This is a genomic window from Rhodococcus sp. D-6 (assembly GCF_040256695.1).
Taxonomy (GTDB): domain Bacteria; phylum Actinomycetota; class Actinomycetes; order Mycobacteriales; family Mycobacteriaceae; genus Rhodococcus; species Rhodococcus pyridinivorans.
In genome coordinates this window covers 3,616,060-3,672,650 of record NZ_CP132970.1, presented here as the reverse complement: position 1 = coordinate 3,672,650, position 56,591 = coordinate 3,616,060, and the positions used below count along the sequence as shown (strand labels likewise).

The window sequence follows — 56,591 nt, the reverse complement described above, 5'->3', positions numbered from 1 at the left end:
AGCTTGGGCGCAACCCGGAAATCCGGCGGAAACCTCTAGTACGCTCAGCCCGACGGCTGCCGGACGGCGCAGCGCAGGAGGGCCTCCATGTTCAGAAAACTGGTTGTTGCAATCGCGAGCGCGGTCGCGCTGGTCGGCGCGGGTTCCGGGGTGGCCGTCGCGGCTCCTCCGGTCACCCTCGGTGGCGGTTCGGGCATCACTCTCGGAGATAACGGGCAGGACATCTTCGACTGCACGCTCACCACGATCGGCAACGACGCCGCCGGACGCCTCGTGGGTCTCACTGCCGCGCACTGCGGCTCTCCCGGCATGACGGTGAAAGCCGAATACGACCTCGCTGCCGGCTCGGTGGGCCGCATCGTGTCGACCAACGAACGGCTCGACTACGCCGTGATCGAGTTCGACCGGAGCAAGGTCGTTCCGGTCAACCGCGTCGGCAACGTGACGATCACCGGCCTCGGTGCCCCCGCGGGCTTCCCGAACATCGCCTGCAAGGAAGGCCGCACCACGGGCAACACCTGCGGCATCGTCTGGGGCGACGTGTTCGGCTCGCAGGAGACCTGGACGCAGGTGTGCGTCATCGAAGGCGACTCGGGCGCACCGCTCGTGGTGGGCACGACGCTCGTCGCGATGGTCAACGCCTACCTGCTCGCGCCGTGCGCCGGCCCCGAGGTCGGAACGAACATCGACGTGATCATGGCCGACATCAACGGTCGGGGCGGGCCGGGCGCAGGTTTCCGTCCGATCTAGCAGCACCCCCGGAGCGGGAGGGTTCACCCGCCCCTCATCCGCACACCGCACCGTTCGATGCGGAACCGACCAGCTTCGTGTACTTCGCCAGTACACCCCGGGTGTAGCGCGGCGGCAGTGGCTCCCAGCCCTGTCGCCGCGTTTCCATTTCCTTCTCGTCGACCAGCACGTCGAGCAGGCCGTTCGAGACGTTGAGACGGATTCGGTCGCCGTCGCGGACGAAGGCGATGGGGCCGCCGTCGACGGCCTCCGGGGCGACGTGCCCGACGCACAACCCGGTGGTACCACCGGAGAATCGTCCGTCGGTGAGCAGCAGGACGTCCTTGCCGAGCCCGGCACCCTTGATCGCACCGGTGATCGCGAGCATCTCGCGCATGCCCGGGCCGCCCTTGGGACCCTCGTACCGGATGACCACCACGTCGCCTGCGGTGATGGTGCCGTCCTCGAGCGCGTCCATCGCGGCGCGTTCGCGTTCGAAGACCCGCGCCGTTCCCTCGAAGACCGACTCGTCGAAGCCTGCGGACTTCACCACCGCTCCGCCGGGAGCGAGACTGCCCCGCAGGATCGTGATGCCCCCCGTGGGGTGGATGGGGTCGCTCAGGGCGCGCAGCACCTTGCCGTCGGGGTCCGGGGGCGCGATGCCGGAGAGGTTCTCCGCGACGGTCTTCCCGGTGACGGTGAGGCAGTCGCCGTGTAGCAGACCTGCGTCGAGCAACGCCTTCATGATGACCGGGACACCGCCGATGTGGTCGACGTCCTTCATCACGTGCCGGCCGAACGGTTTGACGTCGGCGAGGTGCGGCACCCGCGCGCCCACGCGGACGAAGTCGTCGAGGCTCAGATCCACCTGCGCCTCGTGCGCGATCGCGAGCAGGTGGAGCACGGCGTTCGTGGATCCCCCGAAGGCCATGACCACCGCGATGGCGTTCTCGAACGCCTCCTTGGTGAGGATGTCGGAGGCCGTGATTCCGCGACGCAACAACTCGACCACCGCCTGCCCGCTGCGCCGGGCGAAACCGTCGCGGCGACGATCCGTGGCGGGCGGCGACGCGCTTCCCGGCAGCGACATGCCGAGCGCCTCGGCCGAGGCGGCCATCGTGTTCGCGGTGTACATGCCGCCGCACGCACCCTCGCCGGGGCAGATGGCACGCTCGATCGCGTCGAGGTCGGTCTCGGACATCAGGCCCCGCGCACACGCCCCGACCGCTTCGAAGGCGTCGATGATCGTCACGTCGCGTTCGGTGCCGTCGGACAGTTTCGCGATGCCCGGCAGGATCGACCCGGCGTACAGGAAGACGGCGGCGAGATCGAGGCGGGCGGCAGCCATGAGCATGCCGGGCAGGGACTTGTCGCATCCCGCGAGCAGCACCGAGCCGTCGAGTCGCTCGGCCTGCATCACCGTCTCGACGCTGTCGGCGATGACCTCACGGGAGACCAGGGAGAAGTGCATACCCTCATGCCCCATCGAGATCCCGTCGGACACGGAGATGGTGCCGAATTCGAGCGGATAACCGCCCGCGGCGTGCACGCCCTCCTTCACCGATCGCGCGAGGCGTTCGAGCGGGAGGTTGCAGGGGGTGATCTCGTTCCACGACGACGCCACACCGATCTGCGGCTTGCCCCAGTCCTCGTCTCCCATCCCCACCGCACGGAGCATGCCGCGCGAGGCGGCCTTCTCCATGCCGTCGGTGACGTCGCGGCTGCGGGGCTTGATATCGGCTCGGTCCGTCATGACGCCTTCCTGGGGTCGCGGCCGGTGAGGGCGATGAGCCGGTCCTGCGGGGACGCATCGTCGGGGACCGGGACGGGATCGGCGAACAGACCGCTCGAGGCGAGCATGTCCTTCTGCGGTTCGATGTCGGCGAGCACGGCGTCGACGAGGTCGGCGTCGAGCGTTTCGTCGGCACCGATGGCCCGGGCGAGATCCCAGGTGTGCACGGTGATGTCCGCGACCTGCTGTTTCATGTAGTCGAGGCACGGGACGGTGCCGTAGGACAGGTGGACCTCCTGGGACGGTGACGTCATCGCCCACGCGGCGGTCGCCTGCTCGGCGAAGCGTGCCCATTCGGCGGCAAGATCGTCCCCGATCGGTTCGAGTGCGGCCTTCGCGTCGTCGAGGGAACGGCCGGAGAGCAGCGGCTGGATCCAGCGCTGCTCGTCGACCATGTGCCACACCAGGTCGGTGACGTCCCACTCGGTGTCCGGGGTGGGTGCGTGCCAGTCGCGGATCTGCGCGACACGGTCGTCGAACTCGCGACGCGCGGTTCGTTGCAGGGAAAGCCAGTCGGTCACCATGGATCTCAGCCTAGGGCGCGGGCTGCTCGGATCACGGCGATTTCAACTCCTGCGATCATGCGCGGGATGCGGGACGATCGGGAGTCGCACCGTGTCGTCGTCGAGGAGAAGTACATGCCTGTCCCCACCGTCCAGCTCGCGCCCGGTCTCGTCGTCAGCGCCCAGGGTTACGGCGCGATGTCCGTCGCCCCCGCATACGGCGAGGTGAATCTCGACGAGGCACTCGCGACCCTGCACCACGCCGTGGATCTGGGCATCACCTTCATCGACACCGCCGACGTCTACGGCGACGGCACCAGCGAGAAGGTGGTCGGCACGCTGCTCGCCGACCGGCGGGACGAGGTCCAGCTGGCGACGAAGTTCGGTCTCGTCGGCGCGGTCGGCGGCACGGGCACCGCCAACCGTCGCATCAACGGCCGTCCCGAATACGCGAAGCAGGCCATCGACGAGTCGCTCGGGCGTCTCGGCGTCGACCACGTCGACCTGTACTACCTGCACCGCGTGGATCCTGACGTGCCGGTCGAGGATACGGTCGGTGCCCTCGCCGAACTCGTGCAGGCCGGCAAGGTGCAGCACATCGGACTGTCGGAGGCCACGGGCGACGAACTGCGCCGCGCGCACGCCGTCCACCCGATCGCGGTGATCCAGTCGGAGTGGAGCATCGTCTCGCGCGACGTCGAACGGCACGTGGTGCCCACCGCCGCCGAACTCGGCATCGGCTTCGTGCCGTACTCGCCGGTGAGCCGGGGGCTGCTCACCGACGCCTTCGATCCCGGACAGGTCGCCGAGAACGACCTGCGCAAGCGCTTCCCGCGCTTCGACGCCGACGCCCTGCCGACCAACCTCGCGGTCCGTGAAGAGGTGCGGGCGGTTGCGAAGGAGGCGGACGCGACCATCGCGCAGATCGCCCTGGCATGGCTGGACGCGAAGGGGCGCGAGTTCGGCTTGCCGTCGGTGTCGATCCCCGGCACCCGCTACGCGAATCGCGTCACCGAGAACGCCGGAGCGCTCGACGTGACGCTCACCGACGAGCAGGTTGCACGGCTGGATCGTCTCGCCGACAAGGTCGCCGGTCCGCGTGCGGCCGACCCGATGTGGGTGTCGCTCGGACGTGAGTAATCAGCACCGTTAACAGACCGACGCGTATCGTCCTTGTGACATGAGGGCATGGCTGGTCTGGGGTATCGGAGTCTTCGCCTACATCGTCGCCGTCCTCCACCGGACGGCGTTCGGTGTCTCCGGACTCGCCGCCACCGAACGCTTCGATATCTCACCGTCGGTGCTGTCCGGCTTCGTCGTCCTCCAGCTCATCGTCTACGCGGGGATGCAGATCCCGGCCGGTGTGCTCCTCGACAGGTTCGGTTCGCGGCGGATGATCGCGACCGGCGCCGTGATCCTCGCCGTCGGTCAGGCGATCCTCGCCGTCACCGAGTCGCTGCCGGTCGCGTATCTGGCCCGAGTGCTGGTCGGTGTCGGTGACGCCCTGACGTTCATCTCGGTGCTGCGGCTCGTGCCGGTGTGGTTCGCGCCGCGCCGCGTACCTGTCGTTTCGCAGCTGACGGGCATCTTTGGCCAGCTCGGCCAGGTGCTGTCGGCGGTGCCGTTCGTCCTGCTGCTCACCGGCACGGGATGGACGGCCGCCTACGGCAGTGCCGCGGCACTCGGCCTGCTCGCGTGCGTGCTGGTGTTCGCGGTCGTGCGCGACACCCCGCCCGGTGAGACGCGCGAAGCCACCGCGTCAGGGCTGCGGGAGGTGATCGGCGGGCTCGGCACGGTGTGGCGGCGCCCCGGCACCAAGCTCGGCTTCTTCACCCACATGGGCACGCAGTTCTCGGTGACGACCTTCGCGCTCATGTGGGGCGTGCCGTATCTGGTCTCCGCTCAGGGCCTGTCACCCGCGGCGGCCGGCTCGATGCTGACCGTCTCGGTGGTCACCGCCATCTCCGCCGGACCCATCCTCGGCGTGCTGTCGGGACGCTTCCCGACCAGACGCTCGTGGCTCGTGCTCATGATCATCCTCGCCAGCGCAGTGACGTGGTCGGCGGTGCTCGCCCTGCCCGGACCCGCACCGCTGTGGCTGCTCGTGGTGCTCGTCGTCGTCATCTCGGTGGGCGGGCCGGGATCGATGATCGGCTTCGACTACGCCCGCACCTTCAATCCCGGGACCGCGCTCGGCACGGCCAACGGCATCGTCAACATCGGTGGCTTCCTCGCGACACTGCTGGTCGTGCAGACGATGGGCATCGTGCTCGACCGGCTCGGCGGCTACACCTTCGACGCCTTCCGCGTCGCATGGTTCGCGCAGTACCCGATCTGGGTGATCGCGCTCATCGGGGTGCTCGAGACCCGAGGACGCGCCCGCCGCGAGGCCGGCATCGAAGCGCGTTCGCTGCGGGCGGTCGTGCTCGACCGACTCGGTCGGGGTAAGCGCTGAACTCGGTTGGGGCAAGCACTGGGCTTCGAGGCGTCCGGATGCCTCGATCGACGATCGGCGGGAGTCCTGTTCGAGTGGACCATCTCGCATCACTGCAGGTCAGGGCGGTCAGAACCGCCTGTCGTGGTCGGACTGGCAGACTCGATCCCGGAAGTGATCGAGGAGGAATCGAGTGAAGACGACGGTGGGCGAACCCGAACCGGGACTACCGACACCGGACGACGTGCAGGCACCGCTGGTCGCAGTGGAGCATCTCGCGCAAGATCTGCGACGCGCACTCATGGTGTACAAGTTCGGCATCGACGAGATGATGACGAAGATCAACATCCTGCGCGAGGAGTTCACCTACGCCCGCGAGTACAACCCGATCGAGCACGTGAAGTCGCGGTTGAAGAGTCCCGAGTCGATCCTCGCCAAGGCGGAACGGAAGGGTGCGCCCGCCTCGCTCGACGGCATCCGCGAGGCCGTCCGCGATATCGCAGGCATCCGCATCACGTGCAGCTTCACGTCGGACGTCTACCGGATCATCGACATGATCACGAGCCAGCTCGACGTGACGGTCGTCGAGATCGAGGACTACATCGCGCGCCCGAAGCCCAACGGGTACAGCAGCGTGCACGTGATCGTCCAGATCCCGGTGTACATGTCCGACCGGGTCGAGCGCGTCTACGTCGAACTGCAGATCCGCACGGTCGCCATGGACTTCTGGGCGAGCCTGGAACACAAGATCTACTACAAGCACGACCGCGAGGTACCGGACGAACTGCGCGAGGAGCTCCGCCTCGCCGCGGAAACTGCGCGCGATCTGGACCTGCGGATGGAAGCACTGCACCGCCGCGTCCACGGCCCGAACAACGGGAACTGACCGAGGTACGCAATGCGGGGTGAAGGCTCGCAACACGGTCGGTCACCAGCGGTGTTGCGAACCCGCCATCGGTGTTGCGTACCCATCACCATTCCCACTGTTGACGCGGAACCTTCCGCGCGATGCGTAAGCGTTCCCGCACCGGGAGAGGACGAAGGAGTTCTGGGGCCTCGGGTGTGGTGACGAGATGGCGATCTTCGGGACACCGATGGAGACGGTCGATGAGTCCGACCAGCGCGTTGGGTTCGCTGACGAGAACGTACGCCATCACGGTGAAGGCACCCGGCTGGTCGTGAGGCACGCGCGGACGTGTCACACGGAATCCCGGAACACGGAACCTCATGAGCGGATGGTGTATCTCCGCACCACGAGACGTCACTGTGTAGACGTCGGGCACGATCTGCTCGATGTCCTCCCACCGGACGAAAACATCCGACACTGCGCGACGGTAGAGCCAACTCGTGCGGGTCAAGTCCCGTGAGGTGGTGTACGACGTCGTCGCGTGATTCCTCGTCGGTGGATCAGGCGGTCAAGGCCGGTGTCACCTCCTCGGTCTCCTCGGCGACGCTGTCGGCGCGCTTGTCGGTGCGGGAACGGGCGAGTACGTCGAGGCCGAGGTAGCGGCGGCCTTCGATCCACTCGTCGTGCTGTTCGGCCAGCACCGCTCCGACAAGTCGGATCAGAGCGGTGCGGTCCGGGAAGATCCCCACCACGTCGGTCCGACGGCGGATCTCCTTGTTGAGCCGCTCCTGCGGATTGTTGGACCAGATCTGCCGCCAGATCTGCTTGGGGAACGCGGTGAACGCCAACAGGTCGACCCGGGCGGCGTCGAGGTGCTCGGCGACCTTCGGCAGCTTGGCTTCGAGGGCATCGATCACTCGATCATATTGGGCGTGAACGGAATCCGCGTCGGGCTGGTCGTAGACCGAATGCAGTAGCGTCTTCACCCAGGGCCACGACGACTTCGGTGTGACGGCCATGAGGTTGGTCGCGTAGTGGGTGCGGCACCTCTGCCAGGAGGCGCCGGGCAAGGTGGCGCCGATCGCCGCGACGAGGCCGGTGTGGGCATCGGAGGTCACCAGCCTCACCCCGGTCAGTCCGCGGGCCACCAGGCCCCGGAAGAAGGTCAGCCAGCCGGCGCCGTCCTCGCTGGAGGTGACGTCCAGCCCCAGGATCTCGCGGTAACCGTCGGCGTTGACCCCGACCGCGACCAGGGCGTGCACGTTCACCACCCGCCCGTTCTCGCGGACCTTGAGCACCAGGGCGTCGGCGGCGACGAACGTGTACGGGCCCGCATCGAGGGGTCGGTTCCGGAAGGCCTCGACCTGGGCGTCGAGATCTTTCGCCATCACGCTGACCTGGGACTTCGACAGCGAAGTGATCCCGAGGGTGTCGACGAGTTTTTCCATCCGGCGGGTCGAGACGCCGAGCAGGTAGCAGGTCGCAACAACCGAGGTCAGGGCACGTTCGGCCCGCTTGCGCCGCTCGAGCAGCCAGTCCGGGAAGTACGAACCCTGCCGCAGCTTGGGGATGGCCAAGTCGAGGGTGCCGACGCGGGTATCGAAGTCCCGATGCCGGTACCCGTTCCGGACGTTGACGCGTTCGTCGGAGCGTTGGCCGTAGTCGGCGCCGCACAGCGCGTCGGCCTCGGCGCCCATCAGGGCGTGGACGAACATCGTCAGCAGCTCGCGCAGCAGGTCGGGGCTGGCGCCGGTGAGTCGGTCTTCGACAAGCTGGCGCAGATCGATATCGTAGGCAGTGGTCATCGCGTGCTCTTTCGTCGAGTCGAGTTGGTAGCTCTCTCGAAGAATCACGCGGTGACCGTCTTTCGTTCGGTTACGACACGCCGGCCAGTTCGTTCAGGTCCGGTTCGTACACCATCTTCATGGACGCAACCCTCGTGCGACGCTGAATGCCTTCTGTATAGAGGTACAGACCTCCACGTGGCCGCAACAGGAACGGAAGGGCACCCGCGAGGACCACGGCCAAGGTCGTCCACATCCAGAAAGAACCGTCCGGAGGGTGAGGGTCGGAAAGTTCGTTCATCCCTCGTCGCTCGTCGGCTGAACGGATGCCGATCGCCACTATCACAGTGAAGAAGGACAGCCAGAAGGCCGCGTGCGCGTAAAGCAACCGTTGATAGGGAATTTCGATTCCACGTCCATGGGTGTCGTCGTGACAGTGCCGGATCCCGGGGTGCAATCCGATCCGTTGGAATCCTGCCATGTGGAACATGTGTGCTGCGGGCAGCATGACCACTGCGGCGATGAACAAGGAGTCGATCATCGAGGTCGAATGATCCTCACCGGCGCCCCAGGCCAGCACCGTGACGGTGAGCCAGGCCGGAATGGCACCGAGGGCAAACAAGAACGGCCGGAAGCGTTGTGGCCATACAGGATCGAATTGGCGCTGTACAGAAGAGTTTCCGGCATAGTCACTCATGTAGCCTTCCCTCCTGCCGCATGATCAGACTTTCGTGGATTGTGTGAATGTGAACGTCGAGCGACCCGAGACTGTAGGAGCGTGCAGTTGCCGTCAGTTGCGTCAGGTAGCGATCGTACTCGTGGTCGATCACGAGATATCGCGTCACGGCGGTGTACTCGACGTCGTCCACTCGATAGGAGCCTTGGATGATCATCGATCGGTGCCCGCGGAAATCGGATGTGTCGCGGAGCGTCTCCCTCCACGCGGGCAGTTCGCGAGCTTCACGCGCCGCGACCTCCAGCAGTTCGTCCGTCGGCCGCCATTTCGACAGTGCGCAGTGGAGGAGGACGGCGTTGGGCACCCAATCGTCCGCGACGTGCTCGGGAGCCACGAGAACCGTATGTGCATGCGGAAAGACATCGCGAGGGAGAACTATCCAACCCTCCGGCGCCTGGAGTTCCGGTTGCGGGTGCCGCGGATCGTCCGGGTCGCAGGGGCTCAGTCCGACTTCGTGTGTTGCGAGGTAGTCGGAGAGCGTCGCCTGAATCGAAGCGTTCACCGAGACGCTTCCTGGTGGCGTACCATCCGGAATCGTTCTCGCAACGGCGGTGGTCTGAGAAGTTCGGCCGCGTCTTCCCGAGCGAGGAGCGTGCGGTCGTTCGGGCGTTCGCTCATCTGTCGGATCAGGGTCAAGAGGGCGTTGGGTTCGGCGATGAGCCAGGTGCAGACGATGGCGAGGGTGTGTTCTTCGTCGTGGGGGATGCGCGCTTCAGGGGGAAACCGCCCGGTCGTGTGGACGTGGATCATCGGAGTCCGGACGTCGCCGTATCCGGAACGGGTCACGATATCCGTTCCGGCGATGCCCTCGATATCGTTCCAATGCACAAATTGCACGGTGGCATTGTTTCGTCGGAGCTTGCGAGAGCGTACGACTCTTTCGATTCCTTGCGGGTACAACCCCACTGTTGTCGGGAGCCGGAACCATACGAACACTGCCGACGCGATCAGGGCGACGACCCCACCCACGAGCATGAAGATTGCAGTGGCGTGAGGGTCGCGACCGTAAGGCAACTCGGATTTGTCGGTGATGTAGATGGTCGGCGCCGCTACGGCCAGGCATCCGAGGCCGACCACGACGAGCAGGACCATGAAAATGGTTAGAGGCGTAAGTCCTCCAGGAACAACGATGCCCGTGCCATATTCCGGATGCCTGTAACTTCTGATGCGTGGCGAATACAGGACATGTCGAATCCCGCCGAGTCTGACACACATCACGCCCATGAGCAGCATTGCTGCTCCGTACAACAGCGAACCGATCGTGGATACCAACTCCTCGTGGAGGATATTCGCAGAACTGTCAACCAGACTCCACGTAGCGAAGACCAGAACACATACCCCCGTTATGCACCATCCGATTCGAAGACGTTGCGGCCAACAGGGCGCGTCGGAGGAACTATCGGCGCGAACGTGATTCCGGTCTTCCGGCGTGCCTTCGGTCATCACCACAACTCCTGGATCCTCTTGGATGTGTACCACGTGGCAAAGCCCCCGAGCACAAGCCCGACAGCGAAGCCGGCGGCGGTGCCGACCCCTGGAACGACCGAGCCGGTCGCAGCGCCGATAGCCGCGGTAGTTCCCTTCGACGCCAGGAATGCACCGACCATGCCGACAACGGTTCCGGCGCTCTCGGACACCACCGCCTCGGTGGGATCCATGCCTCCCTTGATGTCGTTGACGATCGCAGGAACGGTGCCTACTGCAGCGGCAGCCGGGTTCATTCCACGTGCGATGTTGCGTGCGACATCGTCGCCCGAGGCCACTGCCGCGTCGGTCAGGAGTTCCTTGGTAGCTCCGGACATTGCGCCGATGGACGACGCTGCGATGGTCGATGGCCAGTCAGGCCACCAGGAGAACTCGCCGTTCTCGTTCTGCACGACCTTCCCCGGCGCCGCGGCATCCCGGGTTGCTTCGAGTACCGCAACGGCGGCGGTGATGCGATCGGCTGTTTCGGTTGCGGCTCGCGACGCTTGTTCGAGAGCGCCGGTGACGGTGTGGGTCAGTTCGGTTGCTTCGTGTTCGAGGCGGACGCGGGCCTCTGCGACGGCTTCGCTCGGCAGCGTCGCCGAGAGGATGTGGATCTGGTCGGAGGGGTTGACGGTGCCGTCGTCGTGCACGGTGAACCCGGACTGTTCGGCGCCGCCCACGACCGACAGGAGGTGCAGGCGGGTGCCTTCGACGAGCCACGCGCCGGTGCGGTACGCCTCCGCGATCTGCAGGAGGGCTTCGGCGATGGAGCTGCCCAGCGAGCGTTCGCGGACCACTCGCGCGGCGGCGGCACGCGCGGCGTCGCCGGACCATCGCTCGGCGAGCACATCCTGCTCGGTGAGCAGACCTTTCATGCGGTCGTCGAGTGTGTCGACGAGCACGTCGAGGTGGTCGGCGGTGATTCGCAGCGCGTCGGGATTCCAGGACCGGACCGCAGCGACTCCCGGTCTCATCCGTGCTGATCCATCGCCGAGAGTGCAGCCACGAAGTCCGTCTCTGTGACGACGTAGTCGTTCGCGGCGCCGTCGGTGATGTCGACGATCTCGCGCAGGCGACTGCACACGTTGCCGAGTGCTTGATCGGTGGCGGTGAAGGCTCGTGCGCAGACGGCCGCGAATTCTGTTCCGGGAAGTGCTGATTGCGACACGGCATACGGTTCGCCGACGTCCCAGTCGTTCATCGCGTCGGCGGTGTCCGCCACGAAGGCTGCGAATGTGCGCAGCGCTTCAGGATCTACGTGCAATGTCACCACTGCCCCCCGACAGAATCCCCCGATACGTCCGGGTGGGGACGATAGCAGACGGCGCCCTCACGGAGCCGGAGCGGACCGTCGGACGACTTCGAGCGGGGCATCGGTCGTACGCGAGGTACGCAACACGTAGTGAAGGTTCGCAACACCGGCAGTTGCTGGCCGTGTTGCGAACCCGGAACTGTTGTTGCGTACCTCCCGGCTGTCCGGATGCGCAGACGCCCCCGCCGTTCCGAGAAGGAACGGCAGGGGCGTCCGAGTGAGGCCTACTTGTAGTCGTCTGAATCGAAGCGTTCATCGAGACGCCTCCTGGTGGCGTGCCATCCGGAATCGTTCTCGCAAAGTCGGTCCCAGAAGGTCGGTTGTGTCCGGCTGTCACTACAACTTCCTGAATCATTTTGAATGTGTACGGCGTGGCGGCGCTGTCTCTGGGGTGACGAACCGGTCGTCACTTGCTGCGGCAGGGGATCGAGGTACGCAACATGCAGTGAGGGTTCACAACGACGTCAGTTACTGGCCGCGTTGCGAACCCGATGTTGCTTTTGCGTACCTACCGGTTGTTCCCGTGCTGACGCGACGGCTTGCGTGCTGCGCGGAATCGTTCCCGCAGCGGCGGAGGGCGCAAAAGGTCGACTGCACCGGATCCCGTGAGGAGTCCACGATCGCACGGATTCTCTACCAGACGTTTCATGAGTGTGAACAGAGTGTTGGGCTCCACAGCGAGTTGATGAACCATCACCGCAAACCTGTTGACTCCGTCGTGACGGGTCCGGAGGTCTTCTGCCGTCGGTGAAACGGTGAAAAGGTCGACTACCGGATACTGTGCGGACCCCAAGCGGACGCCGAGATCTCCGACCTCGATACGCTCGATCTCGTTCCAGGGAATGAAGTGATCGATCACCTGCGCATGAGTCAGAACTCGTCTACAGACCCGCCTCCGGATACCCCCGCGATATATGTCGAGTCGCGTGTCCGATCGGACGGCCAGAAGAAACACCGCCGTCGCAAAGCAGACGAATACCAGAACAATCAAGAAGGGAAGCCCCTCGCTCTCGGTTCGACCATGTGGGAGAAGGCTTTCGCCGGACCGATGTGAAACCGCGATCGCTGCAGCGAGACTGTAGGTTCCGAGCGCGAGTGCGGTACCGACGACAGTCGAGATTCCCCAACGACGTGTCGGTATCCGGATTCCAGCACCGTGCTCGGGATGATGGTGATGAACCACCAGCCGGGACAAGGCGAGATGACGGATTCCCGCTTCGTGGAAGCAGATCGGACTCGATAGGGCGAGTCCGAGCGTGATTCCTGCGAAACCGACGGCGGCTAGGACATCATCCTGTGTCCACTGTTGCAGCGTGAGTGCAGCGAAGACAGGCACCAGCGCAATCATGAGTACTGAGATCAACATTGCCACAACATGAAAGTGCTGTGGCCACGGCCAATGGATGGCACACGCATTTTCAGGTGGCTTGTCTGGCTTCATCATGCGTGACCTGAAGAGCGCTGAGCGCCAATTGAATAGATTGCTCAACGCCATAGTCCTTGTAATCCTCTCGAGACACCCAGCCCAATCGTGGCACCGAGCACGGTCCCGGCAACAAGACCTACGCCGGTTCCCACGCCCGGTGCGATCAATGACCCTGCCACTCCTCCGACAAGTTTGCCCAAACCGGAGCCGATCCTGTATCCAAATGCAGCGCCAATACTCTCGGTAACGACTGCTTCGGCCGGGTCCATTCCGGTCTCGATGTCGTTCGAGATCGCGGGGATCACTCCTAATGCTGCTCCCACGGGCCCAATTCGAGACGCAATACGGCCGGCAACGTCGTCCCCGGACGCTGTCGCAGCACTCTTCAGTCCCTCCTTCGTCGAGTCTGCGGTCAACCCGATAGTGGCTCCCGCTATAGAGGCCGGCCAATCCGGAGGCCAGAACGAGAACTCACCGTTCTCGTTCTGCACGACCTTCCCCGGCGCCGCGGCATCCCGGGCTTCTTCGAGTACCGCAACGGCGGCGGTGATGCGATCGGCTGTTTCGTTTGCGGCTCGCGACGCTTGTTCGAGAGCGCCGGTGACGGCGTGGGTCAGTTCCGTTGCTTCGTGTTCGAGGCGAACGCGGGCCTCTGCGACGGCTTCGCTCGGCAGTATCGCCGAGAGGATGTGGATCTGGTCGGAGGGGTCGACGGTGCCGTCGTCGTGCACGGTGAACCCGGACTGTTCGGCGCCGCCCACGACCGACAGGAGGTGCAGGCGGGTGCCTTCGACGAGCCACGCGCCGGTGCGGTACGCCTCCGCGATCTGCAGGAGGGCTTCGGCGATGGAGCTGCCCAGCGAGCGTTCGCGGACCACTCGCGCGGCGGCGGCACGCGCGGCGTCGCCGGACCATCGCTCGGCGAGCACATCCTGCTCGGTGAGCAGACCTTTCATGCGGTCGTCGAGTGTGTCGACGAGCACGTCGAGGTGGTCGGCGGTGGTTCGCAGCGCGTCGGGATTCCAGGACCGGACCGCAGCGACTCCCGGTCTCATCCGTGCTGATCCATCGCCGAGAGTGCAGCCACGAAGTCCGTCTCTGCGACGACGTAGTCGTTCGCGGCGCCGTCGGTGATGTCGACGATCTCGCGCAGGCGACTGCACACGTTGCCGAGTGCTTGATCGTTGGCGGTGAAGGCTCGTGCGCAGACGGCCGCGAATCCCGTTCCGGGAAGTGCTGATTGCGACACGGCATACGGTTCGCCGACGTCCCAGTCGTCGATCGCGTCGGCGGTGTCCGCCACGAAGGTTGCGAATGTGCGCAGCACTTCAGGATCTACGTGCAATGTCACCACTGCCCCCCGACAGAATCCCCCGATACGTCCGGGTGGGGACGATAGCAGAAGGCGCCCTCACGGAGCCGGAGCGGACCGTCGGGCGACTTCGAGCGGGGCATCGGTCGTACACGAGGTACGCAACACGTAGTGAAGGTTCGCAACGCCGGCAGTTGCTGGCCGTGTTGCGAACCCGGAACTGTTGTTGCGTACCTCCCGGTTGTGTGCGCGCTGGCGTGACGAGGTGCGTGCTGCGCGAAATCGTCTACCCTTCCGACTGAATTCTCCGATACGCCGCGCGTGACGGTAGCAGCGATCGGTCGGGGTGCCGTGGAAGGAGCCGAGATGTCCTACGTCCGTCTCAGGGGAGAACTGCTGTGCCACAGCGAGGCCGAGCGTGAGATCATGCTCGGCCATCTGCAGTGTCATATTGACCTGACGCGCGCCGAACCCGGTTGTGTCTCGTTCGAAGTCCTGCCGACCGACGACCCTATGGTGTGGCGCGTCGAGGAAACCTTCGTCGACGTCACCGCGTTCGAGATGCATCGAACGCGGGTGGCCCGCAGTGAGTGGGGACGGCTGACCGTCGGTATCGGGCGCCGGTACGAGATCGAGGGTGCGGATACACAGACGCCCCCGCCGTTCCAAGAAGGAACGGCAGGGGTGTCCGAGTGAGGCCTACCTGTAGTCGTCTGAATCGAAGCGTTCATCGAGACGCCTCCTGGTTGATGAGGCTCAGCGAAGGTGCTCACTTGTGCTCGTCGAAAGTGCCCACCCGTGGGCGGGTTCACTGTAGCGGTTGCCGGGTGCCGGTGGTGGCTTGACGGAGTTTTTCCGACCGGGCGTGGTGGTCACGCAGCCGGTAGGAATCCCCGTCGAGGTTGAGCACCACCGACCGATGTAGGAGCCGATCGAGCATGGCGGCGGCGACGGTCGTATCGCCGAGGACCTCACCCCATTCCCCGACCCCCCGGTTGGTGGTCATGATGATCGAGGTCTTCAGATAGCGTTGCGCGACAACCTGAAACAGTGCGGATGCGGCCTCGCCGGGCAGGGGTAGATAGCCGAGTTCGTCGATCACCAGCAGCGTCGGGCCGGCGTAGAACCGCATCGTCGTCGCCCACCGACCTTCGATCGCAGCGCGGTGACAGCGTGCGGCCAGATCGGCGGCGGTGGTGAAGTAGGTGCGATAGCCGGCATGCGCGGCCGCCCGCGCCAAACCCACCGACAGGTGGGTCTTCCCGACCCCCGGTGGCCCGATGAGCAGGACGTTCGTCGCGGTGTCGAGGAACCGGCAGGTGCCCAGTTCGGCAATCAGGGCCCGATCGAGTCCGGGGGCGGCGTCGTAGTCGAAGTCCTCGAGTGAGGCCGGGGTGGGCAGGCACGCGAACCGCAACCGCCCGGCCAATCTCCTCGCTTCGGTGGCATCGACCTCGATCGACAGCAACTGTTCGAGAGCAGCGGTCATCGACAGACCGTCCTTCTGTGCCCGGTCGAGCACCGACGGCAGCGCTTCGGCAGCATCGTGCAGCTTCAAGGTCGCCAGATGACCGCGCAGCCGCTGATAAAGACTCGCGGCGTGGATGGTGGTGTCGGGGGTGCTCATGCCAGGGTGTTCCTTCCGCGGGCGGCGCGCTCGTAGGCGGCCAGGTCGACCACCGTCGATCGCGGTGTCGTCGACGACAAGTGACGGTCAGTGGTGTTGGTGCGCAATGCTGCTGCCGCACTCAGGGCGTCGGGTCCGGGTGGGATGCGTTCCTTGCGCCGGTGCGGCCGGCCTCCGGCCGCGGCGGCGGCCATCGCGGCCTGGTCGAGGGCATGGACGTGGCCGTGATCGCGAACGAGAGCGCCGGCCCCGTCCGGAGCGAGGCGGTGGCGGGCGACGGTGATGTGTGAGGCGGTGACGATGTCGATCACCTCGTCACCGAGTCGGCGGGTGACGGTGATCTGTGCTGCGGCCAGTTCCGGGGGCACCGAGTAGCGGTTGCCGCGGTAGGCCACCAACGCCTGCCGTGACACGGTGCGGGTCTCGGTGACCGTCACCGGATACGGAACCGATGGGGGTGGTGTCAGGGGTTCGGCCGCCGCGATCGCCGCCACCGTCGATTTCCCTTCGGGGGTGGTCCGGGATCGGGTGTCGGTGCGCAGACGGCAGAATTCGTTCAGCCTCGTCTGCGCCTGCTCGGCGGTGACCTCGTCCGGCAGTGTTCGCCACCATCTCTGCGCAGCAGTCAGATTCGCTTTCTCGACGACGCCTTTGCGGTTCCCGGCCCGAGGCGGGCAGATCGCGACCGAGACGCCGTAGTGTTTGGCAGCGCCGGCGAACGAGGCGGTGACCTTCCCGCTGTTGGGGTGACACACCGTCGACATTCGATCGAACCGCCAGGTATGGGTCAGTCCGCCGAGTTCACGGACGATGCGGTCGAGACCGTCGATCAGATGCGGCTGGGTCGTCGCCGGGGCGAGCACCCCGCGCCACCGCCCGGAATGCGCCAGCGAGCCGACCAGCAGATATGCGGTCTTGCCCCAGCCCCACGAGGCGGGCGGGTCCGGCAGCTCGAGCCAGTCCCACTGGGTTTCCTCACCCGGTGGATGCGCGATCATCGCGTTCGGACGCTCGGTGACGCAGGCGCAGGCCTGACACACCGGACGCAGTTGTCGTCGCCGGATCTGGCGGGTCAGCGTCTGATACGAGGCGGTGTAGCCGAGGTTCTCGAGTTCGTCGCACAAGGTCCGCGCCCACAGATGCGGATCCTCGGTCAGACGAGCGGTGACGTAGGCGACGAACGGCTCGAACGGGTCCTCACCAGCGGGTTTGCGCACTCCTGGGGTGGTGGTGCCGTTCAGATAGTTACGGATCGTGCGCCGGTTTCGGCCGGTGTGCCGGGCGATCGCCGAGATCGTCCAGCCTCGTTTGTGCAGTGCGTGGATCTCCACGTCTTCCTCCCATGTCAACATGAGAAAGCGGGTCTCCTTCGGGGTGCTGGTGCGTGGTCAGAGACCACCAGCATCGAAGGAGACCCGCCCTCATCGGCGGAGCCACACGGGTGAGCACTTTCGGTGAGCAGGACTGAGCAGGATCAAGGAGCGCCATCATGGTGGCGTGCCATCCGGAATCGTTCTCGCAAAGTCGGTCCCAGAAGGTCGGTTGTGTCCGGCTGTCACTACAACTTCCTGAATCATTTTGAATGTGTACGGCGTGGCGGCGCTGTCTCTGGGGTGACGAACCGGTCGTCACTTGCTGCGGCAGGGGATCGAGGTACGCAACATGCAGTGAGGGTTCGCAACGCCGTCAGTTACTGGCCGCGTTGCGAACCCGATGTTGCTGTTGCGTACCTACCGGTTGTTCCCGTGCTGACGCGACGGCTTGCGTGCTGCGCGGAATCGTTCCCGCAGCGGCGGAGGGCGCAAAAGGTCGACTGCATCGGATTTCGTGAGAAGTTCGCGATCGCGCGGGTTCTCTGCCAACCGTTCCAAAAGCGCGAACAGAGTGTTCGGCTCCGTCACGAGCTGGTGGGCCATGACCGCCACTCGACACTCCGAATCATGTCGAGTCCGAGCTTCTGGTGGAATCGGTTCGTTCGTATGAAGATCGATTACCGGGTGGACCGTAGTTCCACCACCGACTCCGAGGCTACCTACCCCAATCCGGGCAATACCTTCCCAGGACAGGGAGATGTCGAATACCTGTTTCTTGAAGAAGACTCGACGACGTACGTAGCGGCGTACACCTCGTGGGCTGATGTACAGGGTCGTCTCGAAACGGATGGAGACGATCAGGACCGCGATCAGGCCCATGCCGGCGGCGCATACCGCTATGAAGAGGGCACTCTCACTGTTGTCTCGGTTGATCGGCAACAGTGCTTCGCCGAGGCCGCTGTGCCATGTGAATGCTGCTGCGGAACCATAGGCGGCCAACCCCAGCATGACTGCGACTGTTGTCCACACTTCGGTTCTTCGTGTTGGGATGCTGATACCCGGACCGCGGTCGCGATCGTGACGAAATTTGATGTCCCGGTGCGGTCGAAGGTCCCGAAGACCCGCACGCCGAAACGAGGATCGGGCGATGACGAACAGCGCAATCGAGCCGCCTGCCGCACCGAGTGTGACTTGGAAGTCGTTCGTTCGGATCGTGTCCTGGACGAATGCGAAGCTCACGCAAGCTGCGATAAGCAGCGCAATCGACAGAACTAGTGGCACTATCCTGAGCGGTTGTGGCCAGGGCGCTTCGGATGGCGTCGATCGGATGTTGTCGACGAGTTCGTCAGGTGTCCGAACTTTTTTTCCTCGCTTCAACAAGCACCTCGCTCGTACGTGAGGGGTGAGATCATTTCCACACCTACTGGCCAAGACCTGAAACCGCGAAATGACCTGGGACTCCGGCCGGTGGATTCTCTGACGCGTCCGCGCGCAACCTACGTGTTTCCTCACCGCGTCGTGTGAGCAATTCTGGCTTCACGAAGCCGTTTTCGAAGCGGGGGAGGGCGGAGCAGTTCGACTGCCCCCCTTTGTCCTACATAGCTCCGCTGATCCGGATTCGTCCGTAGGTGTTCGAGAAGCGCGAAAAGTGTGTTCGGCTCCGCCACCAGTTGATGCGCTGTAATGCTTACGGGGTGGGTCGAATCATGCCCGGTGCTCGAAGTGTCGGCTCCAGTTGCGCTGTAAAGGTGGATGATCGGCCGACCCGCGGATCCTGTACGTGGTGGTAGTTCCCTGGGTTCTATGCGACCGATATCGTCCCAGGGTAGGAAAGTCGAATCATCTCGTACAGAGAGGAATGATCGTCGCCTCCGAATTCGCTCCACCCCGGACGGAAAGATCCTTAATTCGGTTGTTGCGCGGAAGGCGAAGACAAAGAGCGCAAGAGCGGTCATGACGATTGCACCGGCGAGTAGAAGCACGGCACCGGGGAGTGTGTCGCGACCGGAAGGCATCAGGGACTCGCCGAATCCCAGGAACCATCCAAGTGAAGCGGAAGCACCATATGCGGCGGTGCCGAAAAGGATTCCCGAGAGGATCCGGGTGTTCGATTTTCGAACCGGGATCGCCAAGCCGAGTCCTCGCACGGGATCCTCATGAACCGTAATCGACCGGGATAACCCGAGATATCGGATTCCGGCATCACGGATGCCGATGATGAAGAGCGAAATTGCTAGTGCTGTTCCACCTGCGAAGCCGACGAAGTAGGTAGCGTCCCCACGCTCGGCGCCCTGGAAAGACGAGTATGCGAGAAGGATTGCAAGACTGAACATGGCGACGGAGAAAACGGCATCTGTGCAGCGAAGGCACTGAGGCCATGCCTGGTTGTCGTCCGGAAGGCCGACGGGCATCGTTGGGTGCTGGTGTTGCATAAGTCTGGCCCTGTTCCTTTCAACGCGGTGGACGACTCGAATCAATGCAGTGCTGCTTGTAGAACCTTGGAGGTCAACCAGGAAATGGAAGCGCCGGCCATCGCGCCCGCCACCAGTCCGACTGCGGTTCCGATCCCCGGCGCGACAAGGGATCCAACAAAAGCTCCGGCCTTCAGGCCGCCCCAGTAGCCGAGCGCAGCGCCGGCGCCTTCTGTTACGACTGCCTCGGCAGGATGCATCCCACCTTCGATGTCGTTGACTATCGCTGGGACCACTCCGAGTGCCGCCCCAGCCGGCCCGAGCTTTTGCGAGACTCCACGGGCGAGGTCGTCACCGGACGCTGTTGCTGCCGCTGTAAGACCCTCTTTCGTTCCGTCGGCCATCACGCCGATGGTGGAGGCTGCCGTCGTAGCTGCCCAGTCAGGCCACCAGGAGAACTCGCCGTTCTCGTTCTGCACGACCTTCCCCGGCGCCGCGGCATCCCTGGCTGCTTCGAGTACCGCAACGGCGGCGGTGATGCGATCGGCAGTTTCGGTTGCGGCTCGCGACGCTTGTTCGAGAGCGCCGGTGACGGTGTGGGTCAGTTCGGTTGCTTCGTGTTCGAGGCGGACGCGGGCCTCTGCGACGGCTTCGCTCGGCAGCGTCGCCGAGAGGATGTGGATCTGGTCGGAGGGGTTGACGGTGCCGTCGTCGTGCACGGTGAACCCGGACTGTTCGGCGCCGCCCACGACCGACAGGAGGTGCAGGCGGGTGCCTTCGACGAGCCACGCGCCGGTGCGGTACGCCTCCGCGATCTGCAGGAGGGCTTCGGCGATGGCGCTGCCCAGCGAGCGTTCGCGGACCACTCGCGCGGCGGCGGCACGTGCGGCGTCGCCGGACCATCGCTCGGCGAGCACATCCTGCTCGGTGAGCAGACCTTTCATGCGGTCGTCGAGTGTGTCGACGAGCACGTCGAGGTGGTCGGCGGTGATTCGCAGCGCGTCGGGATTCCAGGACCGGACCGCGGCGACTCCCGGTCTCATCCGTGCTGATCCATCGCCGAGAGTGCAGCCACGAAGTCCGTCTCTGTGACGACGTAGTCGTTCGCGGCGCCGTCGGTGATGTCGACGATCTCGCGCAGGCGACTGCACACGTTGCCGAGTGCTTGATCGGTGGCGGTGAAGGCTCGTGCGCAGACGGCCGCGAATTCTGTTCCGGGAAGTGCTGATTGCGACACGGCATACGGTTCGCCGACGTCCCAGTCGTTCATCGCGTCGGCGGTGTCCGCCACGAAGGCTGCGAATGTGCGCAGCGCTTCAGGATCTACGTGCAATGTCACCACTGCCCCCCGACAGAATCCCCCGATACGTCCGGGTGGGGACGATAGCAGACGGCGCCCTCGCGGAGCCGGAGCGGACCGTCGGGCGACTTCGAGCGGGGCGTCGGTCGTACGCGAGGTACGCAACACGTAGTGAAGGTTCGCAACGCCGGCAGTTGCTGGCCGTGTTGCGAACCCGGAACTGTTGTTGCGTACCTCCCGGCTGTCCGGATGCGCAGACGCCCCCGCCGTTCCGAGAAGGAACGGCAGGGGCGTCCGAGTGAGGCCTACTTGTAGCTGTAGAAGCCCTCGCCGGTCTTGCGACCCAGGCGACCCGCGTCGACCATGCGGCGCAGCAGTGCCGGGGGTGCGTAGTGCGGCTCGGCGAACTCGTCGTACAGCGACTGCGCGGCGTTGAGGGTGATGTCGAGGCCGACGGTGTCGATGAGGGTCAGCGGACCCATCGGGTAGCCGCAGCCGCCCTTCATCGCGGCGTCGATGTCTTCCTTCGTCGCGTAGCCCGACTCGAGCATGCGCACTGCCGAGCACAGGTACGGGATGAGCAGGGCGTTGACGATGAAACCCGCACGGTCGCCTGCGCGCACGGCCGTCTTGCCGAGGGTGTTCTTCGCGTAGTCGAACACCGTGTCGGCGGTGGCCTCATCGGTGGTGAGCGCCGAAATGATCTCGACGAGCGGCATCACCGGCACCGGGTTGAAGAAGTGCACGCCCACGACCTTGCCGGGCCGCTGCGTCGCCTGCGCCATCTTGATGACGGGGATCGACGACGTGTTGGTGGCGAGGATGCCTTCGGGCTTCACGATCTTGTCGAGCTCGGAGAAGATCTCCACCTTGAGAGACTCGATCTCGGGGGCGGCCTCGACGACGAGGTCGCGGTCGGCGAACTCCTTCAGGTCGAGGGTGACGCGGATCCGTCCGAGGACCGCGTCGGCGTCCTCCTGCGTGATCTTGCCGGACTTGACGCCACGTCCGATCGACTTCTTCAGACGCTCGCGTGCCGCGGCGGCGAACTCCTCGGTGGTCTCCTTGACGAGGACGTCGCTACCGGCCTTGGCGCACACCTCGGCGATACCGGCACCCATGGTGCCGCCGCCGATCACGCCTACCTTTTCCACTGCCACTGCGGTAACTCCTGATCGCTTCGATGTTCCGGGGGTAACCTACGCGACCGATGTCAGCGCAGCAGCGCGCGCGACATGACGACGCGCTGGATCTGGTTGGTGCCCTCGTAGATCTGCGTGATCTTCGCGTCGCGCATCATGCGCTCGACCGGGAAGTCGGTGGTGTAGCCGGCGCCACCGAACAGCTGCACGGCGTCGGTGGTGACCTCCATGGCGACGTCCGACGCGAAGCACTTCGCGGCGGCCGAGATGAAGCCGAGGTTGGGCTCGCCGCGCTCGGCGCGAGCGGCGGAGGTGTAGACCATCAGGCGTGCGGCCTCGACCTTCATCGCCATGTCGGCGAGCATGAACTGCACACCCTGGTTGTCGGAGATCGGGCGGCCGAACTGCTTGCGGTCCTTGACGTAGGCGGTCGCCGCGTCGAGGGCGCCCTGGGCGAGGCCGACGGCCTGCGCACCGATGGTGGGGCGGGTGTGGTCGAGGGTCGCGAGAGCGGTCTTGAAGCCGGTGCCCGGCTCGCCGACGATGCGGTCGCCGGGGATGCGGCAGTTCTCGAAGTACAGCTCGGCGGTGGGGGAGCCCTTGATGCCGAGCTTCTTCTCCTTCGGTCCGACGACGAAGCCCTCATCGTCCTTGTGGACCATGAAGGAGGAGATGCCGTTGGCGCCCTTCTCGGGGTCGGTGACGGCCATGACGGTGTACCAGGTGGACTTACCACCGTTGGTGATCCAGCACTTGGAGCCGTTGAGGATCCAGTCGTCGCCGTCGGCCTTGGCGCGGGTGCGCATGGAGGCGGCGTCGGAGCCGGCTTCGCGCTCGGACAGCGCGTAGGAGGCCATCGCGCCGTTGACGATGTCGGGGAGGACCTTGGCCTTGAGTTCGTCGGAGCCGCGGAGGATCAGGCCCATGGTGCCGAGCTTGTTGACGGCGGGGATCAGCGAGGAGGAGCCGCATACTCGGGCGACCTCTTCGATGACGATGCAGGCGGCGATCGAGTCGGCGCCCTGGCCTTCGAACTGCTCGGGCACGTGGATGGCGTTGAAGCCCGACTTGTTGAGGGCGTCGAGGGCTTCCTGCGGGAAGCGGGAGTTCTCGTCGACGTCCTTGGCGTAGGGCGCGATCTCCTTCTCGGCGAGCGCGCGGATGGCCTCGCGCAGCGCGTCGTGCTCCTCGGAGAGCTTGAACAGATCGAAGTCGGGATTGAGGGCCATGACGGCGGACTCCTAACGGCACGCGGTGCCAGATTTGCGAACGTAGCTCCCTCGACGATATCGGGGCGAGGGTTCGCGACGTGACGGAATGAGTCGATTGTAACCACGGCACTCAGTGCCAGGTCAACGGCGCTGCTGTGCGCCTTCGAGTTGGAGCCGAACCTGCTCGGCGATCTCGGCCGGTGTCAGGTGGGCCGGATAGGTCACCACCGCGACCGCCGGCGGAGCCGGCGCGACCTTCCCGTTCGTCGCGCCTTCGGGCACCGGAACCACCCCGTACGTGCGGCGGAGCTCGAGCAGCTCCTGCTCGAGGCGTTCGGCAGTGGCGGTCTCGTCGCCGCGGATCATCGCGCGCAACACGAAATTGTGCGTGGCGGTCATCGCCGCCGCGAAGCTGACGGTGCGCACCGGCTTCTCCGTCGGGACGGCGGCGCGCAGGAAGTCGGTGAACAACCGCTCGTAGCGGTAGGTGGTGACGAGTTCGCGCTCCCGCAGCGCCGGCACCCGCTGCACCACCCGATACCGCCACACCGCCAGCTCGCGCCGGTCCCGGAAGTGCCCGAAGACGAGCTTGGCCCCCTCGCAGGCCGCCGCCCACGGATCGTCGAAATCCTGCGAGAGGTACTCGGCGACCTGCTCGAGCAGCGACTCGTGATCGGCGAAGATCACGTCCTCCTTCGACCGGAACTGCCGGAAGAAGGTCCGCCGCGACACCCCTGCGGCCGCGGCGATCTGCTCGACGGTGGTCGACTCGTAGCCGAACTCGGAGAACAAACGGATCGCCTGCGTGACGACATGCACCCGGAACTGGGCGGGATCGGGGCCCGTCGAATCGAGGCGACGGGTGCTGTTACCGGTACCGGATGTCATGGCGTCGAGTATCCAATGCAGTCGTGAGGGGTCGGCTCACCCCTCGGCGGCTTCGGCCGATCGCAGTTCGAACTTCAGGATCTTGCCGGTCGAGGTGCGGGGCAGCTCCAGCGGGAAGACGATGTCGCGCGGCACCTTGTACCCGGCGAGCAGCGTGCGCGTGTAGTCGATGATCTCCTCGGCCGTGACCGATTCGCCCTTCTTCAGGATCACGAACGCCTTGGGACGCTCACCCCACTTCTCGTCCGGAACGCCGACGACCGCGACGTCGAGCACCGCCGGGTGGCTGACGATCGCCTGCTCGACCTCCACGGTCGAGATGTTCTCGCCGCCGGAGATGATGATGTCTTTCGCGCGGTCCTTGAGCTGGATGTATCCGTCCGGGTACATCACGCCGAGGTCGCCGGTGTGGAACCAGCCGCCGCGGAACGCCTCCTCGGTCGCGTCCGGGTCCTTGTAGTAGCCGAGCATGACGTTGTTGCCGCGCAGCACGATCTCGCCCATGGTCTCGCCGTCGGCGGGCACGTCGTTCATGTCCTCGTCGACGACCCGCGCGGTCTCGGCCTGCAGCATGCCCACACCCTGACGGGAGAGCAGCGCGGCGCGTTCGTCGGCCGGCTTGTCGTCCCAGCTGTCCTGGTACTCGCAGATCGTGTACGGGCCGTACACCTCGGTGAGTCCGTAGACGTGGACAACCGTGATGCCGATCTGTTCGAGCTGGGCGATCACCGTCGGCGACGGCGGCGCGCCGGCCGTGGTGATCCGCAACGGACGGTCGAGTGGATGAGCCTGCTCGGCGTTCGCGATGGTCGAGCACACCGCGGGCGCACCGCACAGGTTGGTGACACCGAGGTTGTCGATGGCATCCCAGATCGCGTCGGCCCGCACCGCCCGCAGGCAGATGTGGGTGCCCGCCGCAGCGGTCACCGCCCAGGGCGTACACCAGCCGTTGCAGTGGAACATCGGCAGTGTCCACAGATACTTGCTCTGCCCGTCGAAGCTGTTGTGGAAGGTCTCGCCCAGCGAGTTCAGGTACGCGCCGCGATGGGTGTACATCACGCCCTTGGGTTTGCCTGTCGTGCCCGAGGTGTAGTTGAGGGTGATGACGCCGAGCTCGTCGTCGACGCTCCACGGCAGCGGCGTCGCATCGAGCGAGTCGGCCTGCGCGAGGAACTCGTCGTACCGAGCGGTGGCCACTCCGGCGGGGACATCCGGAGTCGGCACGGTGGAGTCGGGGACCTCGATGATCTCGGCGACGCCGGGAACGTTGTCGCGGACGTTCGCGACCGATCCGAGCAGTTCGGAGTCGACGAACAGCAGCTTCGTCTCGGAGTGGTCGAGGATGTACTCGAGTTCCGGCCCGGCCAGGCGCGAGTTCAGCGCGACCAGCACACCGCCTGCGAGCGGAACCGCGAAATGCGCGATGAGCATCTCGGGCACGTTCGGAGTCAGGTACGCGATCTTGTCGCCCGGCTCGATACGGCTGCGCAGCACGCGCGCGAGCCGCTGCGCCTCGTCGGCGAACTCGGCGTAGGTGTACGTGCGGTCGCCGTGGATGATCGCGGTGCGATCCGGGAACACCGCCGTGGACCGTTCGAGGAAGCGCAGCGGGCTCATCTGGCTGTAGTTCGCGGCTCCGGTCGAGCCGGGACGGACGGGGGCGATGGACACGGATACCTCCGGGGTGGCCTACTCGGATTCCGGCGTCTTCTGTGATCGTTGCAACACCGGGCGATGTGCAGGTTACAAATCGTGGAACTGGCCCCTCTACCCTCGAAAGTGGGTGTTCGGAGGGAAGAGCAGGAGCAATCGATGGATGTCGCCGTGCCGGGTGTGTTGCGTCCCGACGATCTCGACACCCTCCGCGCCACGCTGCGCGACCTCGAGGCGACGACGGAACTACCGGTGCTCTTCGGTGGCGCGGTGCAGGGCTCGGACGTCGTCCTGTCCGGATTCGTCGGAACCCGCGGTCGTGCCCTGCGCAATCTGGTGATCGCCGCCGAACGTGGACTCGGCGGTCGGGTGGTCGTCGAACAACGTCCCGGCGCGGTCGCCGACTACTTCACCTCCCCGCACATCACCCACCACTACGACCGGCAGGTCGCCGGGGAGGGAATCGAGTCGTTGCTCGCCGTGCCGGTGGTGGTGCGCGGACGCACCCGGGCGGCGATCTACGGCGGGCTGAGGGTCAATCGGCCCATCGGCGACGTCGTAGCGGAGAAGGTCGTGCGGTCGGCCGCGGAGCTCGCGCGGGAGATCGAAATCCGCGACGAGGTGGACCGTCGCGTGTCGCTGATCGGGAACACGCGGGCCGCGCACGGCGCCACCGTGCCTGCCTCCGTCTCCGAAGCGCTGACGGAAAGCCTCGTGGCGCTGCGGGCGATCGCGGCGCGCACCGACGACCCGGTGATCAGGGAACAGGTGCGGAACGTCGAGGAGGCACTGGCCCGGGCGCGCGACGGTGCGTCGCAGCCGCGGACGCATCTGACCGCGCGCGAGCACGACGTGCTGAGTCATGTGGCGCTGGGCTGCCGCAACGCGGAGATCGCCGACAGGTTGTCGCTGCGCGTGGAGACGGTGAAGACCTATCTGCGCAACGCCATGGACAAACTCGATGTGCGCAGTCGGCACGCGGCGGTCGTCGAGGCGCGGCGGCAGGGACTGCTGCCCTGATCGACCGCACTCCTGATCAGCGGCGGCGCAGTCGCCGGAAGAACTCGCGGATCGCGCGCAGCGCGCGCCGGAACCTGGTCTCGGTCGCGGGACGCTCGAGGACATCGGTACCCACCGGCGTGGGGAGCCGGACGGGCCAGCTGTCGTCGACGTCGACGACCTCGCGACCCAGCCCGCGCAGGTACTCGGCAAAGCTGCGTTGCCGTTCGGCGTGCCAGGCGGCCTGATCGGCCATGATGTCGAGTTCGGCGAGCTCGGGGAATCTCGCCACGAGCGCGCGGGTCAGGTGGCCGGCGGCGAGCGCGTCGGCCTCGGCCTCGTGCGGATTCGGCAGCGACACCCCGTACGCCTCGCACACCGCCTGCAGTGTGCGCCTGCCGGGCCGGCTGCGGTCCATCTCCCGGTCGATGACGTACGGGTCGACGACCGTGCCGATGTCGAGCCCCGTCAGGCCGAGCCGGCGTCCTTCGGCGTCGAGGACCGTCAGGTCGTAGCTGGCGTTGAATGCGACGACGATGTGGCCGCGCGCCCACGCGTCGCTCACGGCCTGCCGGATCTGCTTGTATCCCTCGAGATAGTCGAGTCCTTCGGCGCGGGCGTGGGCGGTGGTGATGCCGTGGATCGCGGTGGTCTCCTCGGGTATCGCGATACCCGGGTCGAGCAGCCACGAGCGTGTGTCGATGCGGTCGCCGTCGAAGGTCGCGACGCATGCCGTGACGATGCGGGCGTTGCGGGGATCCCGGTCGGTGGTCTCGAGATCGAACGCGCAGATCGGTCTGTCCGGCCAGTGCGTCATGTTCCGTCCTCGCGTCCGTCGGATGATGATCTGTCGAACGCATTGTTGCGGGAGGCACCGACATGCTCCGTCGCGGCCGCGACGGGCATCCGCACAAGGAGAGAACCTCAGATGGTGTCGGTGCAGACCACGAAGTTGCGTTCCCGGTACACGAACCCACCCTCGGACGTCGAGCAGGCGTTCACGTCGGAGGTGTCGAGCAGGATCTCGGTGACCTCCTCGCCCTGGACCGCGGGCTCACCGCAGTCGATGCGCTGCGGATCCTCGCCGCCGAGGTCGATGCAGTCGCCCACCACCCAGTCGATGTCGAGACACAACGCGCCGACCTCGATGCCGCCGAAGGACTCGTAGTAGGTCTGGTCGATGTCGCCGGGGCACATGGCACTGGCATCGACGACGTCGACGACCTTGTAATTCGAGCTCGGGCTGCCGCACACCGCGTAGTCGATGGTCGCGTCGTCGACCGTGCCGCCGAGCGCGACGCATTCGCCGGCTGCGACGTCGACGCTCAACTCGGTCGACGACGACGCCGACGGGGTCGTGGTGGGTAGGGAGAAGGACGGCGCCGTGGACGTGTTCAGGGCGTTCGCGGCGGGCACGGCCTGCCCTTCGACCGGGGTCGCGCATCCTCCGAGCACCCCTGCTGCCGCCAACGCCACCGCGGCACCGGCCGCCCCTCGGAGAATGTTCATGGTCGAAGAGCCTACGGAAGTGCTGCCGGTACCCGTACAAGGGTGGAACGATGTGCCGCATGGACCTGCCTGTGGTGCCGCCGATCGCCCCGATGCTCGCCAAGGTCTCCTCCACCGTCCCCTCCCAACCCGAAGACGGTCCCGACGAGTGGTCCTACGAACCCAAATGGGACGGTTTCCGGGCGATCGTCTTCCGCGACGGTGACGAGGTGGTTCTCGGCTCGCGCGGAGGCAAGGACCTCGTGCGCTACTTCCCGGAACTCGCCGACGCCGCGCGCGCCGAACTGCCCCGCAGGTGCGTGGTCGACGGGGAGATCGTCGTCCCGCGCGAACACGACGGCCGCACCCGACTCGACTGGCAGGCGCTGTCCGAGCGGATCCATCCGGCCGCCAGCCGGGTCACGATGCTCGCCGAGCAGACACCGGCCGTGTTCGTCGGTTTCGATCTGCTCGCTCTCGGCGACGAGAATCTCATGGAGACCCCGTTCGCGGAGCGGCGCGCGCGGCTGCGGTCCGAGATCGGCGGGGGTAAGAGCTGTCATGTCACGGTGGCCACGACCGACACCGATACCGCCCGCCGCTGGTTCGAGGAGTTCGAAGGGGCCGGCCTCGACGGCGTGATCGCCAAGCGACTCGACGGGCTCTATGTGCCCGACAAGCGGGAGATGCTCAAGCTCAAACATGCCCGCACCGCCGACTGCGTCCTCATGGGCTACCGCATGCACAAGAGCGTCGAGGGAATCGGGTCGTTGCTGCTCGGGCTCTATCACGACGGCGAACTTGCGATGGTCGGCGGAGCCTCGGCGTTCACGCGGGAGCGGCGCGAGGAACTGCTCGCCGAACTGCAACCGCTGCGACTCGGGGACGACGTCGTCGAGCAGGGCGAACCGACGCGGTGGCGTTCGGCGGTGGACCGCAGCTGGGTGCCGTTGCGTCCCGAACGTGTCGTGGAGGTCGCGTACGACCAGATGGAAGGTGTGTCGGGAGCGGGGATGCGGTTCCGGCACGCAGCGAAGTTCCTGCGGTGGCGTCCCGACCGTGACCCCGAGAGCTGCACGTTCGACCAGCTGGAGGTGCCGGTGCGCTACGACCTGTCGGATGTGCTCGACCGGACGGAGGACTGACATGGCCACGAAGCGTTCGCCCGCGGAGGAGTTGGACGTCGACGGCACGCCCGTGCGGTTGTCGAACCCCGACAAGATCTACTTCCCGCAGCTCGGCGCCGCAGGTGGCACGAAGCGGCACCTCGTGGAGTACTACCGCAGGGTCGCCACCGAGTTCGACGCACCGATCCTGACGGCTCTGCGCGATCGGCCGACGCATCTGCAGCGCTTTCCCGACGGCATCGAGGGGGAGGAGATCTATCAGAAGCGGGCACCGGTCAAGCGACCCGACCACGTGGCGACCTGCGAGATCACGTTCCCGTCGGGGCGTACCGCCGATGCGCTGCGTGTGTGTTCGGCTGCCGACGTGGTGTGGGCGGCCAATCTCGGGTGCGTGACCTTCCATCCGTGGCCGGTGCGCTGCGGCGACACCGACCGTCCCGACGAATTGCGCATCGACCTCGACCCGCAACCGGGAACCGATTTCGGCGACGCGCGGGCCGTGGCGCTGGAGGTCGTGCGCCCGCTTCTCGACGAACTGGGACTCGCCGGATATCCCAAGACGTCCGGTGGGCGGGGACTCCACATCTATCTGCGGATCGTGCCCGAATGGGATTTCGTCGGAGTCCGTCGTGCGGGGATCGCGCTCATGCGTGAGATCGAGCGGCGCAGCGACAGGCGGGCGACGACGGCGTGGTGGAAGGAGGAGCGCGGAGAGCGGCTCTTCCTCGACTACAACCAGAACGCGCGCGACAAGACGATCGCCTCGGCCTACTCGGCCCGTCGCACCCCGATCGCGACCGTCTCGACTCCGCTGACCTGGGACGAGCTGGTCGACGCCGAACCTGACGACTTCACGATCGCCACGGTGCCGGATCTGCTGGCGAAGCGCGGCGATCCGATGGCGGATCTCGATGCGCATGCGCACTCGCTGGACGTTCTGCTCGAGATGGCCGAACGGGACGAGGCGAACGGTATCGGCGACCTGCCGTATCCGCCGAATCACCCGAAGATGCCGGGGGAGCCGAAGCGCGTCCAACCGTCCCGCGACACCGACCGGGCAAAGGACACGTGAACCGGAACGTTCGGGGAATCGCGTCCCTGTCGTGACCTCGAGTATGAGTCCTCCCGAGGTGCGAGTCCATAAACTGTCCGAGAGAACAGTCACTCGAGGTTCGGAAGGGTCGATGTCGTGATTCGCTCGTGGGCGTCCGGTCGGGTTCTCGGCGTCGGGGCAGTATTCGCTGCCGCCATCGGGGTCGGTTTCCTCATTCCTCAGACCGCGTCCGCGGCCACGACGTGCACGGCACCGCCGGGTGCCCCGGCCGAGATCGTGCAGATCGACGGGGGCGAAGCGTGTGGTGCGTCCACCGACGGCACCGCCGAGGCGTGGAGCTATGCCGAGCGGGGCGTGGGATTCGCCGATGCCCGCAGTGCCGCACAGGTGGTGGCCGCCGGATTCGACGGCGGTGTCGGCGCCGGGGAAAGCACGTCGGGACGGCTGTTCGCGATCGGCGTGGGGGAGGAGGCCCTGGCGCTCGGTGTGCTCGAAAGTCCGGGCACGGCGGTCGTCGCCGCGGGTCCGCAGTCGCAGGCCTATGTGGGCGACGCCGACGATCCGGTGTTGTGCGAGGGCACGGCGGCGGCCGCGTTCGAACTCGAGGCCGCACGCGGGTGTGTCGTGCTGGGCGACTTCCGGTACTTCACTCCTGGCGCGCAGACGCCGCCGTCGCCCCTGCCGTAGATTCGACGCGTCTCGCCGGGATCCTCGACAGACAGACTGTACGTAAACCCTTCCTTTACGTTCCGTGTCGTCGTAGCCTGTCGCACATGCCGATGGAGGTGTCGCGATGACGACCGGAGCAGTCTTCGAACCTGCCGGGGCGACAGCGTCGTTCGCACCGGTGCACGTCCCGGGGCGGGTCGACGCCCGGCCGGGCCCGGCGGCGCCGACCGAGATGGTCGTCGATCCGCGATTCCTGCGGCTGGCCGACGCGTTCTTCTCGCTGTACAAGCGGCCCCGGGACGGCGGCGGCGCACTCACCGCCTATCTCCACGGTGAGAAGGTCCTCGACATCTGGTCCGGCTGGTCGGCCCCCGACAAGCGGTGGAGCCGCGACACCATGGCGTTGTCGTTCTCGACCGGCAAGGGCGTGGCGTCGACCGTCGTGCACCGTCTGGCCGAGCGCGGAGTGATCGACTACTTCGCGCCCGTTGCGCAGTACTGGCCGGAGTTCGCCGCGAACGGCAAGGATGACATCACCGTCGCGGACGTCATGACCCACCGATCCGGCCTGCACCGGGTGCGCGGTCTGGTTCCGGGGACGCGCGGGATCCTCGACTACGAGACGACCGTCGCGGCGCTCGAGCAGGCGGCACCGGATCGACGGCGGCGACGCGGCTCGGGCTACCACGCCGTCACCTACGGATGGCTCGTCGCCGAACTCGTGCAGCGGGTGACCGGTCTGCCCTTCGTGGAGGTCGTGGAGCAGGAGATCGCCCGGCCCCTCGGCGATCCCGATTTCTGGTACCGCGTGCCTCATGACGAACGGGGCCGTATCGCGAAGCTCTTCCCGCGGCTCGCCCCGGTCGGCCTGCACTGGGGTGCGAGCGCCGCGGTCCTGTCGCGACTCGAACCGACCCGCGGTCTCGCCGAGGCCGCGATGCCCGACGGCTTCGACAGGCTCGTCGGCGACCCGGCCGTGCACGACTCGGTGATGCCGGGCTGGAACGGTGTGTTCACCGCCCGCTCGCTCGCGCGTATGTACGGGGCGATAGCCGCCGGCGGGACGATCGACGGCGTGAAGTTCCTCGACGCCACCACGATCGACGAGATGTCGCGCGTGCGGGTGCGCAGCCGGGACTACGTGCTCGGTGTGCCGATGGCGTGGCGGCTCGGCTACCACCAGCCCATCTTCGCGAGCATCCAGCGTCCGCGCGGTGCGCTCGGGCACTACGGAGTGGGTGGCTCGGGGGCGTACGCCGATCTCGACACCGGTCTGTCGCTCGCCTTCGTCACCAACCGGCTCGGTGCCGGCGCGATCCCGCTCGGGGACCTGCGTCTGGCGCGGCTGGGCGAACTCGCCCGGTTGCTCGCTCGTCGTGCCTGAATCTTTCTGTCATTTTCGTGGTTCCGGGGACGGGGGTCCCTCGGGGGCGGGACGATCCGAATCGGAGCATCGTCGATTCGAGGAGTTCAGCCATGAGCCATGTCTACCGGGTGATCGAGGTCGTCGGATCGTCGACGACGGGAGTCGACGACGCGATCGCGAAAGCGGTGGCGCGAGCAGCGGAGACCACGCGGCATCTCGAGTGGTTCGAGACGGTCAACATCCGGGGCCACATCGACGACGGCCGGGTGGCCCACACGCAGGTCACTCTCAAGATCGGTTTCCGCATCGAATCGAGCGCCGAAACGGACATCTGAGGCACCTCGACAGCCGGAAATTCGATGATATGGTTTTGAGAACGTGGTTCTCGACCGAAACTGGAACGTGTACTAGTCTGAGGCTCGTTCGTGGTCCGGAATCGGCACTGTAGGCAGGTACAACTGTGGCTTATGTAATCACCCAGGCGTGCTGCAACGACGCCTCGTGTGTCGAGGTCTGCCCGGTCAACTGCATCCACCCGACACCCGACGAAGCACCCTTCGCGACCACGGAGATGCTCTACATCGATCCCGACACGTGCATCGACTGCGGGGCCTGTGTCGACGAGTGCCCGGTGGATGCGATCGCCGCCGACAACGAACTCACGCCGGCGCAGGAGCCGTATCTCGAGATCAACGCCGAGTACTACCGTCGCTACCCGATCGGACCGGACTGGCCCGAGCTGCGCACGCGCCGCAAGCTGCCCGCCGAGCTGGGCACGCTGCGGGTGGCGATCGTCGGCTCGGGTCCTGCGGCGTGCTATGCCGCGATGGATCTGGTGACGCACTCGGCGGTGCAGGTCGACATCTTCGACCGCCTGCCCACCCCCTACGGGCTCGTGCGTGCCGGTGTGGCCCCCGATCATCAGAGCACCAAGGGAGTCGGCGACCTCTTCCGCAGCGCCATCGGCCACAAGAACACCCAGTGCTATTTCAACGTCGAGGTCGGCACCCACATCACCCACGAGGAACTGCTCGCGCACCATCACGCCGTGATCTACGCCGTCGGTGCCGCAGGCGACCGCACGCTGGGCATCCCGGGAGAGGACCTCGGGGGCAGCCGCGCCGCGACCGAGTTCGTCGCCTGGTACAACGGACACCCTGATTTCGCCGACCACACCTTCGATCTGTCGGCCGAACGCGCGGTGATCATCGGCAACGGCAACGTCGCCCTGGACGTCGCGCGAGCCCTGGTGATGGACCCCGACGAGCTCGCGCGCACCGACATCGCCGAGCACGCGCTCGAGGCGCTGCGGAAGTCGAACATCCGCGAGGTCGTGGTCGTGGGCCGGCGCGGCCCGGCGCAGGCCGCCTACACCAACCCGGAGCTGCTCGCGCTCGGCTCGCTGCCCGGTGTCGATGTGGTCGTCGACCCGGTCGAGGTCGAACTCGACCCGGTCAGCCGCGCGCTGATCGACGATCCGGAGGTCGAACCCCGCCTGACGCTCAAGGTGCGGCAGGTCGAGGGCTTCGCGCAGCGCACTCCCACCGAGGGCAACAAGCGGATCGTGCTGCGCTATCTCGCCTCGCCGGTGGAGATCTCCGGCGACGGTGTTGTCGAATCGATCACCCTCGAGCGCAACGAACTGGTCGAGGTCGACGGCCGTCTCGAGGCCCGCCCGACCGGACAGACCGAAATCCTCGAGGCGGGATTGGTGCTGCGTTCGATCGGTTACCGCGGCACCGCGCCGGCCGGTCTGCCCTTCGACGAGCGGCGCGGGGTCATCCCGAACGAGGGCGGCCGGGTGATCGACGCCGAGACCGGAGCACCGGTGCCCGGTGTCTACACCGCCGGTTGGATCAAGCGTGGTCCCAGCGGCGTGATCGGCACCAACAAGCAGTGCTCTGCCGAAACGGTCGAGAAGATCCTCGACGATTTCGTCGAGGGCAAGCTGCCCGAGCCGGTCGCCGATCGGGAGAAGTTGGCGGCGCTGGTCGCCGAGCGGCGTCCGGAGCACATCGATTACCGGGGCTGGCTGCAGATCGACAAGCAGGAGAAGGCCCGCGGATCGGCGGCGGGACGCTCGCGCCTGAAGTTCGTCTCGATCGAGGAGATGCTCGCAGCGTCGCGGATCGAGTAATCCCGTCCGGTGGCGGGAACCCGGACCCATGGCTCAGCACTCCCACCCGGCGGTCGCTGCGTCGGGCCGATGGATCGATACCGACGGGATCCGCTACCCGTCCGGCGACACCCACGCATGGACGCCCGGCACCAATCAGACCCTGTGCGGGGTGCCGCTCTCCCGTGCCCGACTCGACCGCTTTCCGCACGTGCCGTGGAGCGACGCGCTGTACCTGGCGGAGCTGGGTGAACACGGAGTCGTCCCGTGTCGTCGCTGCACGGCGGCCACCCGCAACGACCGGCCGCGGTGGACCCGGAAGAACCCGCGGCCGTGAGCAGTTCGTCCGGGACGCCGAGTGGGGTGGCATTGTCCAGTACGTCGGCACCTCCCATTCGGCACCGAAACGAAATCGGACATAATTGGCTTTATGTTTCGGCAGGAAATGACATGAGGACTCCGATGGGTGATCACGTATCGGATCTGTGTCTGTCCTGCGGTCGTGCCGGTTGCACCCAGCTCCACCACCGGTCCCTGGCAGGGGCGATCGGCATCGGGCGCGTACTCGCCGAGATGGCGATCCGAGCGGGTGATGCCCGCGACCAGGTCGTCGCGGTCGGAGACGCGATCGCCGATCTCCTGCTGTACCTCGCCGATGCACACGGTGTCGCCGCGGCGCAGAAGGCCTCGGAGCACGGGCAACTCCACTTCCACGGGGACTGGATCGCAGCCGGACGCGTTTGGGGTCCCGAAGATCCCTGACCTGCAGGGAAGATCCGGGACGGTCGCGGTGTTGAGACGACCGTGCAGGTGGCGTTGTCGTTGCTGGACCGCTCCCGGACCCGGGAGGGGCAGCCGGACGCTGCCGCATTGCAGCAGACCCTGCGTCGCGCCGAACTCGCCGAGGCGGCCGGCTACCACCGCTTCTGGGTGGCCGAGCACCACGCCGTCCCAGGCATCGCGTCGGGAGCTCCACCGCTGCTCATCGGCACGATCGCGGAGCGGACGAGCCGGATCCGGGTGGGATCCGGCGGCGTCATGCTGCCCAACCATCAACCGATCGTCGTCGCCGAACAGTTCGCGATGCTCGAAGCGATGCACCCGGGACGGATCGATCTGGGTGTCGGTCGTTCCCTCGGATTCACCGCGCCTGTGCGCGATGCGCTGCGGACCCACAAGGCCGACGCGGACGACTTCGCCGCCGACATCGAGGAACTGCGCGGTTATCTGCACGGCACCGCCGAAGTGACGGTGCGTCCTCGACTGTCCGAGCCGCCTCCGATCTTCGTCCTCGGCACCGGGCAGGGTATGCGGCTGGCGGCGCGTCTGGGCCTGCCCGTCGTCGTCGCCGGACCGCTTCTGCGGCAGGGATCGGAACCGTTCGACCGTTATCGCGCCGACTTCCGCCCGGCCACACCCGGCGCTGAGCCCTATGTTGTCGTCGGCCTGGACATCCTCATCGCCGACACCGAAGCCGAGGCTCGGGAGCTGCAGCTTCCGGAGGCCTGGGCGATGGCCGTCTCACGCGAAGAGGGGGCGTTCCCGCCGCTGTCCCCGATCGAGGAGATCCGCCGGCAGCCGATGACCGAGCGGCGCCGCCGCATCGTCGACGAGACCGCGAAGGGTTCGCTGGCCGGCACCGAGGATCAGGTGGCCGAAGGGCTCGAGAAACTGCTCGCCTCCACCGGGGCGAACGAGGTGCTCAGTTCCGCATCCACTTTCGACACCGACGCCCTGTACGACTCCGATGCGCGACTGGCGAGGATCTTCGGTCTCTGAACGGAGGGTGGAACAGATTGTCCCGCTCAACGATTCAGATCGATCAGGCGAGCGCTGCCCTGCGCCGCCGCACACATCTTCTCCGTCCCGTCCTCGGTGACGGCGTAGATCTCGCAACGACACAGTGCCTGCCTGCGACTGGTGCTGACGATCGTGGCGACCGCGCGTAGGAGTGCGCCCCCGGCGGGCCGCAGGTAGTCGAGGCTCATGCCGGTCGTCACGATCGACGGCCCGAGGGCCGTGCCTGCGGCGAACGTGAGCGCATTGTCGGCCGCGTAGGCCAGAACACCTCCGTGCGCGAAGCCGAACTGCTGGAGCAGTTCCTCCCTGAGCGGTATTTCCAGGACTGCCCGGCCGCGCTCGTACTCGGTCAGACGGGCTCCGATCAGGACGCTGAACGGTTGCGATGCCAACACCTTCCGGGCATCGGTGAGGGTACGGATCTCGGCGATCTTCTCCGACATGCACAGCAAGGTACTCCGCTCCTCGGTTCCCGACCGCCACATCGGAGCGGCCGGCAGTCACTGTGCGGAGGCGACGATCGAGCGGAACTGTTCGCGCAGGGCCTCCGTGAGGTCACGGTGTTCGGGGACGAGATCGGGGTCGACGACGACCGCCACGGTCAGTGTGTCGGCATAGGACAGGGCCGCGAAAGCGACCGCGACGTTGCCCGTGGTGACGATCATCGGCACCATCGACGCGACAGGCACTCCGGCAACGGTGAGCGTCGACGACGGTCCCGGCAGGTCGGACAGGAACGAGTTGACCCGGCGCTGCCGGTCCACGAACCGGCGGAACGCCCCGACGGCCGCAAGGGCGCGGAAGACCGGACCCAGTAGTTCGGCAGACAGGCCCCGCACGTTCGCCTTCTGCAGTCGGGTCGTGCGGGAGACGGATACCGACCGGTGCTCCGGGGTCCCGTCCAGCGGTACCCGGACGGGCATGACGCCGACGCGATTGCCCAGTTGCCCACCCGTGGCAGCGGTGCGGGCGGAGACCGGCACCGAGATCATCAGCTCGGACGGGAACTCGCCGCGCTTGTGCAGGATGGTGGCGAGGGCGCCCCCGACGGCGACCAGCAGCACATCGTTGATCGTTGCGTCCCACTGCCGTCCCGCCCGACGGAGCGTGTCCAGATCCACCTCGACGGTCCTGAGCGCCAGACGAGACCCGATGGGCGCGTTCAACGAACACCGCGGGGCACGTCTGCCGGCGCCCCTCCCGAGTTCTGTCCATGCTGCAGGAAGACGTGCGACGGCTCGCGGTGCCCGGCGGAGCGCCCGCAAGTGACCGATTGCATTGTCGTAGAACAATTCTCGTCTGGGTGGTTGCGTTGAAGCGCGCTGTTCGGGCATGGGCGGTGTGCTGTCCGTGTCGTCGACGAGATGCGCCAGGATCGACAGACCACCGATCCCGTCGGCCAGGACGTGGTGCAGCACCATCACCAACGCCGTGTGCCCGTTCGGGTCCGCGATGTCGGTGACGAGCAGCGCGCGCCACAACGGCTGCGATCGGGGCAGCGGCCGGGTAAGGGCGTCCGCGGCGAGCGTCAGTGCGGCGTCCCTGTCGCGGGGACCGGGGCACCGCACCTGGGAGAAGTGGGCATCGATGTCGAAGTGGGCGTCGTCGAGCCAGTAGGGACGCCCGAGTCCGAAGGCCGGCTCGATCAGGCATTGCCGCAGGCGTCGAATCCGGACGAGGCGTTCGGCGAGCACGGTCATCAGTGTCGTGGGGTTCGTCAGGTTCTCACCGGCGAAGAAGATCGCAGCACCGACATTCATGGGTACCCGTCCCACGTCCGAGACGAGTTCGATCAGGTCTCCGGGACCGATGCGGTCGATGCCGTTCGAGGCCGCCACCCTTCGAGGATGACAGACGCACGCTGTCCGTCTATTGCCTACGGCCGAGTAGGGGAGCAGTGTGAACACGGGTGGTTTCGGGTGGGGGGTCGCGCCGAAACGACCGGCGACGCCGCGTCGGCGCCGCCCTGAGGAGAGGGGTGCCGATCGTGTTTGCACGCTCCACCACAATTCATGCGCATCCGTCGTACATCGACGCCGGGATCAAGCACGTACGCGACATCGTGATGCCTGCCCTGGCGGACATGAACGGTTGCCTGGGGCTGTCCCTGCTGATCGACCGCGGCTCGGGCCGATGCATCGCCACCAGCTCCTGGCGGGACGAGGACGTGTTGCGCTCCAGCGAAGGCATGGCCCGCATGCTCCGGGACGAGGCGGCCCGGATGTTCCATGCCACCACGGACGTGGCCAACTGGGAGATCGCCGTCATGCACCGCGATCACCACTCGACCCGTGGGTCCTGCTGCAGTGTCACCTGGGTCGACATCGATCCCGCGCAGGTGGATCGCGGTGTGGACATGTGGAAGATGGCCGCGCTGCCGCGGATGGAGGAACTCGAGGGTTTCTGCAGCGCCAGCCTGATGCTCGACCGTGCCGGTGGTCGCGGGGTGACCTCGTTGACGTTCGACAGTGCCGAGGCGATGGACCGCACCAGAGCACATGTCGACGACATCCGCTCCGAGGTGACTCGGGCAGCAGGCGCCAGGGTGCTCGATACCGGTGAGTTCGAGCTCGTCATCGCCCACCTCGACGTCCCGGAAACGGTGTGACCGCGGGTCTGCGGCGCGGGTGATATCCGTTCACCCGCGCCGTGGCCGTCCGCATTCGTAATAGACCACTCGGTCCGCTGAACTGGGAAAACGCCGAGACCGTCCGCATTCGAATTGCCCGTCCGTAACCGTCCTGTGTCTAATGAACGGGTACGAGCACGCCGCGCAGGGGAAGTAAGGCGCGGCGCACCGCTGAACGATGGGTTGTGGAATGTTCGAAAAGCGAGCTTTGTCGAACGGTCGCCGCACGGGCCGCCGATCTGCGCGGATCGGTGCTGCACTCGTGGGCGCAGCCGCCGTGGCACTGGCCACCGCCGGTCCTGCGAGCGCGGCACCGCTGTGGCCCGGTGGGCCCGAGGTGCCGAGTGTCCAAGAGCTGATCGAAGGGCTCACGCCGCCCGGGGTGACGCCGCCGCAGCTTCCGCCCCAGCTCGCTCCCGAGCCGGCCGCCCCGTTCTCCGCTCCGTCCGTCAACCCGTCGAACGGGGAGACGGTGGGTGTCGCGCAGCCGATCATCATCCGCTTCAACGAGGCCGTCGGAGATCGTGCAGCCGCCGAACGCGCCATCCGCATCACCACGCAGCCGCCCGTCGACGGGCACTTCTACTGGGCGTCGAACACGCAGGTCCGCTGGAAGCCGTTCGAGTTCTGGCCTGCGAACACCGCGGTGACCGTGAAGGCCGGCGACACTCAGTCGTCGTTCACCATCGGTGACGCTCTGGTGACGGTCGCCGACAACAACACCAAGACCATCACCGTCACCCGTAACGGCGAGGTCGTCCGCACCATGCCGACGTCCTTCGGCAAGCCCGGCCACGACACCCCGAACGGCACGTACATCGTCGGTGAGAAGTACCGCGACATGTACATGGACTCGTCGACCTACGGGGTGCCCGTCGACAGCCCCGAGGGATATCGCACCTACGTCGAGTACGCGACGCGGATGTCCAACAGCGGCATCTTCCTCCACGCCGCACCGTGGTCGGTCGGCGCGCAGGGCAACACCAACGTCAGCCACGGCTGCCTCAACGTGAGCACCGAGGACGGCAAGTGGTTCTACGAGAACGCCAAGAAGGGCGATCCGGTGATCGTGCAGAACACGGCCGGTGGAACCCTCAACGGCTGGGACGGTCTCGGCGACTGGAATCTCTGACACCGACGCACATCTCCGACGCCCCCTGCTTCCGGTTCGTAACGTTCGTCCGGAATAGCAGGGGGCGTCGCCCTTTCGTAACCCATGGTTCGTTCTGTCGGCACACACTGCTCCGGTGTCACCGAGTCCGGAACGAACCCTGCCGCAACACGAACGCGGCCTCCGCCACCGCCCGTGGCGCGATTACGCGCTCTTCGCGGCATTGGTCGGGCCCAATCTCGCGCTGTTGATCCTGTTCACCTACCGGCCTCTCGCCGACAACATCCGGCTCTCCTTCTTCGAGTGGAACATCGCGAGCCCGAACTCGACCTTCGTCGGACTCGCCAACTACCGAGAATGGTTCACGCGTCCCGACAGTTGGGAGATCGTCGGCAACACCATCGTGTTCACCGTGGCGACCGTTGCCGGTTCGATGGCACTGGGACTCGGGCTCGCACTGCTTCTGGACCGTAGGCTCCACGGACGCAATCTCGTCCGGTCGGCGCTGTTCGCACCGTTCGTCATCTCCGGTGCAGCCGTCGGAATCGCCTTCCAGTTCGTCTTCGATCCGAACTTCGGTCTGGTGCAGGACGTCCTGACCCGGGTGGGAATTCCGACGCCGGACTTCTACCAGGACCCCAACTGGGCGTTGGTGATGGTGACCCTGACGTACATGTGGAAGAACCTCGGCTACACCTTCGTCATCTATCTCGCTGCACTGCAGGGACTCCGGCCCGAGTTGAGCGAAGCCGCCGCCATCGACGGTGCCTCCCGGGGGACGACCTTCCGGCGCGTCGTCCTTCCGCAATTGCGGCCCACCACCTACTTCCTGTCGATCACCGTGCTGCTCAATTCGTTCCAGGTCTTCGACATCATCAACGTCATGACTCGTGGGGGTCCGTTGGGGACCGGCACGACCACGATGGTCTACCAGATCTACGACGAGTCGTTCCGCAACTTCCGTGCCGGCTACGGCGCCACCGTTGCCACCATCATGTTTCTGGTACTGCTCGCGGTGACCGTTTATCAGGTGCGCATCATGGACCGAGGAGGTCACTCGTGACCGCTGTCGCGGAGAAGTCTGTCGTGCACCTGGTCGCACCCGCGGACGAAACGCGTTCGCACCGAAGACGAGAGCGCGCCGTCACGGCTTTGGCCTATGTCGCCATGGTGCTCGTGCTGCTGGTGGTGGCTCTGCCCTTGTACTGGATTGTCGTGACATCGTTCAAGGAGCGGCCCGACATCTACACGCTGCCGGTGACCTGGTGGCCGAGCGTCTTCCATCCGCAGAACTACACGGAGGCAACCGAATCTGTGCCGTTCGGGTTGTTCCTGCGCAACTCGATCGTCATCACGACGATACTGGCGACGGTGAAGTTCGTCCTCGGAGTGTTCAGTGCGTTCGGTCTCGTGTTCCTGCGGTTCCCCGGCAAGAACATCGTCTTCCTCGGCATCATCGCCGCGCTGATGGTGCCGAACCAGATCACCGTCATCTCCAATTATGCGCTCGTCGCGGACTGGGGTTGGCGCAACACCTTCCAGGGCATCATCGTGCCGTTGGCAGGCGTGGCCTTCGGAACGTTCCTCATGCGCAACCATTTCCTGTCCATTCCGGCCGAGATCATCGAAGCCGCACGGATGGACGGAGCGGGCCCGTTCCGGCTGCTGTGGCGCGTGGTCCTCCCCGTATCCGGCCCGACCATGGTCGCGTTCGCGCTCATCACCGTCGTGAACGAGTGGAACGAGTATCTATGGCCGTTCCTGATGGCCGACGACGCATCCGTTGCGCCGTTACCGATCGGGCTGACACAACTCCAGAACAACGACGGTGTCACGAACTGGGGTCCGGTCATGGCCGGCACCGTGCTCGCGATGCTGCCGATTCTCGTGATTTTCCTTGTGCTGCAAAAGCACATGATCAAGGGCCTCACCTCCGGTGCGGTCAAGGGCTGAATCCTCAGGGAGCTGGGAATGGACATCAGGAACATCGACAGGCGTCGTTTCCTCGGGCTGACCGGTCTCGTGGCTGCGAGCGCTGCGCTGACCGCATGTGCAGGGACGGGCGGTGGCTCGTCCCAGACTTCGGGAACGGGATCGGTATCCGGCGATGCATCGCGGATCAGCTTCTGGTCCAACCACCCCGGCAAATCCCAGGACGTGGAGAAGGAGCTGATCCGGCGGTTCCAGGACGCGAACCCGGGCATCACGGTCGATCTCATCGACGGTGGCAAGAACTACGAGGAGGTCTCACAGAAGTTCAACGCCGCGCTCTCCGGCGGCGACCTGCCCGACGTGGTCGTGCTGTCGGACGTGTGGTGGTTCAACTATGCGATCACCGGTGCGATCACCCCGCTCGACGATCTGTTCCGCGAGGTGGGAGTGGACACCGGCGACTACGTCGATTCCCTGCTCGCGGACTATCTCTACGAGGGGAGTCACTTCGCTCTTCCGTACGCGCGGTCGACTCCGCTGTTCTACTACAACAAGCAGGTGTGGCAGCAGGCCGGACTTCCCGATCGCGGACCCGACACCTGGGAGGAGTTCGACGAGTGGGGTCCCCGCATCCAGGGGGTGGTCGGCGACGGCAGGCTCGCGCACGGCTGGGGCAACGCCAAGGATTACCTCGGATGGACCTTCGAGGGCCCGATCTGGACCTTCGGTGGTGCCTATTCCGACGGATGGGACCTGAAGTTCACCGACGAGAAGACAATTGCGGCAGGTGAATTCCTGAAGCGCATGATCCACGACAAGAAGTACGCCGCGGTGACGACCGATATCGCGAACGACTTCTCCGCCGGTCTCATCGCCTCCACGATCGCGTCCACGGGAGACCTGTCGGGTATCACGCAGAACGCGTCCTTCGAATTCGGGACGGCCTTCCTGCCGGCTCCCGAAGGCGTCGCGGGATGCCCCACCGGTGGTGCGGGTCTGGCGATTCCGTCCGGTATCTCCGACGAACGCAAGCGCAATGCCCTGAAGTTCGTCGAGTTCGTCACCAACGGCGACAACACCGCGTACTTCTCACAGAACATCGGTTACATGCCGGTCCGGAAGTCCGCGGTGGACAACCCCGCCATGAAGGAGTACCTCGAGGACAACCCCAACGCACGGACCGCGGTCGACCAGCTGGCCGTCACGCGCTCCCAGGACTACGCCCGGGTGTTCGTCCCCGGTGGCGATCAGATCATCGGGACCGGCCTGGAACGGATCGCACTGCAGAACGCCGACGTCGCAACGACCTTCGCCGACGTGCAGCAGCAGCTGCAGGCGGTCGTCGACAGGCAGATCACCCCCAACCTGAAGTAGAAGGAACACCATTGGCTGCCATCGCCTTCCGCAACGTCACCCATCGGTATCCCGGTGCCGATCGTCCTGCCGTGGACCGACTGGACCTCGACATCGAGGACGGGGAATTCCTCGTCCTCGTCGGGCCCTCGGGATGCGGCAAGTCGACGAGCCTGCGCATGCTCGCCGGTCTCGAGGCGGTCGACTCCGGGCGCGTGGAGATCGGTGGTCGTGACGTCACAGGACTGCCACCGAAGGCCCGTGACGTCGCGATGGTTTTCCAGAACTATGCGCTCTACCCGAACATGACCGTGGCGGAGAACATGGCTTTCGCTCTGCAGAACGCGGGGATGAAGAAGGACGAGCGCACGGCCCGAGTGCTCGAAGCCGCCCGGATGCTCGAACTGGAATCACTGCTGGACCGCAAGCCCGGAAAGCTGTCGGGTGGTCAGCGTCAGCGTGTCGCGATGGGGCGCGCGATCGTCCGTCACCCGGCAGTGTTCTGCATGGACGAGCCGCTTTCGAATCTCGATGCGAAACTGCGGGTCAGCACCCGCGCGCAGATCGCCGAGTTGCAGCGGTCGCTCGGCACCACCACCGTGTACGTGACCCACGACCAGATCGAGGCGATGACGATGGGAGATCGTGTCGCCGTCCTGGAGAACGGCCGCCTTCAGCAGGTCGCGTCGCCTCGGAAGTTGTACGACGAGCCGGTGAACACCTTCGTCGCCGGGTTCGTGGGGTCGCCGGGGATGAACCTCGTCGAGGCAGCTGTACACGACGGGTACGCCGAACTCGGAGCGCTGCGAATCCGCGTTCCGCGTTCGGTGGATTCCGATCGCGTGGTGATCGGGGTCCGTCCGGAATCGTGGACGACCGTGGGGGCGTGGCGATCCGACTCCTGGTCGCTACGGACGGTCCTGGTCGAGGAACTCGGTGCCGAGTCGTTCGTGTACGCGGTGCCGAAGGACACCGTGGACGGAGATGCCGACAGGATCGTCGTCCGGTGGGATCGGCATGTGCCCGTCTCGTCGGGTTCCGAGATCCACGTGATCCCGAAACCCGACGAGGTGTACTGCTTCTCCGCACGGACCGGGGTTCGGCTCGGTGCTACTGCTCCGCTACCAATGCGTCGATCTGGTTGATGGCGGACGAGGCGCCCTCGACCACGCCCATGTCCAGAACCTGCTGGAGCGCTTCGGCGCTCTCGTAGGTGCTGACATAGGTTGCGCGCGTGCCGCCCTCGAACTCCTCGAAACTGTAGACGCACCGTGAGACGGGTAGTTCCGGCTTCGGGGTGAAGTCCGGCTCCGCGAAGCCGTCCAGGAACGAGAAGCCCGTCGGTTCGTCGACGGTAGTGATATCCCAGTAGCCGGCGTACTTCTCACCATCGGGGCCGGTCATGAAGTAGGTGGTACGGGTGCCGGGCTTCAGATTGTGGTCGACCACCGTCGCGGGGAAGGTCGGGGGTCCCCAGATCTTCTCCAGCTGACGGGGATCGGCGTAGACCTGCCAGATGCGGGACACCAGGGCGGCGAACTCCGCGGTGATGGTCAGGGTCGGCTGGTCGGAGTCGTGCCGGACGTCGGTTACAGGCATTTCTCAGCCTTCCTCGGAGGATTCGGATGCGATGAGTTCGTCGATGCGCGCGATGCGTCCGCGCCAGAGCTGCTCCATCTCGGTGAGCATGGACGCCACCGACCGCACTGCCGCCACGTCACCACTGGCCAACTGCTCGCGACCGCTGCGTCGCTTCACGAGCAGACCGGCCTTCTCCAGCACGGCGACGTGTTTCTGTACTGCGGCGAAGGACATGTCGTAGTTCGCTGCGAGAGCGGACACCGAGTGCTCCCCGGCCAGGACGCGTCGCATGATGTCTCGTCGGGTCCGGTCGGAGAGCGCGTGGAACAGGGCATCGGCCCGGTCCTCGTCGTCTCCGCTCACATCCCAAATGTACAACCGAATGATTGTATGTCAAGAGTTCGAAGCGATCACGAGTCGGTCGCCGTAGGCTGCCCGCTTCTCCTCGTCGAAGCCGCCGTCGGTGACGATGCACGAGACCTCGTCGAGGCTCGCGACCCGGGCGAGCGCGCGCTCTCCGAACTTCGAACGATCCGCCACGACGATCGTCTTCTCGGCCGACCGGATCATCGCCCGCTTGATCGGGATCTCCAGCGTGTTGGTGTTGGTGATGCCGGCAGTGGGGTGCACGGCGTCGGCACCGAGGAACGCCCAGTCGGCCGAGTAGTCCGAGAGGAACTGCACGGCATGGTCGCCGACCAGGGTGTAGACCGAGCCGAGGAGCTCGCCTCCGGACACGAGAAGCCGGACATCGGGAAATGCCGCAACGTATTTCGCGATACGCAGGTCATTGGTGAGGACCGTCAGTGACGCCTTGTGTCGCAGTGCGACCGCTACCTCGTAGGTTGTGGATCCACTGTCGAGCACCACGCTGTCGCCGTCGGACACCATGGCGGCCGCTACCGCCGCGATCGCCACCTTCTCCTCACGGCGTACGTCCTTCTTGAGGGCGTACGGCACCTCGAGGCCCGCGCCCTCGACCGCTCGGGCGCCCCCGTGCGTGCGCTCGACCTTCCCTTCACGGGCGAGCGAATCGAGGTCGCGACGGATCGTGGACGCGTCGACGCCGAGATCGGCCGAGAGGGTCTTCGCATCGACATATCCGTCGGCGAGGATTCGGTGGAAGATCTCACGTCGCCGTGCGGTCGCTGACACGATTGCTCCTAGGGCTCTGGGCACTCGAATTTTTGGGTACTCGGACGCCGTGGTCGGGGGTCGGTGCACGACCATAACGCACGGGCGACACACCTTTGCGTGGATATTGACACTGTCTGCGCTCAGTGTGCATGATTTCGTGCAGGATTTGCGCGATAGTGCGTGATCGTTTCGCTGGCACCACGTTGTTCGGAGGTTGCACGGTAATGCTGAAGTTGGGATACAAGGCGTCGGCGGAGCAGTTCGGGCCGCGCGAGCTGGTGGAGTTGGGTGTGTTGGCCGAGGCGCACGGGATGGATTCGGCGACGGTGTCGGATCATTTCCAGCCGTGGCGGCACAACGGTGGGCATGCGCCGTTCTCGTTGGCGTGGATGACCGCTGTGGGGGAGCGCACCGAAAGGTTGCAGCTGGGCACGAGTGTGCTCACGCCGACGTTCCGGTACAACCCGGCGGTGATCGCGCAGGCCTTCGCGACGATGGGGTGTCTGTATCCGGGACGGATCTTCCTCGGGGTCGGCACCGGCGAAGCACTCAACGAGATCGCCACCGGCTACGCCGGCCAGTGGCCGGAGTTCAAGGAACGCTTCGCCCGGCTGCGCGAATCGGTGCGGTTGATGCGCGAGCTGTGGCGCGGAGACCGGGTCGATTTCGAGGGCGAGTACTACACCACCAAGGGGGCGTCGATCTACGACGTGCCCGAAGGCGGTATCCCGGTCTACGTCGCCGCCGGCGGTCCGGTGGTTGCACGCTATGCCGGACGCGCGGGGGACGGGTTCATCTGCACCTCGGGTAAGGGCATGGAGCTCTACACCGACAAGCTGTTGCCGGCCGTCGCCGAGGGGGCGGAGAAGGCGGAGCGGGATGTGGCGGGGATCGACAAGATGATCGAGATCAAGATCTCGTACGACACCGATCCGGACAAGGCGTTGGAGAACACCCGGTTCTGGGCACCGTTGTCGCTGACGCCGGAGCAGAAGCATTCGATCGATGATCCGATGGAGATGGAGGCGGCGGCGGATGCGTTGCCGATCGAGCAGGTCGCCAAGCGGTGGATCGTGGCGTCGGATCCGGATGAGGCGGTCGAGCAGGTCAGGGCGTATGTCGATGCGGGGTTGAATCATCTGGTGTTCCATGCGCCGGGTCATGATCAGAAGCGGTTCCTGGAGTTGTTCGAGCGCGACCTCGCCCCGCGCCTGCGCGCACTGGCGTGACGAAAGGCGTTGGCAGAAACATGGATACGGAAACACAGGATGTGACGACCACGGAGGCCTGGCGAGCCCTCGATGCCCATCGCGACGAGATCGCCGCGGTGTCCTTGCGGGAGCTGTTCGCGATCGAACCGCAGCGCGCGCAGGCGTTGACCTCGCACGCCGGGGATCTGGTGGTCGACTTCAGCAAACAACGTCTCACCGGTCGCACTCTCGAACTGCTCCTCCAGCTGGCGGAGCAGACGGGTGTGGCCGCGGCTCGGGAGGCGATGCTCTCGGGTGCGCACATCAACGTCACCGAGGATCGGGCGGTGCTGCACACCGCCCTGCGCCTGCCACGCGATGCGCAGTTGATCGTCGACGGGGTCGATGTCGTCGCCGATGTCCATGCCGTGCTCGACCGGATGGGCGAGTTCACCGACCGCCTCCGCAGCGGCGACTGGCGCGGCGCCACCGGGCAGCAGATCACCACGGTGGTCAACATCGGCATCGGCGGCTCCGATCTCGGCCCGGCGATGGTCACCCGCGCACTGCGGCGCTTCCACGACGGGCCGGCGACGCGGTTCGTCTCCAACGTCGACCCCGCCGATCTGACCGCGGCACTGGCCGACCTGGACCCGGCGACGACCGTGTTCATCGTCGCGTCGAAGACGTTTTCCACCCTCGAAACCCTCTCCAACGCCACCGCCGCCCGCCGCTGGCTCGTCGACGCCCTCGGTGAAGACGCGGTGGCGAAGCATTTCGTCGCGGTGTCGACGCACACCGAGCGGGTGGTCGAGTTCGGTATCGACCCGGCGAACATGTTCGAGTTCTGGGACTGGGTCGGCGGGCGTTATTCGGTCGGCTCGGCGATCGGGCTGGCGGTGATGTGCGCCATCGGACGTGAGCGGTTCGCCGAGTTCCTCGCCGGCATGCACACCATCGACACCCACTTCGCCACCACCGCCCCGGCACAGAACGCACCGTTGCTGGCGGGGGTGATCGGGGTGTGGAATGCGAGCATCCTCGGTTATCGGTCGCGCGCGGTGGTGCCCTATGCGCAGGATCTGGCGCGGCTGCCGGCCTATCTGCAGCAGCTGACCATGGAATCGAACGGCAAATCCGTGCGCGCCGACGGCACACCGGTGGTGTGTCCGACCGGGGAGGTGTTCTGGGGTGAGCCCGGTACCAACGGTCAGCACGCCTTCTTCCAGTTGCTGCACCAGGGCACCGAGATCGTCCCCGTCGACTTCCTCGGCCTGGCCCGTAGCGGCGACGACCTACCCGCCCGCGACGGGCAGACCAGCATGCAGGTGTTGTTGCTGGCGAACATGTTCGCCCAGGCCAAAGTGTTGGCCTTCGGGCGTGATGCCGACGAGGTCCGCGCCGACGGCGTCGACGAGGCGTTGGTGGCGCACAAGGTGATGCCCGGGGATCGGCCGTCGACGACGATCCTCGCCCCGGAACTGACCCCGTCGGTGGTCGGGCAGATCATCGCCTTCTACGAACATCAGACCTTCGTCCAAGGCGTCGTGTGGGGGATCGACTCGTTCGACCAGTGGGGCGTCGAACTCGGCAAGACCCAGGCCACCGCCCTGCAGACGGTGCTCGCCGGCGACGAGATCCCCGAGACCGGCGACGCGTCCACCGACCACCTGATCGAGGTTTACCGCACCCTGCGCGATGGAGGGAGATAGGACATGCCCGCGCTGAAGTTGCTCTATCTGCCGCCTCCCGTTACCGAGGAATGGGATTGGCAGATGGACGCGGCTTGTCGCGACGCAGACGGATCGTTGTTCTTCCACCCGGACAACGAGCGGGGCGACGCGAGGGAGAACCGGATGGCCTCGGCCAAGAAGGTCTGCGCTCGTTGTCCGGTGCGGGAGAAGTGCCTGCAGTACGCCCTCGATTCCGGTGAACGCTACGGGATCTGGGGTGGGCTCACAGAGGACGAACGCACCCGGGTGAGGAAGGCCCGCCGGCGCCGCACGAGCCGGTGACGTCCGCTCGCCCTCACCCGCCGGAGACGACTTTTCCGATGACCCGCGCGGCCTCCCGGAAGGCCGCCGGATTCGGTCCTGCGTAGTTGAGCCGGAGGTACTGACCGGTGGGCTCCGCCGGGAACCACTCGTCACCTGCCGCGACGAGCACCCCGGCGGCCTCGCACTCGTGCGCGACGGCCTCGGCGTCGACGTCGTCCGGGAGCCTGCCCCACAGGTTGAGCCCACCGGACGGTAGCCCGTCGACAGCCACATCCGGTGCGAGCTCACGAAGTTCGCTCACGAGAAGGTTGCGGCGCGATTCGAGCTCGCGCCGCACCGCCCGCAGATGGGTCTGCCATGCCGGCTGGGTGACGACGTCGAGCGCGACCGTCTGGAGAACGCCGCTCACATAGACGGATTCGGCCTGCACGTCGGCGAGGATGCGTTCGCGAGCCGGTCCACGCGCGACGATCGCCGCGACCCGCACCGACGGCGCGACACTCTTGGTCAGGGAGCGGACATAGACGACGTGGCCCGAATCGTCGCGGGCGAACAGCGGAACGGACGGGGCCGAGATCCCGAAGTCGTGGGCCCAGTCGTCCTCGATGACGAACGCTCCCGCATCGCGCACGACGTCGAGGACCCGCTCGCCGGTCGACGACGACCATTGCGCCCCGGTGGGATTCGCGAAGTTCGGTTGTGCGTAGAAGGCGCGGGCCCGGGTCCGATCGAAGGCGCGGGCCAATTCGTCGGGATCGGGCCCATTGGGTCCGCTGGAAACCGGTACGAGCTGCACGCCGGCCTTCGTGGCCGCGAGGATTGCACCCCAATAGGTCGGTGACTCCACGATGAGGGGATTACCGGCGCCGACGAGTGCGCGGAAGATCGACCCGAGCCCGCTCTGACTGCCGGGGGTGATGATCACGTCGCCCGCGGACGGCGGGGCCGTGCGCGCGTTCGTCGCTTCCGACAGCTCCGCGGCGAACCACTCCTGCAGTTCGGGAAGTCCTGCAGCAGGTGTCCGTCCTACAGCGGCGTCGCTGCGGGCTGCGCGTGAATATGCTCCGCGGACAAGGCGTTCGGGAAGCAGCGTGCGGTCGGGATAGCCCGAGTGGAGTGAGACCACATCGTTGGACACGGTGCGCAGGGCGGCGGAGGCGCGAGGCAACGAGGGAGCCGTTCCGAGCGCTTCCGTCTGCCAGCTGTGATCGATCGTGTTCGACGTGCGGATCCGGCGGACGAAGGTTCCCACACCGGTGCGACTCTCCACGAGACCCCGGATCTGGAGTGTCTTCAATGCTTTCTGCACCGTGACGGGGCTGACGCCGTACTGCGCGACGAGCGATCTCGTCGACGGCAACCGGGCGCCGGGTGCTGCGGTGGCGATCCACCGGGTCAGTTCCGCCACGAGCTGGGAACTGCTACTGTTCGACATGAGATTGAAGAGTAGCGCTATCGTGTCGGCCGGGCCAGTGCTATCGCCCGATCCTCGCGGGCTCGCCTGGGGTCTGCTCGGCGTCGCAGGCTTCTCCCTGACCGTGCCGCTCACCCGCATCGCCGTCGAGAACGGGGCGATGTCACCGCTGTTCGTCGCCGCCGGCCGCGCGGTCGTCGCGGCGGTTCTCGCCGCTCTGGCGCTCGCGCTCACGGGGCAACGACTCCCGAACACGCATCAGTGGCGCAGGATCGCCGTCGTCACAGGTGGGGTGGTGATCGGATTCCCCATGCTCACCTCGTACGCCCTGACCATGGCACCGGCGAACCACAGCGCGATCGTCATCGCGATCCTTCCGGCTGCGACCGCGGTGGTCGCGGTGTTGCGGGCCCACGAACGGCCGCCCACCCCGTTCTGGGTCGCGGCGGGTGCGGGGACGGTCGCCGTCATGGCCTTCGCGGGCCTGCGTGGCGGAGGTGCCGCGGGATTCGGTCGAGCCGATCTGCTGTTGCTCGGCGCGGTGGTCGCCGCCGCCGTCGGTTACGCAGAAGGCGGGCTGCTGGCGCGGGAGATCGGTGCGTGGCAGACGATCTCGTGGGCACTGGTGCTGGGGGCACCGTTGATGGTGACACTCACCCTGGTCTCGCTCGCCGACGGACCGCCGCAGGGTGGGGTGACGCACTGGGCGTCGTTCGCGTACCTCGGCATCGTCAGCATGTTCCTCGGGTTCTTCGCGTGGTACCGAGGTCTGGCCATCGGGCCGATGGCTCGGGTCGGGCAGGTGCAACTGACCCAGCCGATCATGACGGTCGGCTGGGCCGCCTGGCTGCTGGGAGAACCATTGACATGGGCAGTGTTTGCGGGCGGTGCCGTCGTCGTGCTGTGCGCCGGCACCGCCGTCCGCGTCCGTCGGAATTGAACGTCGGTCCTTGTCGAGGAAGAAGTCCCCAGCGCGGGTTGTCGCCGACGACGGGTTCCGTGTTTTCGCTCGGAGCCACGATCTCCTCCGTAGCCTGGACGTACCACGGGCGCGGTGGGGTGACGATGAAACAGGCAGTCCTTGTGATGGTGTTGCTGCTGGTCGCGGCCTGTTCGAACGCGGGAGAGCAGGAACAGCGGACGAACGTCCCGGCGGTCGAAGCGGACTGCGATGCCGCCGACCACCGCTTCGTCTCGTCCGTCGGCGCCGATGGCCGCCATTTCGAGGATCAATACGGTGATCCCGTCCTCGTCCGCGGCGACTCGCCGTGGTCGGGGATGGCCGACTGGTCGCCCGAGCAGGCCGAGTTGTATTTCACCGACCGCGAGATCAACGGGTTCAATGCCTCGATCATGTCGGCGATCGTCGTGCCGGTGAACGGCGGCCCGAGCTACGAAGGCGCCACCTTCGACGGCATCGAACCGTTCGTCGACGGCGACATCACGCAGTGGAACGAGGTGTACTGGTCGCGTGTCGACGACTACCTCCGGATCGCGTGCCGCCACGGGAACACGGTATTCCTGTATCCGATGGACGGGTGGAACCTCACCCACGTCTTCGCGTCGACCACGCCGGAACAGGCCTTCGAGTACGGACGGCGGTTCGCGCAGCGGTACGCGGAATTCCCGAACATCGTCTGGATGACCGGCGGGGACTACTCACCGGAGGCGGAGGATCTCGCGGCCGGTGCCGAGTCGGATCTCGTGCTGCACGCGATGCTCGACGGGATCCGTGATGCCGGCTCCGACGCACCGTTCACGATCCAACTGGGGTGGGACAAGCTGCTGTCCACGGATCACCCGTTCTGGGAACCGGTCGTGGACTGGAACTTCGTCTACACCTACGCGCCCACCTATCAGGCCGTCCTGCAGGCCTACGAGCGTGCCGACGGAACCCGCGACCCGCGACCCGCACTGTTCTCGGAGGGCAACTACGAAGGTGAGAACAACCAGGAGGACACGGCACCGACCACCGACGAGACACTCCGACGTCAGGCGTTGTGGGCACTGACCTCCGGTTCGCCCGGCGAGTTCCGGGGTTCCGACGACTGGGAGTTCCCGGACGGGTGGGAAACCCGTCTGGATACTCCCGCTGTCGCACAGCTGCGAGCGATACGTGAACTGTGGCAGTCGTGGCCGTGGTGGGAGCTCGTGCCGGATATCGACGAACCGCTCGTCGTCGCAGGTCGCGGCACCCCGTGGACGAGTGACGAGATGATCGACGTTCTCGACGACGAGTACGTCACCGCTGCCCGGACACCCGACGGTTCACTCGCCGTCGTCTACCTTCCGACGCAGCGCACGATCCGGCTCGATCCTGCGTTGGTACCGGAGGAGGCGACCCTCGAGTGGGTCGACCCCGCCGACGCGACCGGGCCTCGGCAGCCGGCGACTTCCGACGAGAACGGCGACATCCCCATACCGGGGCCGAACACGGATGGAGACGGGGATTGGCTTCTCGTGATCACCGAGCGAGAGGGATGAACTTTGCTGTTCGAGAATGCTGCTCTCGTCAGCGGGCGGCGAATCCCTGCGAGCAGAAACTCCATACCTCGTCGGCCGAGATGAGAAGGGTCGTGGTGTCGTCGCCCCCGCTCGACTGGGCAATGGACATCACGGTCTGCATTGTCATGGCGGCCATTCGCTTCGCGTTCGTTCCCTCGCGAAGGCTGCCCTCGGCATCGACCTTCTCCATCAGCTCCGTGAACAGCGTGAGCATCGGTGCGTGTGCGACCTTCACCTCGGCAGGATGGGTGAGCACCAGCTGCGGCGCGAGGTCGGTGAACAGGGGTCGCGGGGCCGCCGGATCGGGTCGGGACGACTCGAACAGCAGTTCCACTGCGACGCGCAGCTGATCGAGAGGATCCTTCTCGTCGGCGGCAGCGGCACGGATCTGATCGGCAGAGCGGCTCAGAGCATCCTCGAAGAGTGCCAGCAACAGCTCGTGCTTACCGTCGAATTGTAGGTAGAAGCTGCGAAGCGACTGCTTCGACCGGTCGACAACTTCCTGAACCGTGAAGTCGGTGCTGCCCTTTTCCGCGATGATCGCCTGTGCGGCATCGAGAAAGCGCTGAACGCGCTGCTCGGCGCGCAGCTTCGCGGTCCGGATGGAACGCTCCACCGCGCGCTGCTTCCAGGCCGGCTCTTCGCTGGCGCCCGTCACTGCCCGGATCGCCCTGTGTCGCGTGGAGTGGACATGGGGACACTGTACCGGAGGGTAGGGAGGCAACGCGGGGCCGTCCTTCCGCTTTCCGTCCCGACTCGAGACTGTTGCTATCAGAAAAAGAAACCTTGTTCTCATCCCGATACGGCTGATTCGGGGCCGGAAAGAGGCAAGTCGGAATGCGCACCCGGGACGGAATCCGCTGCCGTTCTCGCCATCCGCTGCGGCAATTCGCTGGTTGTCAGGATGGCCGTGAGACATCCTGACAACCAACGCGGGGATCGGAGCGCACCCGGCCGGACGCCGGACCCGTCGAAGAACGGCGCGCTCTGATCTCAGTCGAGCCGGATCGCCCTTTCGGGGCAACCCCCTGCGGCCTCCCGCACGGAGTCCTGGTGTTCGGCCGGGACCTCGGACATCAGGGTGACGGCGTATCCGCCGTCGCTCAGGTCGAAGACCTCCGGGCAGGCCGCGAGGCAGACGCCGTGTCCGCGGCAGGCGTCGTCGTCGACGACGACCTTCACTTCGACTCACCTTCCGCCGGCGTGTACTCGAGGTGCAGGGCGAGCAGGCCACGCAGGATGAAGGTCGGCAGGTAACCGAACTTCCGGTCGTCCTCGGGGCCGTGCACCTTCTCGGAGATCCGGATCTCGCTGGTGCGCTCGAGCAGGCGCGCGATGCCCACGCGTCCTTCGGTTCGGGCGAGCGGGGCGCCAGGACACGAGTGCACGCCGCGACCGAACGCGATGTGGGTGCGTGCGTTGCGGCGATCGATGTCGAACTCGTTCGGGTCGGAGAACTGGCGCGGGTCGCGGTTGGCGGCGCCGTTGACCAGCATCATGATCGTGCCGGCCGAGACGTCGACCCCGCCGACGGTGGTGGGGGTCTTCGCGAGCCGGAAGTCGCCCTTGATCGGGCTCTCGAAACGCAGCGTCTCTTCGATGAAGTTCGGGATGCGATCGGGCTCGCTGCGCAGGGTCTTCTGGAGTTCGGGCTGCTCGGCGATGATCCGCAACGCGGAACTCAACAGACGCACGGTGGTCTCCTGGCCGGCGGAGAACACGTTCGCGGCGATACGCAGGACGTCGTCGACGGGCGGCAGGGTGCCGTCGGGGAAGGTTGCGGTGGCGAGGCCCGTCAGCACGTCGTCGGTGGGGTTCGCGCGGCGGTCCTCGATGTACTGGCCGAACTTCTTGTACAGGAACTCGAGCGGGTTGAGCTTCAGCGTCTCACCCTCGGTGCTGCCGAGCGAGAAGCCTTTCTCCACTTGGATCTTCAGGCCCTCGATGAATTCTTGATGGTCACTCTCCGGCACGCCCAGCAGGTCGGCGATGACGAGCATCGCGAACGGAGCGGCGAAGCCGGTGATGTAGTCGCCCTCGCCTCGGGCGAGCAGATCGTCGAGGAGGCGGTCGGCGATGCGCTCGATGAAGGCCTCGTTCTCCTCGAGGCGCTTGGGCGTGATGAGCCGCATCAGCAGGCCGCGATGGTCGGTGTGCTGCGGGGGATCCATGGTGGGGAGCTGGTCGTTCATCGGCAGCGAGGGGCGGTGCTCCTCGATGAAGTCGGTGATGTCGTCGCTCTCGGGGCAGGCCGGAAGGCCGGAGAACGGACCGGTCACCGAGATGCACGACGAGAAGGTCTGCTCGTCGCTCAGGACCTGGATCGCCTCTTCGTAGCCGGTGACCATCATGACGTTGTGGTGGGGTTCGCGCGTGACCGGGCATCCCTCGCGCAGGGCGTCGTAGTAGGGGTACGGGTCCTCGACGAGTTCCGGATCGGTGAAGAAGTTCTTCGTCTCGATGTCGGTCATGGTTCCTCCCGGGGCAGGCGGTGGCTGTGATGGAGTTCGGCTTCGCCACGCGGCGTCGCGCGCTCGAGTCCGTATCTCGACCGCACATCCAACCACGGGTTCGAAAGTTGGGCGCGAGAGGATCTTTCGTGCATTTCGGACTTGTGATGGATAACGTGACGACGATCGATGTGCTGTGTTCGATCTTGAAATGTGTGTAACCGCAGAAGCGACAACATGCCCGTACTCGAGCCTCGGAAAGTTCGGGTACGGGCACGGGATGTGTTCATCGTCGGAATGTCCGATGGGTGACTTCACGCCGACGATGGGTCGGTGGAGTCGACGGGAGGAAGAGCGACGCGACGACCTTCGCGTATCGGCGGTATCCGGTCAGCGGCGCAGATCGGCACCGCGAAGGGCCGGCGTGCTCACCGAGGTATCGGAGGGACGGAGCGACCGGACATGGTTGACCGCGAGCGCGGCGAACACGATCACGCTGCCGCACGCCCCGAGGGCGAACGCGAGCGTGATGCCTCCGTCGGTCCGATGCAGGTCGGCGCCCATGTATGCGGCGAGGACGGCGCCGGACAGGGCACTGCCGAAGGCGCCGCCGACGGTGCGGAGGACCTGGTTGAAACTGACGGCGCTGCCGAGCTCGGTGTCGGCCACGCTGCGTGCGATGAGCGCGGGCATCGCGGCGTAGGTCGTGCCCATGCCGACGCCGAACAGGAACATCCCGACGAGGATCTCCCACAGCCGGTCGTGTTCGAACCACAGCAGGAAGGC

Annotated in this window: 58 protein-coding genes and 1 pseudogene (2 of these 59 only partly in view); 27 read left to right on the top strand and 32 right to left on the bottom strand. The window is 66.1% G+C overall.

All coding sequences use genetic code 11. The features are described from left to right. Together RBB84_RS17100 and RBB84_RS17095 are read left to right on the top strand one after the other, a co-directional pair. Nucleotides 1-39, top strand: the 3' end of a protein-coding gene (locus RBB84_RS17100; RefSeq protein WP_064257046.1) for a DUF6319 family protein. 798 nt of this gene lie to the left of the window's left edge; only the last 39 of its 837 coding nucleotides appear in the window; the start codon falls outside the window, past its left edge; the stop codon is at nt 37-39. Between the two features lie 48 nt (nt 40-87). Next, complete coding sequence (locus RBB84_RS17095; protein ID WP_006550994.1) at nt 88-750, top strand: hypothetical protein; 663 nt, start codon at nt 88-90, stop codon at nt 748-750. Between the two features lie 34 nt (nt 751-784). On the opposite strand, the gene ilvD is transcribed toward RBB84_RS17095, so the two are convergent. Together ilvD and RBB84_RS17085 are read right to left on the bottom strand one after the other, a co-directional pair. Beyond that, nucleotides 785-2,482 carry a dihydroxy-acid dehydratase gene (gene ilvD, locus RBB84_RS17090; RefSeq protein WP_064257040.1) on the bottom strand — a complete coding sequence of 566 codons (1,698 nt, stop codon included), beginning with the start codon at nt 2,480-2,482 and terminating at the stop codon, nt 785-787. Beyond that, nucleotides 2,479-3,045 carry a TIGR03086 family metal-binding protein gene (locus RBB84_RS17085; protein WP_024102154.1) on the bottom strand — a complete coding sequence of 189 codons (567 nt, stop codon included), beginning with the start codon at nt 3,043-3,045 and terminating at the stop codon, nt 2,479-2,481. The genes ilvD and RBB84_RS17085 overlap by 4 nt, the downstream gene beginning before the upstream one ends. A gap of 114 nt (nt 3,046-3,159) precedes the next feature. On the opposite strand from RBB84_RS17085, the gene RBB84_RS17080 reads away from it, so the two are divergent. The 3 genes from RBB84_RS17080 to RBB84_RS17070 all read left to right on the top strand — a co-directional run bounded on the left by RBB84_RS17080 (nt 3,160) and on the right by RBB84_RS17070 (nt 6,344). Continuing rightward, nucleotides 3,160-4,164 (top strand): aldo/keto reductase, encoded by a 1,005-nt coding sequence (locus tag RBB84_RS17080; RefSeq protein WP_064257047.1) that lies wholly within the window; start codon nt 3,160-3,162, stop codon nt 4,162-4,164. Nucleotides 4,165-4,204: 40 nt separating this feature from the next. After that, nucleotides 4,205-5,479, top strand: coding sequence for an MFS transporter (locus RBB84_RS17075; protein ID WP_064257041.1), 1,275 nt, complete (start codon nt 4,205-4,207; stop codon nt 5,477-5,479). A 172-nt stretch (nt 5,480-5,651) separates the two neighbouring features. Next, nucleotides 5,652-6,344, top strand: coding sequence for a GTP pyrophosphokinase family protein (locus RBB84_RS17070; RefSeq protein ID WP_024102151.1), 693 nt, complete (start codon nt 5,652-5,654; stop codon nt 6,342-6,344). A 521-nt stretch (nt 6,345-6,865) separates the two neighbouring features. Here RBB84_RS17070 and RBB84_RS17065 read toward each other — a convergent pair. From RBB84_RS17065 to RBB84_RS17025, 9 genes are all read right to left on the bottom strand, one after another. Next, nucleotides 6,866-8,110, bottom strand: a complete 1,245-nt coding sequence (locus RBB84_RS17065) for an IS256 family transposase (protein ID WP_350246327.1) — start codon at nt 8,108-8,110, stop codon at nt 6,866-6,868. A gap of 70 nt (nt 8,111-8,180) precedes the next feature. Next, the gene (locus RBB84_RS17060) at nt 8,181-8,786 is read right to left on the bottom strand and encodes a hypothetical protein (RefSeq protein WP_350246326.1); all 606 of its coding nucleotides are present in this window, start codon (nt 8,784-8,786) and stop codon (nt 8,181-8,183) included. After that, nucleotides 8,779-9,327 (bottom strand): LpqN/LpqT family lipoprotein, encoded by a 549-nt coding sequence (locus RBB84_RS17055; protein WP_064257812.1) that lies wholly within the window; start codon nt 9,325-9,327, stop codon nt 8,779-8,781. Before RBB84_RS17055 ends, RBB84_RS17060 begins: the two co-directional genes overlap by 8 nt. After that, nucleotides 9,324-10,268: a hypothetical protein gene (locus tag RBB84_RS17050; RefSeq protein WP_231912166.1), complete on the bottom strand. Its 945-nt coding sequence runs from the start codon at nt 10,266-10,268 to the stop codon at nt 9,324-9,326. The genes RBB84_RS17055 and RBB84_RS17050 overlap by 4 nt, the downstream gene beginning before the upstream one ends. Further along, nucleotides 10,268-11,266, bottom strand: coding sequence for a hypothetical protein (locus RBB84_RS17045; RefSeq protein ID WP_350246324.1), 999 nt, complete (start codon nt 11,264-11,266; stop codon nt 10,268-10,270). Before RBB84_RS17045 ends, RBB84_RS17050 begins: the two co-directional genes overlap by 1 nt. Continuing rightward, nucleotides 11,263-11,562 (bottom strand): hypothetical protein, encoded by a 300-nt coding sequence (locus RBB84_RS17040; protein WP_350246309.1) that lies wholly within the window; start codon nt 11,560-11,562, stop codon nt 11,263-11,265. The genes RBB84_RS17045 and RBB84_RS17040 overlap by 4 nt, the downstream gene beginning before the upstream one ends. A 550-nt stretch (nt 11,563-12,112) precedes the next feature. Next, on the bottom strand, nt 12,113-13,048 hold the full coding sequence (locus RBB84_RS17035; protein WP_350246323.1) for a hypothetical protein: 936 nt from the start codon (nt 13,046-13,048) through the stop codon (nt 12,113-12,115). 41 nt (nt 13,049-13,089) lie between these two features. Then, on the bottom strand, nt 13,090-14,085 hold the full coding sequence (locus RBB84_RS17030; protein WP_350246321.1) for a hypothetical protein: 996 nt from the start codon (nt 14,083-14,085) through the stop codon (nt 13,090-13,092). Continuing rightward, nucleotides 14,082-14,357: a hypothetical protein gene (locus RBB84_RS17025; protein ID WP_350246319.1), complete on the bottom strand. Its 276-nt coding sequence runs from the start codon at nt 14,355-14,357 to the stop codon at nt 14,082-14,084. The genes RBB84_RS17030 and RBB84_RS17025 overlap by 4 nt, the downstream gene beginning before the upstream one ends. A 336-nt stretch (nt 14,358-14,693) precedes the next feature. Here RBB84_RS17025 and RBB84_RS17020 point away from each other — a divergent pair, with 336 nt between their 5' ends. After that, entirely contained in the window at nt 14,694-15,038 is a 345-nt protein-coding gene (locus RBB84_RS17020) for an antibiotic biosynthesis monooxygenase (protein WP_350246318.1), read from the top strand. Nucleotides 15,039-15,150: 112 nt separating this feature from the next. On the opposite strand, the gene istB is transcribed toward RBB84_RS17020, so the two are convergent. The 9 genes from istB to RBB84_RS16975 form a co-directional block, all read right to left on the bottom strand. Next, nucleotides 15,151-15,969 (bottom strand): IS21-like element helper ATPase IstB, encoded by an 819-nt coding sequence (gene istB / locus RBB84_RS17015; protein ID WP_350246316.1) that lies wholly within the window; start codon nt 15,967-15,969, stop codon nt 15,151-15,153. Continuing rightward, nucleotides 15,966-17,321 (bottom strand): IS21 family transposase, encoded by a 1,356-nt coding sequence (locus RBB84_RS17010; RefSeq protein WP_350246314.1) that lies wholly within the window; start codon nt 17,319-17,321, stop codon nt 15,966-15,968. Before RBB84_RS17010 ends, istB begins: the two co-directional genes overlap by 4 nt. Before the next feature lie 378 nt (nt 17,322-17,699). Beyond that, nucleotides 17,700-18,521, bottom strand: coding sequence for a hypothetical protein (locus RBB84_RS17005; protein ID WP_350246313.1), 822 nt, complete (start codon nt 18,519-18,521; stop codon nt 17,700-17,702). Between the two features lie 1,234 nt (nt 18,522-19,755). After that, a complete protein-coding gene (locus tag RBB84_RS17000) occupies nt 19,756-20,736 on the bottom strand; it encodes a hypothetical protein (protein ID WP_350246311.1) in 981 nt (326 codons plus the stop codon). Beyond that, nucleotides 20,733-21,032: a hypothetical protein gene (locus RBB84_RS16995; protein WP_350246309.1), complete on the bottom strand. Its 300-nt coding sequence runs from the start codon at nt 21,030-21,032 to the stop codon at nt 20,733-20,735. Before RBB84_RS16995 ends, RBB84_RS17000 begins: the two co-directional genes overlap by 4 nt. Before the next feature lie 266 nt (nt 21,033-21,298). Continuing rightward, nucleotides 21,299-22,147: a 3-hydroxybutyryl-CoA dehydrogenase gene (locus tag RBB84_RS16990; RefSeq protein ID WP_006553692.1), complete on the bottom strand. Its 849-nt coding sequence runs from the start codon at nt 22,145-22,147 to the stop codon at nt 21,299-21,301. 59 nt (nt 22,148-22,206) lie between these two features. Next, a complete protein-coding gene (locus RBB84_RS16985) occupies nt 22,207-23,364 on the bottom strand; it encodes an acyl-CoA dehydrogenase (protein WP_006553691.1) in 1,158 nt (385 codons plus the stop codon). A 123-nt stretch (nt 23,365-23,487) separates the two neighbouring features. After that, nucleotides 23,488-24,234, bottom strand: a complete 747-nt coding sequence (locus RBB84_RS16980) for a TetR family transcriptional regulator (protein WP_006553690.1) — start codon at nt 24,232-24,234, stop codon at nt 23,488-23,490. Nucleotides 24,235-24,270: 36 nt separating this feature from the next. Next, nucleotides 24,271-25,851, bottom strand: coding sequence for an acyl--CoA ligase family protein (locus RBB84_RS16975; RefSeq protein ID WP_231912104.1), 1,581 nt, complete (start codon nt 25,849-25,851; stop codon nt 24,271-24,273). 195 nt (nt 25,852-26,046) lie between these two features. Here RBB84_RS16975 and RBB84_RS16970 point away from each other — a divergent pair, with 195 nt between their 5' ends. Next, the gene (locus tag RBB84_RS16970; RefSeq protein ID WP_064257347.1) at nt 26,047-26,907 is read left to right on the top strand and encodes a LuxR C-terminal-related transcriptional regulator; all 861 of its coding nucleotides are present in this window, start codon (nt 26,047-26,049) and stop codon (nt 26,905-26,907) included. A gap of 16 nt (nt 26,908-26,923) precedes the next feature. Here the strand turns inward: RBB84_RS16970 and RBB84_RS16965 are convergent, their stop codons facing one another. Next, nucleotides 26,924-27,703 (bottom strand): 3'-5' exonuclease, encoded by a 780-nt coding sequence (locus RBB84_RS16965; RefSeq protein ID WP_024102137.1) that lies wholly within the window; start codon nt 27,701-27,703, stop codon nt 26,924-26,926. A 107-nt stretch (nt 27,704-27,810) separates the two neighbouring features. Next, nucleotides 27,811-28,395 (bottom strand): hypothetical protein, encoded by a 585-nt coding sequence (locus RBB84_RS16960; RefSeq protein ID WP_064257346.1) that lies wholly within the window; start codon nt 28,393-28,395, stop codon nt 27,811-27,813. Nucleotides 28,396-28,454: 59 nt separating this feature from the next. On the opposite strand from RBB84_RS16960, the gene RBB84_RS16955 reads away from it, so the two are divergent. The 9 genes from RBB84_RS16955 to RBB84_RS16915 all read left to right on the top strand — a co-directional run bounded on the left by RBB84_RS16955 (nt 28,455) and on the right by RBB84_RS16915 (nt 36,485). Next, nucleotides 28,455-29,519 (top strand): ATP-dependent DNA ligase, encoded by a 1,065-nt coding sequence (locus tag RBB84_RS16955; RefSeq protein ID WP_064257345.1) that lies wholly within the window; start codon nt 28,455-28,457, stop codon nt 29,517-29,519. A gap of 1 nt (nt 29,520) precedes the next feature. Next, nucleotides 29,521-30,573, top strand: a complete 1,053-nt coding sequence (locus RBB84_RS16950) for a DNA polymerase domain-containing protein (protein WP_064257344.1) — start codon at nt 29,521-29,523, stop codon at nt 30,571-30,573. Nucleotides 30,574-30,690: 117 nt separating this feature from the next. Beyond that, the gene (locus RBB84_RS16945) at nt 30,691-31,242 is read left to right on the top strand and encodes a DUF6764 family protein (protein WP_006553684.1); all 552 of its coding nucleotides are present in this window, start codon (nt 30,691-30,693) and stop codon (nt 31,240-31,242) included. A 106-nt stretch (nt 31,243-31,348) separates the two neighbouring features. Then, nucleotides 31,349-32,608: a serine hydrolase domain-containing protein gene (locus RBB84_RS16940; RefSeq protein ID WP_064257343.1), complete on the top strand. Its 1,260-nt coding sequence runs from the start codon at nt 31,349-31,351 to the stop codon at nt 32,606-32,608. Between the two features lie 92 nt (nt 32,609-32,700). Further along, nucleotides 32,701-32,925, top strand: a complete 225-nt coding sequence (locus tag RBB84_RS16935) for a dodecin (protein ID WP_006553682.1) — start codon at nt 32,701-32,703, stop codon at nt 32,923-32,925. A 125-nt stretch (nt 32,926-33,050) separates the two neighbouring features. Continuing rightward, complete coding sequence (locus RBB84_RS16930) at nt 33,051-34,727, top strand: FAD-dependent oxidoreductase (protein WP_064257342.1); 1,677 nt, start codon at nt 33,051-33,053, stop codon at nt 34,725-34,727. A gap of 28 nt (nt 34,728-34,755) precedes the next feature. Continuing rightward, on the top strand, nt 34,756-35,043 hold the full coding sequence (locus RBB84_RS16925; RefSeq protein ID WP_064257341.1) for a hypothetical protein: 288 nt from the start codon (nt 34,756-34,758) through the stop codon (nt 35,041-35,043). Between the two features lie 125 nt (nt 35,044-35,168). Then, nucleotides 35,169-35,468 (top strand): hypothetical protein, encoded by a 300-nt coding sequence (locus tag RBB84_RS16920; protein WP_231912103.1) that lies wholly within the window; start codon nt 35,169-35,171, stop codon nt 35,466-35,468. A 48-nt stretch (nt 35,469-35,516) separates the two neighbouring features. After that, the gene (locus RBB84_RS16915; protein ID WP_064060870.1) at nt 35,517-36,485 is read left to right on the top strand and encodes an MsnO8 family LLM class oxidoreductase; all 969 of its coding nucleotides are present in this window, start codon (nt 35,517-35,519) and stop codon (nt 36,483-36,485) included. A gap of 26 nt (nt 36,486-36,511) precedes the next feature. Here RBB84_RS16915 and RBB84_RS16910 read toward each other — a convergent pair whose 3' ends face one another. Together RBB84_RS16910 and RBB84_RS16905 are read right to left on the bottom strand one after the other, a co-directional pair. Next, nucleotides 36,512-36,949, bottom strand: a complete 438-nt coding sequence (locus tag RBB84_RS16910; protein WP_064257349.1) for a PaaI family thioesterase — start codon at nt 36,947-36,949, stop codon at nt 36,512-36,514. Nucleotides 36,950-37,006: 57 nt separating this feature from the next. After that, nucleotides 37,007-38,344: a wax ester/triacylglycerol synthase domain-containing protein gene (locus RBB84_RS16905; RefSeq protein WP_064257340.1), complete on the bottom strand. Its 1,338-nt coding sequence runs from the start codon at nt 38,342-38,344 to the stop codon at nt 37,007-37,009. A 140-nt stretch (nt 38,345-38,484) separates the two neighbouring features. Here RBB84_RS16905 and RBB84_RS16900 point away from each other — a divergent pair, with 140 nt between their 5' ends. The 6 genes from RBB84_RS16900 to RBB84_RS16875 all read left to right on the top strand — a co-directional run bounded on the left by RBB84_RS16900 (nt 38,485) and on the right by RBB84_RS16875 (nt 44,676). Then, nucleotides 38,485-39,114 carry a hypothetical protein gene (locus tag RBB84_RS16900; RefSeq protein WP_019290804.1) on the top strand — a complete coding sequence of 210 codons (630 nt, stop codon included), beginning with the start codon at nt 38,485-38,487 and terminating at the stop codon, nt 39,112-39,114. 211 nt (nt 39,115-39,325) lie between these two features. Then, nucleotides 39,326-40,267, top strand: coding sequence for an Ig-like domain-containing protein (locus tag RBB84_RS16895; RefSeq protein ID WP_006553674.1), 942 nt, complete (start codon nt 39,326-39,328; stop codon nt 40,265-40,267). Nucleotides 40,268-40,382: 115 nt separating this feature from the next. Next, complete coding sequence (locus RBB84_RS16890; protein WP_024102126.1) at nt 40,383-41,309, top strand: sugar ABC transporter permease; 927 nt, start codon at nt 40,383-40,385, stop codon at nt 41,307-41,309. Between the two features lie 23 nt (nt 41,310-41,332). After that, nucleotides 41,333-42,199: a carbohydrate ABC transporter permease gene (locus RBB84_RS16885; RefSeq protein WP_228045187.1), complete on the top strand. Its 867-nt coding sequence runs from the start codon at nt 41,333-41,335 to the stop codon at nt 42,197-42,199. A gap of 24 nt (nt 42,200-42,223) precedes the next feature. Beyond that, entirely contained in the window at nt 42,224-43,552 is a 1,329-nt protein-coding gene (locus RBB84_RS16880; protein WP_039585301.1) for an ABC transporter substrate-binding protein, read from the top strand. 11 nt (nt 43,553-43,563) lie between these two features. Continuing rightward, nucleotides 43,564-44,676, top strand: coding sequence for an ABC transporter ATP-binding protein (locus RBB84_RS16875; protein ID WP_064257339.1), 1,113 nt, complete (start codon nt 43,564-43,566; stop codon nt 44,674-44,676). Here RBB84_RS16875 and RBB84_RS16870 read toward each other — a convergent pair. From RBB84_RS16870 to RBB84_RS16860, 3 genes are read right to left on the bottom strand one after another with little or no spacing between them, the layout of a single operon-like run. Beyond that, nucleotides 44,642-45,130 (bottom strand): SRPBCC domain-containing protein, encoded by a 489-nt coding sequence (locus RBB84_RS16870; protein WP_064257338.1) that lies wholly within the window; start codon nt 45,128-45,130, stop codon nt 44,642-44,644. The genes RBB84_RS16875 and RBB84_RS16870 overlap by 35 nt on opposite strands. Nucleotides 45,131-45,133: 3 nt before the next feature. Beyond that, entirely contained in the window at nt 45,134-45,475 is a 342-nt protein-coding gene (locus RBB84_RS16865; protein WP_006553668.1) for a metalloregulator ArsR/SmtB family transcription factor, read from the bottom strand. Nucleotides 45,476-45,505: 30 nt separating this feature from the next. Next, entirely contained in the window at nt 45,506-46,267 is a 762-nt protein-coding gene (locus RBB84_RS16860; protein ID WP_024102122.1) for a DeoR/GlpR family DNA-binding transcription regulator, read from the bottom strand. A 206-nt stretch (nt 46,268-46,473) separates the two neighbouring features. On the opposite strand from RBB84_RS16860, the gene fgd reads away from it, so the two are divergent. From fgd to RBB84_RS16845, 3 genes are read left to right on the top strand one after another with little or no spacing between them, the layout of a single operon-like run. Next, nucleotides 46,474-47,478: a glucose-6-phosphate dehydrogenase (coenzyme-F420) gene (gene fgd / locus RBB84_RS16855; RefSeq protein WP_138844654.1), complete on the top strand. Its 1,005-nt coding sequence runs from the start codon at nt 46,474-46,476 to the stop codon at nt 47,476-47,478. A gap of 20 nt (nt 47,479-47,498) precedes the next feature. Then, the gene (gene pgi, locus RBB84_RS16850; RefSeq protein ID WP_247849561.1) at nt 47,499-49,151 is read left to right on the top strand and encodes a glucose-6-phosphate isomerase; all 1,653 of its coding nucleotides are present in this window, start codon (nt 47,499-47,501) and stop codon (nt 49,149-49,151) included. Nucleotides 49,152-49,154: 3 nt separating this feature from the next. Further along, nucleotides 49,155-49,454, top strand: a complete 300-nt coding sequence (locus RBB84_RS16845) for a WhiB family transcriptional regulator (protein ID WP_006553755.1) — start codon at nt 49,155-49,157, stop codon at nt 49,452-49,454. 13 nt (nt 49,455-49,467) lie between these two features. On the opposite strand, the gene RBB84_RS16840 is transcribed toward RBB84_RS16845, so the two are convergent. Next, the gene (locus RBB84_RS16840; RefSeq protein ID WP_064257490.1) at nt 49,468-50,871 is read right to left on the bottom strand and encodes a PLP-dependent aminotransferase family protein; all 1,404 of its coding nucleotides are present in this window, start codon (nt 50,869-50,871) and stop codon (nt 49,468-49,470) included. 37 nt (nt 50,872-50,908) lie between these two features. Between RBB84_RS16840 and RBB84_RS16835 the strand changes: the two genes are divergently transcribed. Continuing rightward, on the top strand, nt 50,909-51,790 hold the full coding sequence (locus RBB84_RS16835; protein ID WP_064257489.1) for a DMT family transporter: 882 nt from the start codon (nt 50,909-50,911) through the stop codon (nt 51,788-51,790). Nucleotides 51,791-51,915: 125 nt separating this feature from the next. Continuing rightward, on the top strand, nt 51,916-53,334 hold the full coding sequence (locus RBB84_RS16830) for a DUF4038 domain-containing protein (protein WP_033096414.1): 1,419 nt from the start codon (nt 51,916-51,918) through the stop codon (nt 53,332-53,334). A 28-nt stretch (nt 53,335-53,362) separates the two neighbouring features. Here the strand turns inward: RBB84_RS16830 and RBB84_RS16825 are convergent, their stop codons facing one another. The 4 genes and pseudogenes from RBB84_RS16825 to RBB84_RS16810 form a co-directional block, all read right to left on the bottom strand. After that, nucleotides 53,363-54,013: a TetR/AcrR family transcriptional regulator gene (locus tag RBB84_RS16825; RefSeq protein ID WP_019290814.1), complete on the bottom strand. Its 651-nt coding sequence runs from the start codon at nt 54,011-54,013 to the stop codon at nt 53,363-53,365. A gap of 335 nt (nt 54,014-54,348) precedes the next feature. Further along, nucleotides 54,349-54,537, bottom strand: coding sequence for a ferredoxin (locus tag RBB84_RS16820; protein ID WP_006553751.1), 189 nt, complete (start codon nt 54,535-54,537; stop codon nt 54,349-54,351). After that, a complete protein-coding gene (locus RBB84_RS16815) occupies nt 54,534-55,826 on the bottom strand; it encodes a cytochrome P450 (protein ID WP_024102116.1) in 1,293 nt (430 codons plus the stop codon). Before RBB84_RS16815 ends, RBB84_RS16820 begins: the two co-directional genes overlap by 4 nt. A 369-nt stretch (nt 55,827-56,195) precedes the next feature. Then, a pseudogene (locus RBB84_RS16810) lies at nt 56,196-56,591 on the bottom strand (MFS transporter) (its annotated part continues 9 nt past the right edge of the window); the annotation flags it as partial.

What these genes read in the sequence shown, in the direction of transcription:
- RBB84_RS17095 (WP_006550994.1), top strand. Translation starts at nt 88, where the DNA reads ATGTTCAGAAAACTGGTTGTTGCAATCGCGAGCGCGGTCGCGCTGGTC.
- ilvD (WP_064257040.1), bottom strand. Translation starts at nt 2,482, where the DNA reads ATGACGGACCGAGCCGATATCAAGCCCCGCAGCCGCGACGTCACCGAC.
- RBB84_RS17085 (WP_024102154.1), bottom strand. Translation starts at nt 3,045, where the DNA reads ATGGTGACCGACTGGCTTTCCCTGCAACGAACCGCGCGTCGCGAGTTC.
- RBB84_RS17080 (WP_064257047.1), top strand. Translation starts at nt 3,160, where the DNA reads ATGCCTGTCCCCACCGTCCAGCTCGCGCCCGGTCTCGTCGTCAGCGCC.
- RBB84_RS17075 (WP_064257041.1), top strand. Translation starts at nt 4,205, where the DNA reads ATGAGGGCATGGCTGGTCTGGGGTATCGGAGTCTTCGCCTACATCGTC.
- RBB84_RS17065 (WP_350246327.1), bottom strand. Translation starts at nt 8,110, where the DNA reads ATGACCACTGCCTACGATATCGATCTGCGCCAGCTTGTCGAAGACCGA.
- RBB84_RS17060 (WP_350246326.1), bottom strand. Translation starts at nt 8,786, where the DNA reads ATGAGTGACTATGCCGGAAACTCTTCTGTACAGCGCCAATTCGATCCT.
- RBB84_RS17050 (WP_231912166.1), bottom strand. Translation starts at nt 10,268, where the DNA reads ATGACCGAAGGCACGCCGGAAGACCGGAATCACGTTCGCGCCGATAGT.
- RBB84_RS17045 (WP_350246324.1), bottom strand. Translation starts at nt 11,266, where the DNA reads ATGAGACCGGGAGTCGCTGCGGTCCGGTCCTGGAATCCCGACGCGCTG.
- RBB84_RS17035 (WP_350246323.1), bottom strand. Translation starts at nt 13,048, where the DNA reads ATGATGAAGCCAGACAAGCCACCTGAAAATGCGTGTGCCATCCATTGG.
- RBB84_RS17030 (WP_350246321.1), bottom strand. Translation starts at nt 14,085, where the DNA reads ATGAGACCGGGAGTCGCTGCGGTCCGGTCCTGGAATCCCGACGCGCTG.
- istB (WP_350246316.1), bottom strand. Translation starts at nt 15,969, where the DNA reads ATGAGCACCCCCGACACCACCATCCACGCCGCGAGTCTTTATCAGCGG.
- RBB84_RS17010 (WP_350246314.1), bottom strand. Translation starts at nt 17,321, where the DNA reads ATGTTGACATGGGAGGAAGACGTGGAGATCCACGCACTGCACAAACGA.
- RBB84_RS17000 (WP_350246311.1), bottom strand. Translation starts at nt 20,736, where the DNA reads ATGAGACCGGGAGTCGCCGCGGTCCGGTCCTGGAATCCCGACGCGCTG.
- RBB84_RS16985 (WP_006553691.1), bottom strand. Translation starts at nt 23,364, where the DNA reads ATGGCCCTCAATCCCGACTTCGATCTGTTCAAGCTCTCCGAGGAGCAC.
- RBB84_RS16980 (WP_006553690.1), bottom strand. Translation starts at nt 24,234, where the DNA reads ATGACATCCGGTACCGGTAACAGCACCCGTCGCCTCGATTCGACGGGC.
- RBB84_RS16975 (WP_231912104.1), bottom strand. Translation starts at nt 25,851, where the DNA reads ATGAGCCCGCTGCGCTTCCTCGAACGGTCCACGGCGGTGTTCCCGGAT.
- RBB84_RS16970 (WP_064257347.1), top strand. Translation starts at nt 26,047, where the DNA reads ATGGATGTCGCCGTGCCGGGTGTGTTGCGTCCCGACGATCTCGACACC.
- RBB84_RS16965 (WP_024102137.1), bottom strand. Translation starts at nt 27,703, where the DNA reads ATGACGCACTGGCCGGACAGACCGATCTGCGCGTTCGATCTCGAGACC.
- RBB84_RS16960 (WP_064257346.1), bottom strand. Translation starts at nt 28,395, where the DNA reads ATGAACATTCTCCGAGGGGCGGCCGGTGCCGCGGTGGCGTTGGCGGCA.
- RBB84_RS16955 (WP_064257345.1), top strand. Translation starts at nt 28,455, where the DNA reads ATGGACCTGCCTGTGGTGCCGCCGATCGCCCCGATGCTCGCCAAGGTC.
- RBB84_RS16950 (WP_064257344.1), top strand. Translation starts at nt 29,521, where the DNA reads ATGGCCACGAAGCGTTCGCCCGCGGAGGAGTTGGACGTCGACGGCACG.
- RBB84_RS16940 (WP_064257343.1), top strand. Translation starts at nt 31,349, where the DNA reads ATGACGACCGGAGCAGTCTTCGAACCTGCCGGGGCGACAGCGTCGTTC.
- RBB84_RS16935 (WP_006553682.1), top strand. Translation starts at nt 32,701, where the DNA reads ATGAGCCATGTCTACCGGGTGATCGAGGTCGTCGGATCGTCGACGACG.
- RBB84_RS16925 (WP_064257341.1), top strand. Translation starts at nt 34,756, where the DNA reads ATGGCTCAGCACTCCCACCCGGCGGTCGCTGCGTCGGGCCGATGGATC.
- RBB84_RS16920 (WP_231912103.1), top strand. Translation starts at nt 35,169, where the DNA reads ATGGGTGATCACGTATCGGATCTGTGTCTGTCCTGCGGTCGTGCCGGT.
- RBB84_RS16910 (WP_064257349.1), bottom strand. Translation starts at nt 36,949, where the DNA reads ATGTCGGAGAAGATCGCCGAGATCCGTACCCTCACCGATGCCCGGAAG.
- RBB84_RS16895 (WP_006553674.1), top strand. Translation starts at nt 39,326, where the DNA reads ATGTTCGAAAAGCGAGCTTTGTCGAACGGTCGCCGCACGGGCCGCCGA.
- RBB84_RS16870 (WP_064257338.1), bottom strand. Translation starts at nt 45,130, where the DNA reads ATGCCTGTAACCGACGTCCGGCACGACTCCGACCAGCCGACCCTGACC.
- fgd (WP_138844654.1), top strand. Translation starts at nt 46,474, where the DNA reads ATGCTGAAGTTGGGATACAAGGCGTCGGCGGAGCAGTTCGGGCCGCGC.
- pgi (WP_247849561.1), top strand. Translation starts at nt 47,499, where the DNA reads ATGGATACGGAAACACAGGATGTGACGACCACGGAGGCCTGGCGAGCC.
- RBB84_RS16845 (WP_006553755.1), top strand. Translation starts at nt 49,155, where the DNA reads ATGCCCGCGCTGAAGTTGCTCTATCTGCCGCCTCCCGTTACCGAGGAA.
- RBB84_RS16840 (WP_064257490.1), bottom strand. Translation starts at nt 50,871, where the DNA reads ATGTCGAACAGTAGCAGTTCCCAGCTCGTGGCGGAACTGACCCGGTGG.
- RBB84_RS16830 (WP_033096414.1), top strand. Translation starts at nt 51,916, where the DNA reads ATGAAACAGGCAGTCCTTGTGATGGTGTTGCTGCTGGTCGCGGCCTGT.
- RBB84_RS16815 (WP_024102116.1), bottom strand. Translation starts at nt 55,826, where the DNA reads ATGACCGACATCGAGACGAAGAACTTCTTCACCGATCCGGAACTCGTC.